General features: G+C 71.3%; 40 protein-coding genes, 1 other RNA gene and 1 pseudogene (1 of these 42 running past the window's edge). 26 read left to right on the forward strand and 16 right to left on the reverse strand.

The window, feature by feature from the left end:
* Window positions 1–203 precede the first annotated feature (203 nt).
* Window positions 204–1,838 (reverse strand): cellulase family glycosylhydrolase, encoded by a 1,635-nt coding sequence (locus tag RM590_RS33565; protein WP_311708584.1) that lies wholly within the window; start codon window positions 1,836–1,838, stop codon window positions 204–206.
* 257 nt (window positions 1,839–2,095) lie between these two features.
* On the opposite strand from RM590_RS33565, the gene RM590_RS33570 reads away from it, so the two are divergent.
* Window positions 2,096–3,298, forward strand: a complete 1,203-nt coding sequence (locus RM590_RS33570) for an ROK family transcriptional regulator (protein ID WP_311708585.1) — start codon at window positions 2,096–2,098, stop codon at window positions 3,296–3,298.
* Between the two features lie 34 nt (window positions 3,299–3,332).
* Here the strand turns inward: RM590_RS33570 and RM590_RS33575 are convergent, their stop codons facing one another.
* From RM590_RS33575 to RM590_RS33595, 5 genes are read right to left on the reverse strand one after another with little or no spacing between them, the layout of a single operon-like run.
* Entirely contained in the window at window positions 3,333–5,132 is a 1,800-nt protein-coding gene (locus tag RM590_RS33575) for a hypothetical protein (protein WP_311708586.1), read from the reverse strand.
* Entirely contained in the window at window positions 5,125–10,392 is a 5,268-nt protein-coding gene (locus RM590_RS33580) for a hypothetical protein (RefSeq protein ID WP_311708587.1), read from the reverse strand. Before RM590_RS33580 ends, RM590_RS33575 begins: the two co-directional genes overlap by 8 nt.
* The gene (locus tag RM590_RS33585; RefSeq protein ID WP_311708588.1) at window positions 10,385–13,591 is read right to left on the reverse strand and encodes a hypothetical protein; all 3,207 of its coding nucleotides are present in this window, start codon (window positions 13,589–13,591) and stop codon (window positions 10,385–10,387) included. Before RM590_RS33585 ends, RM590_RS33580 begins: the two co-directional genes overlap by 8 nt.
* Window positions 13,588–14,763, reverse strand: coding sequence for a Kelch repeat-containing protein (locus tag RM590_RS33590; protein ID WP_311708589.1), 1,176 nt, complete (start codon window positions 14,761–14,763; stop codon window positions 13,588–13,590). The genes RM590_RS33585 and RM590_RS33590 overlap by 4 nt, the downstream gene beginning before the upstream one ends.
* Before the next feature lie 16 nt (window positions 14,764–14,779).
* Window positions 14,780–19,384, reverse strand: coding sequence for a DUF6603 domain-containing protein (locus tag RM590_RS33595; protein WP_311708590.1), 4,605 nt, complete (start codon window positions 19,382–19,384; stop codon window positions 14,780–14,782).
* Between the two features lie 206 nt (window positions 19,385–19,590).
* Here RM590_RS33595 and RM590_RS33600 point away from each other — a divergent pair, with 206 nt between their 5' ends.
* Window positions 19,591–21,297, forward strand: a complete 1,707-nt coding sequence (locus RM590_RS33600) for a hypothetical protein (RefSeq protein WP_311708591.1) — start codon at window positions 19,591–19,593, stop codon at window positions 21,295–21,297.
* Window positions 21,298–21,334: 37 nt separating this feature from the next.
* On the opposite strand, the gene RM590_RS33605 is transcribed toward RM590_RS33600, so the two are convergent.
* Window positions 21,335–22,822 carry an MFS transporter gene (locus RM590_RS33605; RefSeq protein WP_311708592.1) on the reverse strand — a complete coding sequence of 496 codons (1,488 nt, stop codon included), beginning with the start codon at window positions 22,820–22,822 and terminating at the stop codon, window positions 21,335–21,337.
* A 56-nt stretch (window positions 22,823–22,878) separates the two neighbouring features.
* Entirely contained in the window at window positions 22,879–23,436 is a 558-nt protein-coding gene (locus RM590_RS33610) for a TrmO family methyltransferase domain-containing protein (RefSeq protein ID WP_311708593.1), read from the reverse strand.
* An 86-nt stretch (window positions 23,437–23,522) separates the two neighbouring features.
* Here RM590_RS33610 and RM590_RS33615 point away from each other — a divergent pair, with 86 nt between their 5' ends.
* Window positions 23,523–25,472, forward strand: coding sequence for an ATP-binding protein (locus RM590_RS33615; RefSeq protein WP_311708594.1), 1,950 nt, complete (start codon window positions 23,523–23,525; stop codon window positions 25,470–25,472).
* Here the strand turns inward: RM590_RS33615 and RM590_RS33620 are convergent.
* The 3 genes and pseudogenes from RM590_RS33620 to RM590_RS33630 form a co-directional block, all read right to left on the reverse strand.
* Window positions 25,450–26,541 (reverse strand): tartrate dehydrogenase, encoded by a 1,092-nt coding sequence (locus RM590_RS33620; RefSeq protein WP_311708595.1) that lies wholly within the window; start codon window positions 26,539–26,541, stop codon window positions 25,450–25,452. The two genes, RM590_RS33615 and RM590_RS33620, sit on opposite strands and share 23 nt — an antisense overlap.
* 111 nt (window positions 26,542–26,652) lie before the next feature.
* Window positions 26,653–27,588, reverse strand: a complete 936-nt coding sequence (locus RM590_RS33625) for a LysR family transcriptional regulator (protein ID WP_311708596.1) — start codon at window positions 27,586–27,588, stop codon at window positions 26,653–26,655.
* Between the two features lie 10 nt (window positions 27,589–27,598).
* Window positions 27,599–28,332: pseudogene (locus RM590_RS33630) on the reverse strand (aminoglycoside N(3)-acetyltransferase).
* Window positions 28,333–28,834: 502 nt separating this feature from the next.
* On the opposite strand from RM590_RS33630, the gene RM590_RS33635 reads away from it, so the two are divergent.
* Together RM590_RS33635 and RM590_RS33640 are read left to right on the forward strand one after the other, a co-directional pair.
* Entirely contained in the window at window positions 28,835–31,654 is a 2,820-nt protein-coding gene (locus RM590_RS33635) for an ABC transporter substrate-binding protein (protein ID WP_311708597.1), read from the forward strand.
* Between the two features lie 95 nt (window positions 31,655–31,749).
* Window positions 31,750–34,053 (forward strand): NB-ARC domain-containing protein, encoded by a 2,304-nt coding sequence (locus RM590_RS33640; RefSeq protein ID WP_311708598.1) that lies wholly within the window; start codon window positions 31,750–31,752, stop codon window positions 34,051–34,053.
* Window positions 34,054–34,068: 15 nt separating this feature from the next.
* Here the strand turns inward: RM590_RS33640 and RM590_RS33645 are convergent, their stop codons facing one another.
* Complete coding sequence (locus tag RM590_RS33645; protein WP_449657253.1) at window positions 34,069–35,700, reverse strand: hypothetical protein; 1,632 nt, start codon at window positions 35,698–35,700, stop codon at window positions 34,069–34,071.
* A 1,016-nt stretch (window positions 35,701–36,716) separates the two neighbouring features.
* On the opposite strand from RM590_RS33645, the gene RM590_RS33650 reads away from it, so the two are divergent.
* Both RM590_RS33650 and RM590_RS33655 read left to right on the forward strand, forming a co-directional pair.
* Window positions 36,717–37,424, forward strand: coding sequence for a GNAT family N-acetyltransferase (locus tag RM590_RS33650; RefSeq protein ID WP_311708632.1), 708 nt, complete (start codon window positions 36,717–36,719; stop codon window positions 37,422–37,424).
* A gap of 736 nt (window positions 37,425–38,160) precedes the next feature.
* On the forward strand, window positions 38,161–38,412 hold the full coding sequence (locus tag RM590_RS33655; RefSeq protein WP_311708600.1) for a hypothetical protein: 252 nt from the start codon (window positions 38,161–38,163) through the stop codon (window positions 38,410–38,412).
* Between the two features lie 41 nt (window positions 38,413–38,453).
* On the opposite strand, the gene RM590_RS33660 is transcribed toward RM590_RS33655, so the two are convergent.
* Entirely contained in the window at window positions 38,454–39,218 is a 765-nt protein-coding gene (locus RM590_RS33660) for an SDR family NAD(P)-dependent oxidoreductase (protein WP_311708601.1), read from the reverse strand.
* Between the two features lie 106 nt (window positions 39,219–39,324).
* Between RM590_RS33660 and RM590_RS33665 the strand changes: the two genes are divergently transcribed.
* Window positions 39,325–39,900 carry a helix-turn-helix domain-containing protein gene (locus tag RM590_RS33665; protein WP_449657254.1) on the forward strand — a complete coding sequence of 192 codons (576 nt, stop codon included), beginning with the start codon at window positions 39,325–39,327 and terminating at the stop codon, window positions 39,898–39,900.
* Between the two features lie 131 nt (window positions 39,901–40,031).
* Window positions 40,032–41,270, forward strand: coding sequence for a serine hydrolase domain-containing protein (locus RM590_RS33670; protein ID WP_311708633.1), 1,239 nt, complete (start codon window positions 40,032–40,034; stop codon window positions 41,268–41,270).
* Between the two features lie 806 nt (window positions 41,271–42,076).
* Here RM590_RS33670 and RM590_RS33680 read toward each other — a convergent pair.
* From RM590_RS33680 to RM590_RS33690, 3 genes are all read right to left on the reverse strand, one after another.
* Entirely contained in the window at window positions 42,077–42,607 is a 531-nt protein-coding gene (locus tag RM590_RS33680; protein ID WP_311708603.1) for a GNAT family N-acetyltransferase, read from the reverse strand.
* Between the two features lie 2,048 nt (window positions 42,608–44,655).
* Window positions 44,656–45,897, reverse strand: a complete 1,242-nt coding sequence (locus RM590_RS33685) for a helix-turn-helix domain-containing protein (protein WP_311708604.1) — start codon at window positions 45,895–45,897, stop codon at window positions 44,656–44,658.
* Window positions 45,894–46,211 (reverse strand): putative quinol monooxygenase, encoded by a 318-nt coding sequence (locus RM590_RS33690; RefSeq protein WP_311708605.1) that lies wholly within the window; start codon window positions 46,209–46,211, stop codon window positions 45,894–45,896. Before RM590_RS33690 ends, RM590_RS33685 begins: the two co-directional genes overlap by 4 nt.
* Before the next feature lie 151 nt (window positions 46,212–46,362).
* Between RM590_RS33690 and RM590_RS33695 the strand changes: the two genes are divergently transcribed.
* From RM590_RS33695 to vanR-Sc, 17 genes are all read left to right on the forward strand, one after another.
* A complete protein-coding gene (locus RM590_RS33695; RefSeq protein WP_311708606.1) occupies window positions 46,363–46,692 on the forward strand; it encodes an SCO3933 family regulatory protein in 330 nt (109 codons plus the stop codon).
* 25 nt (window positions 46,693–46,717) lie between these two features.
* Window positions 46,718–47,029: a hypothetical protein gene (locus RM590_RS33700; protein WP_311708607.1), complete on the forward strand. Its 312-nt coding sequence runs from the start codon at window positions 46,718–46,720 to the stop codon at window positions 47,027–47,029.
* Window positions 47,030–47,078: 49 nt separating this feature from the next.
* The gene (locus RM590_RS33705) at window positions 47,079–48,389 is read left to right on the forward strand and encodes an FtsK/SpoIIIE domain-containing protein (protein WP_311708608.1); all 1,311 of its coding nucleotides are present in this window, start codon (window positions 47,079–47,081) and stop codon (window positions 48,387–48,389) included.
* A gap of 155 nt (window positions 48,390–48,544) precedes the next feature.
* Complete coding sequence (locus tag RM590_RS33710; RefSeq protein ID WP_311708609.1) at window positions 48,545–48,772, forward strand: hypothetical protein; 228 nt, start codon at window positions 48,545–48,547, stop codon at window positions 48,770–48,772.
* Complete coding sequence (locus RM590_RS33715) at window positions 48,772–48,951, forward strand: hypothetical protein (RefSeq protein ID WP_311708610.1); 180 nt, start codon at window positions 48,772–48,774, stop codon at window positions 48,949–48,951. The genes RM590_RS33710 and RM590_RS33715 overlap by 1 nt, the downstream gene beginning before the upstream one ends.
* Window positions 48,950–49,016, forward strand: an RNA gene (locus tag RM590_RS33720) — hammerhead ribozyme type II. The genes RM590_RS33715 and RM590_RS33720 overlap by 2 nt, the downstream gene beginning before the upstream one ends.
* A 25-nt stretch (window positions 49,017–49,041) precedes the next feature.
* Window positions 49,042–49,725, forward strand: a complete 684-nt coding sequence (locus tag RM590_RS33725; RefSeq protein WP_311708611.1) for a DUF2637 domain-containing protein — start codon at window positions 49,042–49,044, stop codon at window positions 49,723–49,725.
* A 15-nt stretch (window positions 49,726–49,740) separates the two neighbouring features.
* Window positions 49,741–49,929 carry a mobile element transfer protein gene (locus RM590_RS33730; protein ID WP_311708612.1) on the forward strand — a complete coding sequence of 63 codons (189 nt, stop codon included), beginning with the start codon at window positions 49,741–49,743 and terminating at the stop codon, window positions 49,927–49,929.
* Between the two features lie 23 nt (window positions 49,930–49,952).
* On the forward strand, window positions 49,953–50,327 hold the full coding sequence (locus tag RM590_RS33735) for a SpdD protein (RefSeq protein ID WP_311708613.1): 375 nt from the start codon (window positions 49,953–49,955) through the stop codon (window positions 50,325–50,327).
* Between the two features lie 2 nt (window positions 50,328–50,329).
* The gene (locus RM590_RS33740; RefSeq protein WP_311708614.1) at window positions 50,330–50,584 is read left to right on the forward strand and encodes a hypothetical protein; all 255 of its coding nucleotides are present in this window, start codon (window positions 50,330–50,332) and stop codon (window positions 50,582–50,584) included.
* An 88-nt stretch (window positions 50,585–50,672) separates the two neighbouring features.
* Entirely contained in the window at window positions 50,673–50,855 is a 183-nt protein-coding gene (locus tag RM590_RS33745) for a hypothetical protein (RefSeq protein WP_394814029.1), read from the forward strand.
* Window positions 50,855–51,034 carry a hypothetical protein gene (locus RM590_RS33750; protein WP_311708615.1) on the forward strand — a complete coding sequence of 60 codons (180 nt, stop codon included), beginning with the start codon at window positions 50,855–50,857 and terminating at the stop codon, window positions 51,032–51,034. The genes RM590_RS33745 and RM590_RS33750 overlap by 1 nt, the downstream gene beginning before the upstream one ends.
* A gap of 154 nt (window positions 51,035–51,188) precedes the next feature.
* A complete protein-coding gene (locus tag RM590_RS33755) occupies window positions 51,189–52,649 on the forward strand; it encodes a site-specific integrase (protein ID WP_311708616.1) in 1,461 nt (486 codons plus the stop codon).
* The gene (locus tag RM590_RS33760; protein WP_311708617.1) at window positions 52,649–54,406 is read left to right on the forward strand and encodes a hypothetical protein; all 1,758 of its coding nucleotides are present in this window, start codon (window positions 52,649–52,651) and stop codon (window positions 54,404–54,406) included. The genes RM590_RS33755 and RM590_RS33760 overlap by 1 nt, the downstream gene beginning before the upstream one ends.
* Complete coding sequence (locus tag RM590_RS33765; protein ID WP_311708618.1) at window positions 54,403–56,544, forward strand: site-specific integrase; 2,142 nt, start codon at window positions 54,403–54,405, stop codon at window positions 56,542–56,544. The genes RM590_RS33760 and RM590_RS33765 overlap by 4 nt, the downstream gene beginning before the upstream one ends.
* 16 nt (window positions 56,545–56,560) lie before the next feature.
* On the forward strand, window positions 56,561–57,058 hold the full coding sequence (locus tag RM590_RS33770) for a hypothetical protein (protein WP_311708619.1): 498 nt from the start codon (window positions 56,561–56,563) through the stop codon (window positions 57,056–57,058).
* 281 nt (window positions 57,059–57,339) lie between these two features.
* A protein-coding gene (gene vanR-Sc / locus RM590_RS33775) for a VanSc-type vancomycin resistance response regulator transcription factor VanR (RefSeq protein WP_311708620.1) crosses the window boundary here: on the forward strand, window positions 57,340–57,671 show its 5' portion. It continues 328 nt past the right edge of the window; the window shows 332 of its 660 coding nt (coding positions 1–332); the start codon lies at window positions 57,340–57,342; its stop codon lies off the right edge, out of view.

Here is a 57,671-nt window from a genome sequence, read left to right on the forward strand (position 1 = left end):
CCGTCCGTGGCCGCGGGGACCGGGAAGTCATCGACACACCCGCTCCAACGCGACAGACCCCCGACCGGACACCGGACCGGCCACCGAACCATCCGATTCACCGACCCGCGAAGTACGGGCCTAGCGCGGAACGGCGGAGCCGCGCGAAGGACACCCGCCCGCGCGGGCCGGCCGGGACTGCCCGGCCGGCCGCGGCGGCCGGGTCAGGCCGTGGCGCAGGTGCCGCCGTTGAGGGTGAAGCCGGTCGGGGCGGTGTTCGTGGCGCCCCTGCCGGCGACGAAGCCGAGGGTGACGGAGCCGCCGGCCGGGATGGCGCGGGTGTAGGAGGCGGGGGCCACGCTCACGGAGCCCTCGCTCTGGGTGGGGGTGCCGCCCCACATGGTGGTGATGACCTGGCCGCCGGTGAAGGAGAAGCCGAGGGTCCAGCCGTCGAGGGCGGTGGTGCCGGTGTTGCGGATCACGATCTCGCCCTGGAAGCCGCTGCCCCAGTCACCCACGACCCGGTAGCCGACGGAGCAACTGCCCGCGGGGCTGTCCGGGGTGGCGACGGAGACGGTGCCCGAGCGGGCGGAGCGGTTGCCGGCCGCGTCTTTCGCGTAGACGGCGAAGGTGTAGCCGGTGCCGGCGGTCAGGCCGGTGACGGTGACCCGGTTGGACGTCGAGCTGGCGACGCGGGTCTCGGTGCCGCTGTCGACGCGGACGATGTCGTAGCCGGTGACGCCGACGTCGTCGGTGGACGCCGTCCAGCTCAGGGTGGCGGTGGTGGCGGTCACCGCGGAGGCGGTGGGCGTGCCGGGGGCGGTGGGCGCCTCGGTGTCGTCGGGGGCGCCGCCGCCGAAGACGGTGGCCTCGCGGGCGGTCTCCGCGATGCCGTTGGGGCCGTGGAAGACGCGCTCGCCCCACCAGGTGAGCTGGTTGGGGTCGAAGTTGAGCACCAGGTCGTGGATCGGATCGGAGTTGCCGCTCCAGGACCAGGCCAGGTAGCCGAGGTCCAGCTCCTCGGCGGTGGCCATGATCACGTCCTCGTTGACGTCGCCCCATTCGGAGTCGGGGTGGCTGAACTCGCCGACGAGGATGGGCAACCGGGCGTCGACGAAGTCCTGGAGGTAGCCGTTGATCTCCTCCGCGGTGTCGTAGACGGCGTACATGTGGACGGAGAAGATCAGGTTGCCGGTGGGGTCCGCGTCGTACACCGCCTGAGCGGTGGTGCGCATGGTGTTCTCCCAGTCCTGACCCCAGTTGGGCGCGTCCACCATCAGCGTGTGCTCGAACCCGGCGCCGCGCAGCTTGCCCACGGCGTCGATCGTGGCCTGCGTCCAGCCCGCGGCGTTGACGTTGCCCCAGGGCTCGTTGCCGATGTTGATGACGACGTAGTCCTCTTCGCCGACGAGGACGTCCTTCAGGCCGATCCAGTAGTCGGCCGCCTGGTCCAGCGAAGCGGCCGCGGCCTCCTCGCCGTAGCCGGTGGTGTCGTGCACCTCCAGCGCGCAGATCATGCGGTTGACCTTGCACTGCTCGACGACCCCGGCCACGTTCTCGGGGCTGTCCGGGCCCCAGCGCTGGCCGCTGCCGAGGACGACGCGGACCGTGTTGGCGCCCAGCGCCTTGATGTCGGCGAACGACTGGGTCTCGCCCTGGAACCAGGTGTGGGGGTGGTTGACGCCCCGCATCACGAAATCGTTGCCGTTGCGCTCGAGCAGCCGGCCGTTCTCGATGTGCAGGCCCGTGGCCGCCGCTTCGGCCGGTTCGGCCTGAGCGGCCGGGCTCACGGCTCCCAGCCCGAGGAGGGCCGCGAGTCCTGCCAGCAGGACGACCAGCGATCGTGTTCGTGTTCTCACTGCGACTCCCAAGTCGATGCCTGACGCGCATTTCTGAACATGGAGCAACAGGTAGTTTTTGTCTCTGAATCCGCATCCCCCGGATTCAGGTCACTCCTGCCGCCACCCGGAGTGTAGGTGCCCGCTCCTTGGACGCCTAGATTCCGTGCCGAAATCAACTCCGGCTGAGCATCGTGGTGTTGAGGCGGACCACGCCTCGGCCGCCGACCGCCCGGCACGGGACGGAACCGTCCCGCTCTGCCTTGTACGCTGCGCGGGTGCACGCAGCATCCGAGCCGAGCGGCAGCCATCCGACGATCGAGACGTGGCGAGCCGTGTCCCGGCCCGCCCGCCCCCTCATCAGGGAAGTACTGGTCAACGGCCCCTGCACCAGGACCGAGCTCGCCCGCCGCCTCGGGCTGTCGAACGGCAGCCTGACCCGCCTGACGAAACCCCTGGTGCAGTCCGGGCTCCTGGTGGAACGAGGAATCGTCCACGACCCGCTGAACGGCCACCCCATGCGCCCGTTGGACATCGTCGCCAAGGACTACCACTTCCTCGGGGTGAAGCTCACCTCCGACCGCATGTACGGCGTCGTCACCGATCTGCGTGCCGAGGTGGTCGCGGAGCACAGCGAGCCACTCGGCGTCCGGACGCCCGAAGCGGTCGCCGCGCAGGCCAGTGACCTCAGGGACCGGCTGGCGCGGGACGGCTTCCCGCCCGTCGCGGCCGGGTTCACGCTGGGCGGGCACCCCCCGGCCGACGACGAGGCGGCGGAGCCGGGACTGTTCAACGCGCCCTTCCTGGACTGGTGGCGGGTCCCGCTGGAATCCGTGCTGAACGACGCCATGGGCATACCCTGCGTCGTCCGCAACGACGTCCTCGCGCTCGCCTGCGGCCAGCACTGGTTCGGAGTCGCCCGCGGACTCTCCGACTTCGCCCTGGTCACCGCGGGCGCCGGCATCGGCTACGCCCTCTGCCGATACAACCGCATCCTGGAGACCACCGAGGAGGACGTCGTCGAATTCGGGCACCACATCCTGGACCTCGGCGGTCCCATGTGCCCCACGGGCCACCGGGGTTGCGTCTCGGCGTACCTCTCGACCGGCGCGATCCTGTCAGCCGCGGCCTACGGACTGCACCGGCCGGTGTCCCTGAAGGAAATCTCCCGAAGGGCCGGGGAAGGAGAGCCCGTCTCCGGCGACATCGCCCGTCAGGCCGGGTGGGCGCTGGGCGCGCTCGCCGCCTCCATCGCCAACCTCACCACCGTGAAGACCGTGCTGGTGGCCGGTGAGAGCGTGGACGTGATCCGCGCCGGACACCGGCACATCGAGCAGGGCATGAGCCAGCGCCGCTTCCGCGCCCACCGCTCCATCGACACGCCCATGCTGTCTTCCACCTTCACGGACTGGGCGCGCGGCGGTGCCGTCGAAGCGATCAGGACCTTTGTGGTCCAGGAGGACGCGCCCACGGGGGCATGAGGTGGCAGGTGCGCCGTCCGCCGTCGCGGGCCCGTCACCGCGTGTCGCGCAGCAGGTCGAAGGCCAGGCCGCTGGAGCGCTCACCGCGGCCGGTGCCGCGGTGCGCGCTGAGCCAGACCACGACGCGTCCGTCGCGCCAGCGCGTGCGGTTGTAGGCGAGGGAGACCCGGGCGCCCGCCTGGGGGACCTCCTCCTCGTTGACGAAGTACGGCGCCGGGGTGGCCGCGTCGAGGCCCGTGCGCAGCAGGGAGGTGCGCGGCCGGACCGGGGTGCCGTCGACCGCGCTGGGCATGGCGGCGCGCTGCAACTGGATGGCGCGGTTGTCGCCGGGAACGTGCACGGGGATGAACGGGATCCAGTTCTCCGGCACGGTGTTCATCGCCAGGTAGGCGATGGGCGCGAGCGGGGCGCCCGGTTCGGGGGAGGGGATGAGCCGCCGCCGGTGGGCCAGGGCCTCGGCGGCGACCTCGCCGCCGCGGCGCGCCTCGCCGGTGGCGACCTGGACGGTGCGTTCGATGCCCCAGACCAGGTTGGCGTTCTCGTCGCGGATGAGCGCGATGTCCTCCAGGACCGGTCCCTCGGCGGCCTTGGGCACGCTCGCGGGCAGGAACAGGCTGGTGTCGGCGGCGACCGGCGCGTCGCCGACGGTGTCGAGCGTGAACATCGACCACCGCTGCCAGTCCTGGTCGTCGCCGGACCCGGCCGGGGTGATCCACTCGCGTTGACCGAAGACGTCGGTCACCGCGAGCCCTTCGATGGTGGCGATCACACCGGCCGGCAGGTCGCACGGCAGCAGGAACCAGTCGTTGCTGTAGACCAGCGCGAATTCCAGGAAGATCAGCCGGGCCAGGTCCGTGCTGCTCGGCCGGACGGCCGCGAAGTTGGTGCCGCCGTCCTCCAGCGCCCACCAGCGCGGCAGGGGCATGCCGGCGTAGCGCACCGGCGCGGGGAACACGGTCCTGGTGACCGCGGACTCCTGGGCCTGCCCGCCGAGCGGGTCGCCGGGGTCGACGGAGAACGCGTGCCAGTCGAGCTCGCCGCCGGGGTACTCCTGCGCGGTGAGCACCTTGTCCTCGCCGACGCCGATCGAGAACCGGTGCTCGAGGCGGCGGGCGTCCCAGGCGGGATCCCCGGGCGGCTGGCTGATCAGGCCGTCGAACCACGCGATGAGCTGGGCGCCGAGGTCGTTGAGCTGGTCGTAGTGGAGGAACAGCACGCCGGGGACGCCATCGTAGGCGTTGCCGCCCGCCTTGAGGTGCTGGTACAGCAGGTAGCCGTCCATCCGGCGGCCGGCGACCGCCTGCATCGTGGCCCACACCTCGGGGTGCGCCACCCGCGCGGTGTCGGCGTCCGCGTCGGGGTCGGGCAGCGCGATCGGGTAACGCGCCACGTACGCGGCGCGGTAGAGCCGCATCAGCAGCGACCGGCCGAGCAGCTTCAGCCAGCGCCGGCCGATGGCCAGCCGCAGGTCGAAGGAGACCGGGTCGGCGCCGCGGCTGAACGGCACGGCCCGGCGCTCGGCGACAGCTTCGAGCGGCGCCTCCGCCGGCAGGTCCCCGGCCGGCCCCTCGGTGCCCGGCCGGAACCGGGACGGCGTGGCGGTGGCCACGTGGTAGGTCGCGGTGACCGGCGAGCCCGCGTCCGTCCCGCGGAACTCGCCGAGCTGCCACTGCCGGGTGAGCATCCACAGCGGGTCGCGCACCTCGGCCCGCAGCGCGCGGTCGAAGTCGGTGGTGCGCGGGCGGCCTTCGAGCCGGTTCCACAGGCCCACGGTGGGGAAGGCACGCTCGGCCAGGGCGGCCCGGAGGTCGGGGATGGGGGGTGGCTCAGTCATGGGCCTTCCAGCGCAGGTTGGCGGTCGCGAGGTCGGTGCTGATGGTGATGGGCCGGCGGGTCGCGGACATGACCGTGGCCGGCAGCAGGTGCGCGTAGGCCGTGGTGTCGAGGTGGGCCGGCTCGACGGCCCTGACCCGGGCCAGCTCGAACGTCTCGTGCACCGCCGCCACCAGGTCGTCCCAGCTCCAGGCGCCCGTCCTGACCGGCGGCGCGACCAGCAGCATGGCCTGCGGCGGCTCGGAGTCCGGGCCGTCGTAGTGCAGCGCCACACCGGTGGTCTCGGTGGCGGCCGGCAGCACCTCGGTCCACTCGTCCAGCAGCAGGCCGCAGTGCGCGCCGCCGCCGAGCGGCGGGCCGACCGCGTAGTGCGCCGTGTACAGCAGCTTGTTCTCGTCGACGGTGCAGGAGGCGGGGAACTCCATGCCGAGCCAGGTGTCGTCCCGGCGGTAGGGCAACTGGATCGGTTCCAGAAGCGGTTCCTGCCAGCCCAGCACGTTGGACAGCAGACCGCCGGGGCCGCGCAGCGCGTCGCTCAGCGTCACCGCCTTCTCCCAGCAGCGGACCTTCTCGCGCACCCGGGCCAGGCCGTGCACCCAGTCGTCGACGGGGAAGTCCCGGTCCAGGTGCTCCAGCAGCTCGTCACTGTCGTTGCGCGCCCTCCGCCACTCCTCCGCCAGCGGCTCGGGCGGGGTGAACTCGGGCACCACGAGCGCGTCCTCACCGAGCAGCGCGGTGAGCGCGTCGGTCGCGGCCCGCACCCGGTCCTGGCCGGTCACCGCCGCGTCGTACTCCTCGAGCGCCGTCCCGGCGGCGGCCAGGCGCGCCGCGATGTCCGCCAGCAACGACCGGGCCCGGCCGCGCAAATCGGTGGCGAAGGCGACGATCCGGTCGTGGTGGGGCGCGAGGTCGAGACCGAGCCGGTCGAACGCGGTCAGCGGCAGCAGCGCGGAGACGTCGGCCAGCAGCCCGCTGAGCGTGGCCCGCGTCGTCCGGTTCACCTGGCGCAGCGCCTGGAGCCGGCCGGCGAAGGCCGCGCGGCGGCCGAGCACGATGGCGCGCAACTGCTGCGGGGTGGCCGGCCTGGGGCTGGTGGGGGCGGTGCCGAGCAACTGCTCGGCCCGCTGCAGCAGGCCGAAGCGGGTCTCGGCCGGGGTCTGGGACGGCAGCGCGTTGTACTCGGCGAGGAGCGCGTCGGTCGCGGCCAGGGATCCGGCCATCCGGTCCGCGGTCGCGGCGACGGCGGTCAGCACCTCACCGAACACGCCGCGGCGCCACTCGGCGGCCTCGCCCCAGCCGCTGCGGACCATGCCGAAGCCGGCCGCGGCGGAGACGAGTTCGCCGTATCCGGCGAGGACGGTGTCGATCCGGCTGATCAGCTCCGCGCGCCGGGCCGGGTCGTCGACGAGCGGCGAGACCTCGTCGGCGTAGTCGGTGACCCCGTCGCGCAGCTCGGCGAGGGCCTCGTGGACGGCGGCCGGCCGCGCCCTGGGCAGCGCCACGGTCTCGTCCACGGCGGGGTCGGCCGGCGCGGCACCGGCCGGAGGCACCAGATCGCTGGCGCGCAGCGGGCGGGCGGTGGTCAGCAGCGTGCGCAGGGCCGAGATCAGCGGCGACAGCTCGAAGAAGGTGATCTTGCCGTCGATCCGCTGGGTGTGCCGGATGGTCAGCACGGCGTCGGGGCGCGGGTGGTCGCGGTCGATGACGTGGCCGAGGATCCGGTCGTCGAGGTCGGTCATGGCCGCCTGGTCCTCGGGCCGCACGGTCCACAGCAGGTCGAGCGGCTGGAGCCGGATGTCCCGCTGGGTGACGACCCGTTCGCGGGCCTGGCCGCTGACCGGATCGGTCCAGGTGACCCGGGCCGCCACGTCGTTCTGGCCGGGCAGCAGCGTGGGCAGCCAGTCGTTCACGGCGGGCTCGCCCTTGGCGCGGGGACCGTTGCCCTGGAACAGGCCGGAGCCGTGGTCGGGGCCGAGCCCCGGCCGGAACTGCAGGCCGAGCCGGTGAGTCAGGGTGACGCCGCTGCGCGGGGTGGCGACCACGGCGGGCTCCGGCGGGAAGCCGTCGGCGGCGTAGGCGTCGAGGGTCGCCGAGGCGCGTTCGGTGTTGCCCTGGAGGGCCTGGTGGGTGCCTTCGGCGACCGCGAGGTCGGCCAGCGCGTCGTGCAGGTCGAGCAGCCGGACGACCTCGGCGTCGATGGCGGCGCCCTGTCCGTTCGCCGGCTCCGGGAGCCGGTCCTCGTAGCCGAAGGGGTACTGGGCCGGGCCGGTCCTGGTCACGTGCCGGACGAGGGCGAGGCCGTCGATCACGTTGCGGGCCTCGATCCGCTCGATCGCGACCGGCTCCTCGGGCGCCGTCTCGGCCAGCTTGCCGGCCCGCAGCGGGAAGACGCCGCGCAGCGCGGTGATGAACGAGTCGACCTCGGCCTCCGCGTACCGGTCGTGCAGCCCGCGCTCGAACTGGTAGCCGAGCAGCGCGCCGAGGGACTGGCCCTGCCGGAGCCCGTCCAGCACGGTGAGCGCGGCCCGCACGCGCTCCGAGCTGAGGTTGACGGCGAACGTGCCGGGGCGCTGCGGCGTGGCGTTGGCGACGTATCCGGCGCGCAGGACCGCCGCGGTGGTGGCGTGTCCCGGCGACGGCGCGTGCACGAAGCCGCCGTTGCCCGGTGCGCGCAGCAGCGGCGTGGAGCCGGGCGGGGTGAAGATCTGGCCGAGCGTGCCGGACAGCTCAACGGGCGTGCGCTGCCCGGTCCTTGGCCGGATGTCCGTGAGCCAGCCGTAGGCGCCCAGGTGCACGCCCCGCCGGGCCGGTGCGGTGCCGTCGGGTCCGAACCGCAGCTCGGCGAGGCGTTCGTTGGCGAGCCCGAGCCGCCAGGCGTCGAACCGGTAGGTGGCGCAGTCCAGATGCTCGATCAGCACCCGCTCCAGCCGGGCGGTGGGCACGTCGGCGAGCAGGTCCAGGGCCCGGACCTGTTCGGCGAGCGGCGCCGTGGCCGCGCTGGTGGCCAGCACGCCGGGGATGTGCTCGGCGACCGTGGTGTCCGGCCGCCCGGTGATGGCCGGGTCGGGCGAGTACAACTGGCGGTAGCGGCTCTCGCTGCCGCTCGCCTCGCCGCTGATGTGGATGAACGGCGGGTCGGCCGCGGGCGGGACGGGGCTGCCGGCCGCGGCGGCCAGCCTTCGCCCGGCCTCCGCCCAGCCCAGCAGGACGGCGTGCCGCAGCAGCAGGTAGAGCAGCGCGGCGGGCGGGCGGCCCGCGTCGAAGCCGCTCTCCAGCCGGATCGGCTCCAGATCGGTGGCCGCGTAATGGGCCAGCCAGCGCAGGTAGTTGCCCTGCGGCGCGCAGGGGCGCACCGGGTCGGTCCCGGACAGCGGCCGGTCGTCGACGAGCGGGGCGAGCAGCGGGTACTGGGCGCCGGCGAACAGCCGGCGGATCAGGTCCGGGTCCGGGCCCGCGTGCCCCAGCCGGGCCAGCAGCTCGCGGATCGGCTGCGGCATTCCCAGCGCGTCGAGCGCGGGCAGCACCGCGGGGCCGTTGCCGCCGAGGTTCTCCCGGTTGAAGATCTCCTCGACGCTCCGCGCGTACCGCTGGTGGAACTCGGCCGACGTCGGGTGCAGCGCCAGGATGTCGAGCAGTGCCTGATGCGGGTCAACGGGGTGGTCGGGGTCCTCGGGCGCACCGAGGTGGGTGACCTGCCCGGCGGCGGCCAGCCAGTCCGCCCCGACGGTGGTGAGCACCGCGTGCAGGCCGCGGCGGTGGGCGGCGTCCGGGTGCGTCGTGGTGTCCGGCCAGGCCAGGCGGGAGAACGCGGTGGTCGGCAGGATCCCGTACGGCTGGCGGCCGATCTTGACGGCGGGGATGGGGCCGCGCCCGCTCACGTGCCGGACGAAGAACTCACGGGTGCGCGCCACCGCCTCGTCGCCGAGCACCGGGTGCAGCGCGGTCGTCAGGAACGCGCCCCACGTGGCGGGCCACAGCGCGACGTTGGCGGCCCGCGCGTCGCGCTGGTCGGTCCCGTCGGCGTGCGCCACGTCGGCGAGCGCGGCGGGGTCGATGCCGAGCAGGTCGGCGAACCACTGGCCGTCCGTCCGGGCCGCCCAGTCGCCCGGCGCGGCGGCGAGCGCGGCGGCGCCGAGCACGGCCGCCGGTCCGGCGCCGGCCGCCTCGCCCGAGTCCCGTCCGGCGGGCGCCCGCTCGGTGTTGTTGGTCGGGATGCCCTGCGGCAGCAGGCTGAATCCGCCGGGGCCGCGCAACTGCCGGGTGAACAGGTCGGCCAGTTCGGTGCCGGACTGCTCGGGCGCCGGGTCCAGCCGCAGGCCGAGCACGACGAGCCGGTCCAGACCCTGCCGCGTGGTGTCGTCCAGCGGGATCCGCACCCCCATGCCGACCTCCACCGCGCGGCCGAAGTCGGCCAGCCAGCGCAGGTCTTCGGGCACGCGCAGCGCCCCGGTCTCCTCGTCCACCGCCAGTTGCTCGGCGTCCGGCAGACCGGGGTCGGGGCTCACCGCGAGCGTGTCGGGCACCGGTTCGCCGGTGACCGCGACCACCCGCTGCCCGTTCACATAGCCGAGGAACGCGAAGCGGTCGGGCAGCAGCCGGGCCCGCGCGGCCCTGGTCCAGGAGGACGGCGCGACCTCGGCGGCCGGCTGTTGCGGCAGCACCAGGAACGCCACCGTGACGGCGTCGCCCGCGCCCGCCGGCGCGGCGTCGATGCCGACGGGCCGGCGGGCCCGGATGGCCCGCGCCCGGCCGGCGCCGGTCGCGGCGGTCAGCGCGATGTCGGCGGCGCGGATCGCGGCCCGGTCACCGTGCGCCCGCCAGACCGCGGTCCAGTAAGTGATCGTGGGCGCACGGTCGTTGGCCGGCAGCGCCTGGGCGCTGACGATCACCAGCACGGTGGTCTCCGGCGGCACCCCGGTGGGCCGTTCGGCGGGGTTGGCCGGCCGGTGGTCGCGCAGCAGCCAGCGGGCCCGGCCGGCGGACATCCGCCCGGTGAGCTCCCGCCAGGCGGCGCCCTCCGCGACCGCGTCGCCGCCGGAGCGCCACAGCGCGGTCCAGTAGGCGTCGAGCGCGGCCAGCTCGGGCGCCGTCGGACGCGGCTCGAACATCTCGGTCGACCACTCGTCGGGGAACACCCGCACCAGCAACTCGGTCGCGGTGAAACGGGTTTCGATCCGGACCGGGCCGAGCAGCACCGGGTAGTCGTCGCTGAGCCGATCCGCGGCCAGCTCGCCGGGGGGCGGCTCCTGGGCGTCACTCATCCGGCAGCATCTCCTCGGCGTGCACGGCCACCAGCACCGGGGCCTGGAAGAGGATGTAGGCGATGTCCGCCGAGCTCAACTGCCCCGTCCAGACGGGCAGGTGCTCGTCCTCGTCGTGCTGCTCGGCCTTCTCCTGGTCCGCCCGGGGGTCGTCGAGCCGCCGCAGCTCGACGACGGGCGCCGCGGGGCCGAGCCGGACGAACCCGCTGTTCCCCGGGTCCACATCGGGCCACGACAGGTCGTTCCACACCTCGACCCGCGTCGCCGGCCCGGTGTCCAGGCCGAAGCGCAGATCGCCCGGACGTTCCTCGATGACGAAGAACCAGCCGGCGTCCTCCGGCGGGGCGCCACCGCCCCGCGCCTGCTCCTCAGTCAGGTCGAAGCCCAGGAGATGGATGTCCGGCGCGACCTGCGCCTCGTACAGCGGCAGCCGGATCTCCTCGGCGGACGGGTGCAGTTCGTCCACGAGCTCGACCGGCACCCGCTCCTGGGCCGGGTCCGGCACTCCGTTCCTGGTTCCCCAGCGGGCCCGGTGCGCGTAGATGGCCGCGTTCGGATACTTCTTGAGCAGCTCGCCGCGAATGACCAGCACCAATTCCTCGGTCTGCGGGCCGCCCGCGTCGCGGTTGTCGTTCGTGCCGAGGTCCCCGGTCAGCGGCCAGCGGTGGATCGGCTTGATGTCGTAGAGCCGCTCCCTGCGCTCCTCCAGGGACTCGCCCGGCCGGGGCAGGACGGTGCGCGCGTCCCAGAACTGGCGGAACGGCGTGCCGCGCTGGTCGGTGGGGAACTCGCGCCACAGCAGCTCGCGGGCCATCTCGTGGTTGAGCCCGACGAGGTAGGACTCGATGAACCGCTGGTTGGTCTCCAGCAGCGTGATGCTGTTGGGCGGGATCAGGTCGAGGTTGGGCACGAACAGGTCGGTGGACAGGTCGAGCAGTGCCCGGTACATCGGCAGGTCGAAGACCGGGTAGGCCATCGCCTCGACGAACTGCCCGGCGAACGGCGCCAGCCGCGCGGGCAGCGCCACCGAACCGAGCAGCGTGCGCGGGACGGTGACGTCGGCGCGCAGCCCGGTCAGCACCGAGCCGGCGGCCGTGTCGACGCCGAGGGCCGCCCGCGGCTCGGTGCGGCTGCCCGCGTCGGCGGCGTCCCAGGCGCGGTGGACATCGCGCAGCGCCTCCTTGAAGCGGGCCGCCTCCGGGCTGTCGGTGTCGCCCGGCCGCGGGACGAAGGCGTCGCCGGGCAGGGTCAGCCGGAAGTCGGGGCTCCTGGGCAGGCTGTCGACCGGGTCGGCGGCCGACGGCACCGCGGCGATCCCGGGCGGCGGCGGGTGGAGGACGCCGTCCAGCTCGCCCGGGGTGACGACGGCGGCCGGCGTGGTCTTCTCGGGGGCCGCGGTGACCGGATCCGCGTCGTCGTCCATGCGCGCCACCAGGGCCTCCGGCGGCTGCTCCGGGGTGAACGGCAGCGACCGCATCAGCCGCGATCCGGGCCGGGTGATGCGGCGCATGGCCGGGGACAGCGGGGCTTCGGTGACCCGGCTGCTGGCCACGCGGAAGCCGACCGCCACCGTTTCCCCGGTCTCCGTGTCCTGCGCCGCGGCCCGCCCGGGCGCCGTCACCCGCGGGTGGGCCGGGGCGGTCAGGGTCAGCGCGCGCGCCATTGGCGCGGCGGCCGGCCCGGTGGCGAGGGGCGCGGCCGGCGCGTCCAGGTGGCGGTTCTGCAGCGTGTGGCCGACCTCGCGGGCCAGCTGGGCCGAGCGGATCCCGCGGTTGGCCGCGAGGACGTCGCCGACCTGCTCCCAGGCGGCAGCCATCAGCTCCTCCTGCCGCTGCTGTACGACGCGGGTACCGAAGTTGGCCGCGACCCGGAACCGCGGGTCGAGGTTGAGCTGATGCACCCAGTTCCGGTCCGGCGTGACCGGGGTGCCGTCCCGCTCGGTGAGCAGCCGGGAGGTGAGCGCGTGCCAGCGCCCGTACAGCGGGGGAGTGATGACCGGGTCGACCTCGTCGGCCAGGGCCCGCGCGGCGGATCCTTCGAAGCCGGTGAGCCCGGCGAGCACGGCGGCGGCGTTGGCCTGGGCCGGCGGCCGCCCGGTGTAGTCGTCGGCCAGGTTGATCAGCGCGGCCAGGGCCTGCTGGAACGGGTGCGGGTAGGTCGCCTCCTCCCAGTCGTCCCACTGATCCCACACGTCGGGCTCGCGCCCGGGGACCTGGAGGGCGCCGCCCAGGCGCAGCACGCCGCCGAGCTCCTCGGGGGTGGTGATGCCGGGCAGCGCCGCGCCCGGCGAGGCGTGCACGTCCATGTCCCGGCGCCCGACCCGGTCGTCGGGTTCTCGTGGCTGCAGCAGCCGCACCAGATACTCGAAGTCGCTGGCGCTGCCGGTGACGAAGTACCAGCGGTGGTAGTACGGCAGCCGCCCGGCCTCCGGCTGCCCCGGGTAGGCGGTGCCCCAACTGGGATGCAGCGCGCCCGGCGAGCCGGCCGGGTCGAGCCCGAGCCCGGCCAGCCGCCCGGTCTCGAACGCCGGGACCAGGAAGGCGTGGTAGCCGGTGCCGGGCGCCAGGCGCCGCGGGCACAGCAGCCGGGAGCAGGCGAGGTCCGGGTTGGCGGTGAGCACCTGCTGCAGCGCGGGCAGGACCACCGACATGTTGTCGGACACGACCGCGGCGTCCAGCGGTCCGTTGACGTGGACGTGCGCCCAGGCGCCGAGTTCGTCGGCCGGCGGGAGCGTGGCGGCCGGGTCGGCCACGGTGATGAACGGCAGCGGCCGGCCGGGCAGCGTGCCCTCGGTGAACTCGTCCTCGGCGCCGTCCGCGCCCTCGGCCAGCACGACGAGCGCCAGCCACGGCCGCAGCCGGCCGGTGGCCGGGTCGGGCGCGGCCGGGCTGTAGCGCCACGGGTAGTCCTCGGCGTAGAACTCGATGTGCGCCAGGTAGTTGGGCTCGACGTTGGTGATCCACGGCCGCGGCTCGGTCCGCACGATGGCCCGCGGGTCGATGCCGATGATGTCCCCGGGGCCGTAGAGCTGCACGGCCTGTTCGACGTTCCGGGTGATCGTGCCGCCGGCCGGCGCCTCGCCGGTCACCCGCAGGCGCACCGGGACGCTCGCGCGGTCGGTCGTGCCGGGGTCGCCGGTGATCCGGGTGGCGATGCCGGTCCGCAGCCACGGCAGGAAGGAGTAGAAGTTGCCGCTCACCCGGGGCCCTCCGCTCCGGCGGCGAAGATCTCGGCGCTCGCGGCGAGCACGTCGGTGCCCGGCTCCGCCGTGGCGGGCCCCGAGCGGACCACCCCGCCGGCGACGAGCACCCGGCCATCCGGCAGCGCCGCCGCGGCGAACGCCAGGCGCCCGGACGTCAGCCCGCCGGTCGGGGTCCAGGTGCCGGCCGCGGCGTCGAAGAGAGCGGCGTTCTGGTAGCCGACGTCGAAGGCGGGCCCGCCGGCGCCGCCGATCACCAGCAGCCTGCCCCCGGAGAGCGGGACGGCGCGGTGGCCGCCGCGCCCGAACGCCATGGGCGGGGCCGCGGTCCACTGCCCCGAGCCCGGGTTGTACCGCTCGGCCGTCGTCAGGCTGAACGGGGCGAACGTCCCGTCGCCGCCCGCGCCGGCCGGTCCGCCGCCGGTGACGAGGACGGTGCCGTCGGTCAGCCGCGTCGCCTGGTGCAGGCCGCGGGGCGTGGCCAGGCTGCCGGTGGGCGTCCAGACGCCGGTGGCCGGGTCGTACAACTCGCAGAAGGCGAGCGCGGTTTCCTGCCCGGGGCCGGTGGTCGCGCTGCCGCCGGCGACCAGGACCCGCCCGTTCGCCAGGAGAACGGCGGGGTGACCGGCGCGGGCCTCGGTCATGGGGGCGGCCTCCGTCCACTCCTCGGTCGCCGGGTCGTAGATCTCCGCGGTCGACAGGGACCGGGTGGACTGGGCCGAGCGGATCGTCGTGCCGCCGGCCACCAGCACGGTCCCGTCCGGCAGCGCGACGGCGCTGTGCCCCCACCGCCGCCCGTGCATGGCGCCGGTCACCGACCAGGTGCCCGTGCCGGGGTCATAGATCTCGGCCGACGCCAGCCCCGGCGCCGGGGACTCCGGCGCCCCGGTGACGCCGCCCGCGGCCAGCACCCGGCCGTCGGGCAGCGCGGTCAGCGTGTGCAGCCGCCGGGCCGTGGCCAGCGCGCCGGTGGCCGCCCAGGTGCCGGCGTCCGGGTCGTACAGCGCGGCGGTGGCCAGGGCCGTCGCGCCGGCGTCGGCGCCACCCGCGACCAGCACCTTCCCGGACGGCAGCACGATGGGCCCGTCATGCTGTCCGTGCCAGCAGCCGGGGGACGGCAACGCCCCGGTGGCCGTCCACTGGCCGGCGGCCAGGTCGCTCGCGGTCGTCATGACAGGGAACCTCCGCTCATGGTGTGAAGACCTCGGCGGTGGCGGTCGGTACCGTCACGCCGGGGCCCGGCTCCGGCACGGCGGCGCCGGACAGCGCGGCGCCGCCCGCGGCCAGGATCCGGCCGTCGGCCAGCTCGGCGACGGCGAAGCCCCACCGGCCGACCGCCAGGGCGCCGGTGGGGGTCCAGGTGTCGGCGGCGGGGTCGTAGAGCACCGCGCCCGGATAGCCCACCTCGGCGGCGGGCCCGCCGGTGCCGCCGACGACGAGCACGTGCCCGGTCACCAGCGGCACGGCGCGGTGCGCGGCGCGGCCCGTGGGCAGGTCGGCGACGCGGGTCCAGGCACCGGTCGCGGGGTCGTGGCGTTCGGCCGTGCGCTGGCTGCGCGGGTCGTGCACGCCGCCGGTCAGGGTGCGCGGCGCTTCGCCGCCGGTCACCAGGACCGTGCCGTCGGGCAGCGCTGTCGCCTGGTGGCCGACGCGCGGGGCGGTCAGGCTGCCGGTGGGTGTCCAGGCTCCGGTGGCCGGGTCGAACACCTCGCAGTGGCCCAGCGGCGCGGCGCTCGCCGGGCCGGTGATCAGGGCGCCGCCGACGACCAGCACCCGCCCGTCCGGCAGCGGCACGGCCTGGTGTCCGGTGCGTGCCTCCGTCATCGGCGCGGTCGCGGCCCAGGTGCCGGTGGCGGGGTCGAACAGCTCGGCGGCGGACAGCGCGCGGCCCGACTGCGCGGAACGGGCGCCGGTCCCGCCGGCGACCAGGATGCGGCCGTCCGCCAGCCGCGTCGCCGAGTGCCCGGACCTGGCCGTGGCCATGGCCGCCGCGGCGGGGGACCAGGTGCCGGTCACCGGGTCGTAGAGCTCGGCGGTGCCGGTCGCCGCGGCGCCGGTGACGCCGCCGGCGACGAGCACGCGGCCGTCCGCGAGCCGGGTCGCCGAGTGCAGCCGCCGCCCGGCCGCCAGGGCGCCGGTCGGTGACCACAGGGCGGTGGCGGGGTCGTAGACCGCGGCACCGGCCAAGGGCGCTCCGGTGCCGTCCTCGCCGCCCACGACGAGCACCCGGCCGCCCGCGAGCGGCACGGCGTCCGCGCCCGGCGCGCGCCACAGCGCGGCGAACGGCATCGGGTTCGCCGCAACGGTCCAGGTTCCGGGCACGGCCAGGGGAGTGGCCGCCTCGACCGCCGGGATGACGTGCAGGGCGCCCGCCAGGCTCGGGTCGGCGGCCACCCAGTCGGCGAGCGCGTCGGCCGCCGCCGCCTGGCTGCGGAAGGTCGACGGCGCGCCGGCGACGTTGGCCGCGGGTGGGAAAGCCTGCCGGTTGTTGCGCCGGTGCGCGACGACGTACCGCTGGCCGGTCAGCTTGACCGTGTCGTCCGCCGCGTACGGCTGGCGGAACCTCGCCTCCTGCTGGGAGAGCGCGGAGCGGCTGGTGCTGCTGCCCCGGAGCAACTGGTTGTGCACGCCCGCGCTGACGCTGCGGAACGTGCGCGCCGGCGTGGGCGCCGTGGCCAGCGCCCGTGCCCCTGCCCGGGCCCGCGTCGCGGCCGTTGTCCCGGCGGCGGCCGGGCCGCCGTCGATGACGATCATCTCGTAGCGGGTGCTGCGGCGGACCGCGCGGACGGCGGCCAGCGCGCCCTGCTCCATGGCGAGTTCAAGACCGGCGTCCTGGGTCTCGAAGGCCGGGCGGGACAGCTTCGTCGCGTCGTCCATCGCCTGGAACTGGGCCATCGCGAACTTGTCGTCGGTGACCGACATCTGGACCAGGCCGCTGCCGGGCGCGGGGCCGACCGTGAACCGGTTGCCGTCGCGGGGCTCCTGGGCGCCGACCCGGTCCAGCCGGATGCCCAGCGGGATCGCCCGCTGCCGCACGAACAGCGTGCCGAGCGGGTGCAGCACCAACTCGCCCTCGGGCAACTGGCGCAGGCTGACCAGCGGGTTGGTGCCGCCGGCCGGCGGGCGGGTCCCCCAGCCCTCCAGCTTCGCGATCTCGGCCGCCAGCAGCGGCAGCACGTCGACCGGCGGCAGCGTGGTGTCCCGCCGCTCGCCCCAGGTGATCTCGAAGTCCGCCGAGATCTCGAAGAACAGCAGCGAGATCGAGCCGGAGCCCTTCGCCCGCCACGGCGCGGGTCCCTCCAGCACGAATCTCAGGTCGATGCTGAAGACGCCGACGCCGAACGCCTTCAGCGAGACGCTGGCGGAGATGGAGATGATGAACTTGAAGGGCGAGAACTGGAACAGCGCGTCGAACGCGCAGTGCCCCTCGATGCCGAACGCGTCGAAGCCGAGGCGCAGTTCGACGCGCGCCCCGAACTGCACCGTGTTGCTGGTGACGGCGAAGTAGCCGGAGACGCGAAGCAGTTGGCCCGGCTGGTTGAGGATGTCGATGGACACGCGTTTGGGGCTGGGGAACGGCAGCGGCGGCGGGGTGAACGAGGGGTGGAAGCCGCCGACCGACAGCACCAGGTTGGCGTCGTCGCCCCAGGCGGCGAGCAGCCCCATCTCGCCGTCGATGGTGAGGAACAGGATCCGGGACTCGAACAGCGAGGCGAAGAACCAGAAGCGCGACTTGTCGAACTCGACGGCGCCGATGAAGTTCACCTGGAGGATCAGCAGCGGCGCGTCGACCGTGGGCAGCGCGACCCGCAGCACGCCGACGATCGCGATGTTCCCCGGGATCTCGATGATCACGCCGACCGAGATGCTGATCAGCGTCGGCGTGCCCCAGCCGATCTTCAGCATCGGGCCGATCAGGAACGTGCCCTCCTCGGGCGGGAAGAACGCGCGCAGGTCGCTCAGGATCCGGGGAGCGTTGGCGACCACGTCCTCGGGGAACATCACCGACTCGATCGCGCCGGAGCGCACGCCCTCGGCGAGCGCCGTCAGATTCATCGTGCGATTGAGCCCGATCAGGCCGCCCACCGCGAGCAGCGTGAACCCGTACCCCAACTGGATCCCGCCGCCGCCGAATTCGGCGGTCATGACGATCAGCAGCGAGAACCCGGAGGAGCCGTCCGGCATCCGGGTCGTGATCAGCCCGATCGCCTTGACGTCGATGATGCCCGCGAGTTCCAGCTCCAGCGCGCCCGCGTACTCCCCCTTCTCCGGGTCGAAGAGCAGGAACCCGCCGCCCGTGACCACCCCGGCGTCCAGCACCAGCCCGACGCCCCGCGGCGGCCGGAACCCCAGCGACAGGTCGAGCGGGCCGAGGTTGCCCTGGTTGCCCTCGGCCAGCTCCAGCGTGGCGTCCAGACCCACGCCCTGGACCGAGGCCCGCAGCGGGCCGAGCGCCGCCGAGAAGTCGGCCGTCAGCGCGAGGGGGAACCGCGTGCCCTCGATCCGCAGGGAGAGCGTCAGCGCGGTCACCTCGACCGGTCCGAGCGTGAGGTGCGCCGGAAGCTGGATCTCCAGGGCGCCGCTGCCGTCGAACCGCAGGCCGTCGCCGAGCGAGTAGCGGAAGCCGAGCTCGAAGTCGTTCGCCAACTGCGCCGCGGGCAGGAGCGTGGCCAGGAAGCCGTCGGCGTCGCCGAGGTCGACGACGAGGCGGCCCTTGCGCACCGCGCCGCCGATCCCGGTGTCGCCGTGCGCCCCGGTGCCGTCCCAGCGCAGCCCGGCGTCGAACTCGAAGGCCAGCTCGCGCGCTTCCAGGCGGCTGCCGCCCGGGGTGCCGAAGAGGACGATCGGGCTGTCGTCGGACCGCACCACCGCCAGGGTGCACCGTACGCCGCCCTCGACGGCCGCGGCGGCGGGCAGCTCGACGGTGACGGCGCCGTTCGCCTGGAGCACGATCGCGGTGCCGGGGGGCAGCGCGAACGCCACGTCGACGGTGAGGTTCCAGCCCGGGCCGCCGACCTGGAACTCGACCGGCGGGCTGCCAGCTTCCAGGACGATCGCGACGCCGGGGGGCGTCAGGTCGGTGCGGGGCCTGATCTCCGCGTAGGCCAGGTCGAGCACGGGCGCGGTCAGGTCGAGCAGCACCGGGAGCCCGAGCATTCCGAGGAACTGGTCCAGCGCCCGGAGCAGCTTCGTGCCGTCGAAGGCCGGGGTGCCCCAGTCGAAGAGGGCCGCGAGCTGGTCGCCGGGGCTGCCCAGCCAGGTGCCGATCCGGTCCGGGAGCAGGGTGTCGACCGTGTACGTGACCCCGTCGGCGCCGGGCAGGTCGCGGTCCTCCCGGTCCAGGATCCCGGTGAACTCCAGCGCCTCGGTCAGCCCTCGGTTGGTCTCGGCGAGATCGGTCACCAGGTGGTCGAGGAGCCGCCTGGGGAACGCCGCGGCGAAGTCGGCGGGCACGCCGGGCAGTTGGCCGAGCGCGCCGCCCAGCGCCGGCAGGCCGTCCAGCAAGTTGACCAGCTCGGAGATCGCCGAGGTGGTGGCGCCGAGCAGCCCCGAGAGGTCGCCGGACTCCAGCACCTCGTCCAGCTCGTCGACGGCGTCGAAGTAGTTGGTGACGCCGGCCCGCACGGTGCCCAACGGGCCGGCGAGCGAGGCGGCCTGCCCGGGCGTGAGTACCACGCCGAACCGCAGAAAAAACGCGGGCGCCTGTTCAATGGTGAGGCCATTCGTCAGCGGGTCGAGAATTCTCCGCAATCCCCGCAGGACGGCGTGGAACGTGCCCGGTGTCGTACTCATCGGCCCCACCCCCCGGTCCCGAACCTGGGTCGAAGATAGGCCCTCCCGCTTCCGGTGGCTAGTGGGCGAGAGGAATTCACACATGCCACGGTTGGCGCGGCCAACGGCAAAGAATCGCTCGCCTGTTCTCTGTACGGAACCCCACGGCCTCACTACTATTGGCCCGTCCGCAAGCGGCGGCGCGGGGTACCGGGGAGGGGCCACGGGTGGACACTCCAATCAAGGGAAACGCCGAAATCGAGGCCGACCGGCCGGCTTTCATGGTTTCCTACCGGCGCGCACGTGCGGCATTAGGAGCCCTCGACGGCGTGGTGAGCGTCGGCTTCGGATGCAAGCAGCGCGGCGGGACGTTCACCGACGACATCGGCATCATCGTGTCCGTCGTGGAGAAGAAGCCCGAGGCGGAGCTCGCTCCCGAGCAGCGCGTCCCGCCGGCGTTCGAGGGATACCGCACGGATGTCCGCCCCTTGATGCGGCTCATCCCCGGCGGGTGCGACAACGACACCTCCTACGACACCATCCAGGGCGGGATCCAGATCCAGCTCAAGGCCGGCAATCCGGTGGGCACCCTGGGCTGCATCGTCAGGAGGCGCGGCGACAGCGGCCGGGAGAATGTCTACCTGCTGAGCAACAAGCATGTCCTGTACTCCGGCGGCGCGGAGACGGGCGATTACGTCTACCACCCGTACGCGCCGGGCACGCCGCGGCCGTCCGCCGCGCTCGGTCCCACGCAGGCTCTGGCCTTTTACCAGAACGTCACCGTCACGGTAACCCTCCCCAGCGGAACTCAGGTCACGGACGATTTTTTCATCGACTGCGCGACCGCCCGCATCGATCTGGACAGCAAATGCTTCGGGAGTACGTGCACGAAGGACGTCACCAAGTACGACACGGTTATCGCCGATCTCCAGTTGGGCGGCGGGAACAGGCCCACCGACGTCAGAAACGTCGTCAATGATGTGGCCATCATCGGCACCGCGAGTGCCGGACCCTACGTTTACAAAGTCGGCCGGACCACCGGGAGAACGAGGGGCGTCGTCAGGTCCGTCAATAAAGGGCTGCACATGCTTCCCCGCCCGGAACTGCCGGGATTCCCGGAGGTCACCGGGAAGAATGTGATCGAGATCGAGTTCGCCCCGGATCCCGCTCAGAATCCGGGCGGTCTCAACTGTCACGGACATCCCTACTTCGCGGAGCCCGGCGACTCGGGATCGATCGTCGTAGACAACGACGGCCGGGTCATCGGGATCATCACGGGCGTCCCCGATCCGTCGAACCCCCAGTCGAGCACCACCGCCGCCGCCTGCCACATCGTGCCGGTGCTCGACAAGCTGGGGATCTGCGTCCCCACCTCGGGCGGCACCTCGCACGGCAGTTGCGGGGCGACCGACGGCAGCGGCCAGGCTCCCGCGCCGGCCACCACCGCGCGGGACGACGCGCCGGCCACCGCCCCACCACCGCCACCGCCCGAACCGCGGCCGGTCGCCGTCACCGAGGCCGAGCGCGCGCGTCTGCTGCGGTTGCGCGAGGAGTTCCGCCGCACCGAGAAGGGGCGCGAGCTGCACGAGACGTTCGCCCAGGTGCGCCGCGAGATCGGCTACCTGGTGCGCAACTCCCGCCGTGTGAAAGTGGCCTGGTACCGGAACCAGGGCCCCGCGTTCCTCACCCACACGCTCAACCACCTGCGGGGCCGGACCGATTCGGTGCCGCTCGAGGTGAACGGCGTCTCGCGCACCGAGCTGCTGACCCGCATGGCGCAGGTGCTGGCGGCGCACGGCAGCAATCCCCTGCGCGCCGCCGTCGAACGCCACCGGGACGACCTGCTGCACATCCTGGCCACGGCCACCACCGCGGAGGAGGCCGTCGCGCTGTTCGCCGACCTGGACCCGGCCGACGACCCGGCGGCGGCGTAACGCCCCGGCGCGCCGCCACGCGGGCCGTTCCGGCCGGTCAGCCCAGGTGCACGGGCACGCTGTCGGCGTCCGCCCGCTCGGCTTCGGCGTCGCGACGGGGCCGGGGAGTGTTCATCAGCAGCCCGACGATCACCGCGGCGGCGACGAGGATGCCCGACGCCCAGGCGAATGCCGTGGTGAAGCCCTCGACGAGCCCCTCCCGCAGCACGGCCGGCTCACCGGCCCGCGTGGCCTGGCCGGCCAGGTAGTCGTCGGTGGCGTTGGTGGCCAGGGTGTTGAGCAGCGCGGTGGCGATCGAACCACCGATCTGCTGGGCGGTGTTGACGGTGCCGGAGGCCACGCCCGCGTCCTGGGGGCGAACGGCGTGGGTGGCGTAGTTGATGGCCGGGGCCATCACCAGGCCCATGCCGAAGCCGATGATCAGCATGCCGGTCAGCGGACCGGAGGCGTAGGAGGAGTCCGGCTCCAGGGTCGTGAGCCAGGCCAGGCCGCCGGCCGCGATGAGCAGTCCCGGCACCATCAGCGCGCGCGGCGGGACCTTGGGCAGCAGACGCGGGGCGATGCCACCGGCCGAGACCGCCACCGCGAGGGTCATGGGCAGGAACGCCACCCCCGCCTTGACTGGTGAGTACCCCATCACCAACTGCACGTGGTAGGTGAGGAAGAACAGCGTGCCCAGCATGCCGATGATGGCGAAGCCGACGGCCAGGTACGCGCCGCCCCGGGTGCGGTCCAGCACCACGCGCAGCGGCAGCAGCGGCTCGGCGGTGCGGCGTTCCACCAGGACGAACGCGATCAGCAGCACGCCGCCGGTGGCCAGCATGCCGATGACCATGCCGGAGGACCAGCCCTCGGACTCGGCCTCGCTCAGCCCGTACACGACGGCGACCAGGCCGCCGGTCACCAGCACCACGCCGGGGATGTCCAGGCGGCGCCGCTGGGTGTCGCGGGACTCGCGCATCAGGCCCAGGCCGGAGAGGGCGGCGAGGGCGATGAGGCAGTTGACATACATGCACCAGCGCCAGTCGAACGCGTCGGTCAGCCAGCCGCCCAGCAGCAGGCCGATCGCGCCGCCGCCGGCGGAGATCCCGCCGAAGATGCCGAACGCCTTGGCGCGTTCCCGGGTCTCGGTGAAGGTCGTGGCGATCAGGGAGAGCGCGGCCGGGGCGAGCAGCGCCCCGAAGACGCCCTGGAGAGCACGGGAGGCCAGCAGCAGCTCGAAGCTGCCGGCCGCGCCGCCGAGCGCGGAGGCCAGCGCGAAGCCGACCGCGCCGATGGCGAACGCGCGCTTGCGGCCGGTGTAGTCGGCGATCCGGCCGCCGAGCAGCAGCAGGCTGCCGAACGCCAGGGTGTACGCGGTGACGACCCACTGCCGGTCGCCGTCGGAGAAGCCGAGATCGGCCTGCGCGGTGGGGAGCGCGATGTTCACGATGGTGACGTCCAGCACCACCATGAGCTGGGCCAGGCAGATGAAGACCAGGGCCGGCCAGCGCCGGCCGTCGGGCGGGGAAGCGGGATGGGACATGGGGACGCCCTCCGAATACTCTCGCAGGTGTTGTCAATGAGTGTTGTCACGGGCCATCAGTAATAGGCGCGCATCAGCTCGGTGGCCCAGTCGGGCTGCCGCACCTCGCCCTGCGGGCCGAACTCCGCCATGTAGGGCTTGAGATCGAGCACCGGCGTGCCGTGCACGGCGTCCAGGCCGCGCACCCGCACGTCCAGGCCCTCGACGCCGAGCAGCCAGCACCGCGAGACGCCCAGCCGGTTCGGGCGGTCCTTGCCGCGCTGCGCGAAGATGCCGACCAGCGGCCAGTCCGCGTTCCCCCGTGGGTGGCGCGCCCCGGTGTGGACGCGGCCCGGTTTCCGAGGTGGAAGTGGAAGATCACCTCCAGGTGCGAGAACGCGTCGAGCCCGGCCAGCGCGTCCGGCGTGAACCGGGCGCCGTCGAGCCGGATGACCGCCGTCTCGGTGTTCCAGTCGTCGTCGAACGCCTCCCGGCGCCCCCCGACCACCGTCCCGATGGGGCGGCTGACGACGGCGTTCCCCTTCCCCGTCTTCCTCTCCGACTCCATGGCATCCTCCAGACGCTGGCCGTGGAGGCGACCGTACGGGCGGCCGGCCCGCCGCCTCATCGGTCACGGCGACCGGTCCTTCCGGACCGCCGACCGCCCCGCCCGCCCGTCGCTTAGGTAGAGTCGCCTCGGTCTTAGGCAGGTGAGCGCCACATGATCGGTCGGGATGCCGAGTTGGCGTTCCTGCGGCGGGTCGCCGCAGAGGCGCGGGCCGGCCGGGGCGGCGCGGCCGTCGTGCGCCGCGAGGCCGGGATCGGCAAGTCGGCCCTGCTGGAGCAGACGGCGCGGGACGCCTCCGGCATGCGGGTGCTGCGGGTGACCGGCCTGGAGGCGGAGGCGGAGCTGCCGTTCGCCGCCCTGCACCTGCTGCTGCGACCGGCCCGGCACCTGGTCGACGGCCTGCCGTGGGCCCAACAGGCTGCCCTGCGCGTGGCGTTCGGCCAGGGTCGGGACGAGGCCGAGGACCGCTTCCTCGTGGGTCTCGCGCTGCTGACTCTGCTCTCCGATCTCGCGGAGGAACGTCCGCTGCTGTGCCTGATCGACGACGCGCAGTGGCTCGACCGGGCCTCCGCGGAAGCCCTGGGGTTCGCGGCGCGCAGGCTCGGCGCCGACCGGATAGCCATGATCCTCGCCGCACGCGACGGCGGCAACGGTGCGGAACCGCACCTCCACGGCGTGCCCGAGGTGCGGCTCGCCGGCCTCGCGCGGCCGGACTGCGAGGGGCTGCTGGCCACCGTGGCGGCCGACCTGGCGCCGGAGGCGCGGGACCGGGTCATCGAGGAGGCCGAGGGAAACCCGCTGGCGCTCATCGAGTTCGCCGGCATGCTGACCCCGAAGCAGCGCGCGGGGCACCTCGTTCCGCTGCCCCTGCACCCACCGCAGCTTCCCGTGGTCAGCCGCGTCGAGCGCTCCCTGCGCGACGCGATCCGGCTGCTGCCCGAGCGCACCCAGCGCCTGTTGCTCATCGCCGCCGCCGAGGGCACCGGCAACCTCGACCTCGTGCTGCGGGCGGCGAAGGAGTCCGGTGCCGGGCTGCCCGACCTGGAACCCGCCGAACGCGGGCACATGCTGCGCGTCGCCGACGGCCGGCTGCGCTTCCGGCACCCGCTGGTGAAGACCGCCGCCTATCGCGAGGCGCCCCTCGTGCAACGGGTCGCCGTCCACCAGGCGGTGGCCCGGGCCCTCGACGCCGAGGAGGACGCCGACCGCCGGGCCTGGCACCTCTCGGCCGCCGCCGTCGGCCCCGACGAGCACACGGGAGACGCCCTGGCGGCGGCCGGTGACCGTGCCCGGCAACGCGGCAGCCACGCCTCGTCGGCCACCGCCTACGAACGCGCCGCGCAGCTCACCGTCAGCCCGCACCGGCGGGCTGCGCGCCTCGCCGCGGCGGCCGAGGCCGCACTCGGCGCCGGACAGTTGCGCCGCGCCCGGACCGCGGCACACAGAGGCCAGCGGCTGACCGACGACCCCCCGGTGCTCGCCCGGCTGGCCACGGTGGCCGCCATGGCCGACTCCGAACTCGGCCGCGCCGCCCCGGCCGCCCACACCCTGATCGACGCCGCCACCGGAGTCACCGCCAGCGCGCCGGGCGACGCCGCGGCCATGCTCGCGACCGCCGCCGACGACGCCTGGTTCGCCGGCGACGCCTGGTTCGCCGGCGACCACGCCGCCCTGCGGCGCGCCGCGAACCTCCTGGAGAGCCTCACCCCCCGCGCGGACGCCTCACTGGCGCCGGTGATCGGCACGGTGCGCCTCGTGGACGGCGAGCCGGCCGTCGGCCTCGCTCTGATGCGCGCCGCCGTCCCGGCGGACGACCGGGGCGCGGGGACCATCGTCGGCACCTATGCCGTGTTCAGCGCGCTGATGACGGGCGACGACGACGCGGCCTGCGCCCTCGCGGCGGCCCGGGTGGACCGCTGCCGGGAACGCGGCCTGATCGGCGAACTGCCGCACGCCCTGCAACTCCTGACCCAGGCCCTAGGCTGCTGCTCTCACGCGGAACGGGCCGGCTCGGTGGGCATCCCAGCTCACTGCGGACCTGCTGGGCGCTGGGCCATGACCGGTGTATCCGTTGGCGTCGTCAGGCGTTCAACGCGTCGATGAGCGCCTTGGTGACGTCCCCGGTGGAGGCGGTGCCGCCGACGTCCCGGGTGAGGATGCCCGCGGCTGTGGTCGTTTCGATCGCCCGGTGGAGCCTGGCCGCCTGGTCGGGCAGGCCGAGGTGGTCGAGCATCAGGGCCGCGCTGCCGACGGCGCCGATGGGGTTGGCGAGACCACGGCCGGCGATGTCGGGCGCGGAGCCGTGGACGGGCTCGAACATGCTGGGGAAGCGGCGCTCGGGATTGAGGTTGGCGCTGGCGGCCAGGCCCAGGCTGCCGGCCAGGGCGCTGCCGAGGTCGGAGAGGATGTCGGCGTTGAGGTTGGAGGCGACGACGACCGACAGGTCCTCGGGGCGGAGGACGAACTTCGCCGACATCGCGTCGACGAGGACGCTCTCGGTCTCGACGTCGGGGTAGTCGGCGGCGACGCGCTTGAAGACGTCGTCCCACAGGACCATGCCGTACTGCTGGGCGTTGCTCTTGGTGACGGAGGAGACCTTGCGGCGGGTACGGGTGCGAGCCAGGTCGAAGGCGAAGCGCATGATGCGTTCGCACCCGACCTCCGTGAACAGGGCGGTCTGGACGGCGACTTCGCCGCCGGGCCCGCGGCCGGCGAGGTTGCGGCCGCCGAGGCCCGCATACTCGCCCTCGCTGTTCTCGCGGACGACGACCCAGTCGAGGTCGGTATCGTCGGCCTTGCGCAGAGGGCTGGTGATTCCGGGCAGGAAGTGGACCGGGCGGATGTTGGCCCACTGGTCGAAGCTCTGGCAGATCTTGAGCCGCAGGCCCCAGAGGCTGATGTGGTCGGGAACGGTGGGCCAGCCGACCGCGCCGAAGTAGATGGCGTCGAAGTCCCTGAGCCGGTCCGGGCCGTCGGCGTCGATCATCGTGCCCGTGCGCTCGTAGTATTCGCATCCCCAGGGGAACTCCTCCCAGGAGAAGGCGAAGGGGTTCGGAGAGCCCTTGGAGCCCTCGGCCAGGGCGTCCAGGACGGCTCGCCCGGCGGCGACGACCTCCTTGCCCACCCCGTCGGCCGGGATCGCGGCGATGCGGAACGTGTGGGGCGCGGTCATGGGTGCCTCCGGCTCGTCGTGATGCGACCGGTTCGAGTCAACACAGAACGGCCGTGGCGCGTCCAAGACCGGCTTCCGATGTGACGTATAGGCGTGGCCGATCGGTGTGGCCTATGTGGCGTCGGGGTTCCCGCGCCGGGTGTACGCGCGCGTCAGCCCGAGGAGCGCCCGTGCGCCCGGGGTGAGGTGCGCGGGCAGGCTGACCAGCGCCACGTGGAGGCGGGCGGTGTGTTTGATGGGGGCGACGGCGGCGCCACAACGGCGGGCCAGTCGGGTCCAGGAGGAGGGCAGGATCGCCACTCCGACCCCGCTGAGCACCAGCGGCAGGATCGACGTGCGGTGGTCGACGACGCTCACGACCCTGGTGCCGGCGCCGTCGTCCGTGGTGATGCCGTCGACGAGGCTGCGCATCAGGCTGCCCGGCCGGGACGCGATGAGCCTCTGCCCCGCCAGGTTTTCCGGCCTCATCGCGACGTCGTCCTCGATCTCCCCACCGGGCATGGCCACGACCACGAACGGCTGCTCCTCGACGTGCAGGACGTCGAGGCCGGACGGGTGCACGGGCGTGGCGGAACCGAGCAGGCCCAGTTCGCAGGCGCCGTCGCGGACGAGGGTCATGACCTCGTCAGCGGTGAAGGCGGCCCGCGTGCTGACGGTCACCCGGGGATGCACCTCGGCGAAGCGGTGGATGAGCGTGGTGAGCGGTTCGATGCCGGGCGAGGGCATGGTGGCCACCTCGACCGTGCCGCCGTGCAGCCCGGCGAGCGCGGCGGCGGTGTCCCGTACCGCGGCCAGGTCCCGCAGCACGCGCCGGCTCGGTTCCAGCAGTTCCAGCGCCGCGTCGCTGAGCACGACGCCCCGGCCGACACGGTGGAAGAGCGCCACCCCGAGGTCGGCCTCCAGGTTCGCCATCGCCTGCGACAAGGAGGGCTGGGCCACGTGGAGTGCGGCGGCCGCCTTGTTGAATCCGCCGTGCTCGGCGATGGCCAGGAAGTACTCGAGCTGCCGGGCGTCCAAGGGTGCCTCCCGGTCCTTCTGGGATTCCACTGCCGTGCGTCTACCTGCTCAGTTTGTCCTCGATCCAGGTGGTGGCGAAGCCGACGACTTCCGCGGCCTCGAACAGATGGCTCTCGGCGGCGCCGACTCTGCCTCGCCGACCGATTCCCGCGGTGAGCATGTCCCGGGCGATGACTTCGAACGGCTCCTGCCCCTCGGGCACCACTGCCGAGTAGTCGAAGGCCCCGTTCTCCGAGTCGATGTCGCGGAAGCGGCGCCAGACCCGCCGCCCCTGCACGAGGATGGGCTGTTCGTAGTCCACGAACCGCTTGCCGGGGGCCTTGGCGAGTGCCTCGGCGTGATGCAGCAGTGTCATGGTGTCCAAGGGGGCGCCGAGCAGAAGGACCCGGCCACCGCGGGCGACCAGCCGCGCGAGAGGGCTGGCGGGGTCGTGGGGATCGTCCCAGGGATGGTCCGCCTCGCTGAGGGCGGGGTCGTAAGCGGGATGTTCCGCGCGCCGGGCGTCCTGCCAGTCCTGCGGCCAGGTGATGAAGTCATAGGGCGGCGCGTCGTTCCAGCCGCAGGTCACCATGAGGGTTCCCCGCGTTCCGACGACGTCCTGGAGGGCACCGATGATGGTCTGCGGTCCGCCGGCCACGTAGCGGATGGCGGACATGCGGGTGTGGAACATGACGACATCGCCGTCCCCGAGGCCGAGCGCGGCCAGGTCACGGGGCTGATCCGGCTTCGGGACACCGGACCGCCGGAGTGCTTGAGCAAGGCCATGTCCTCCATGCTTGCGAACCTGGCGCCGAGCCACGGCACCTGGGCAACTGAATTGCGGCCGCGAAGACGTTGGGCCGCGCCGGCTCGCACCCGCGTCACGCCGAATTCGGAAATTGTGGTGTCGGCGTCACGAATTCGCTCGGAGTCGTCGGGGACCGCGGGATCGCCGCTCGGATGCCGCGTCTTCGGCCCGGACGAACAGGGCCGCCGGGCACCCCGTGCTCGGGCCCGGAGAGATCGGTACGAGGCGTTCCCGGCCACCTCCGGCGAGGAGCACGTGGACGGCGCCGGGGACTTGCTGATCGCCCGCTGCGGGCCGGCACGTGAACGCAACGCGCCACCGCCGCCCTTGCCGTCACGCGGCAGGACGTTCCTCGGCCGATTCCGTCATCCGGACGCCGCAGTCGCGACGCGTGAGCGATGCTGCCTTCGTCCGGCGCCAACTGGCAGAATAAAGTGGCGGCTTGGGCCGGTTGGCGACGGTGGGGGCGCCGGGTGCGCGGAGGGGATCATGACAGGTTTCCGGGAATTGGACGCGTCGGATCCGCCGAGCATCGGGCGTTATCGGATCCTGGCGCGGCTGGGCGCGGGTGGCATGGGCCGGGTCTACCTGGGGCGTTCGCCCGGCGGACGGGCCGTCGCGGTGAAAGTGGTGCGGCCGGAACTGGCCGATGATCCGGGTTTCAGGGCACGGTTCGCCCGGGAAGTGGCCGCGGCCCGGCGGGTCAACAGCTTCTTCACGGCCGGCGTCGTGGAGGCCGACACCGACGGGACCCCGGCATGGCTGGCCACCGCCTACGTGCCGGGCCTGTCGTTGGCGGAGGCCCTGGCGCGGCACGGTCCGTGGCCGCAGTCCTCGGTCTCGGCGCTCGGCGCGGCCCTGGGAGAGGCTTTGGGGGCGATCCACGAGGCGGGGGTGGTGCACCGGGATCTGAAGCCGTCCAACGTGCTGATCGCGGCGGACGGTCCGCGCGTGATCGACTTCGGCATCTCGGTGGCGGCGGAGGCGGCGAGCGCCCTGACACAGACGGGGATGGTGGTGGGGACACCGGGGTTCATGGCCCCGGAGCAGGTGCGGGGCGACCCGGTCGGACCGGCGGTCGATGTCTTCGCCCTGGGTGCCGTGCTGGTCTACGCCGCGAGCGGGCAGGGGCCCTTCGGTACGGGCTCGGCCCACGTGGTGAACTACCGCGCGGTCTACGAGCCGCCCCGGTTGGACGGTCTGTCACCCGGTCTGCGGGCGCTGGTCGAGCCGTGCCTGGCCAAGAACGCGGCGGATCGGCCGACGGTGCCGGTGCTGCTGGAACGGCTGGCCGACGCGGCGGGGGAGGAACCGGTCGGCGCGCGGGCGCTCGTGGAGTCGGCGTGGCTGCCCGACTCCCTGGCCCGGACCGTGCTGTTGCGCAGGCAGACGCCCCTGCCTCCGGTGCCGGAGAAGGTGCCGCCCGGACGTCCCGCGGCCGAGACCCCACCTTCCCCCACGACCGCTCCGGACCCCCGGCCTGAACCGACGCCGGGCGACGCCCCCGGCCCGCACGCCGCGCACACACAGACCTCCCCGGCCCAGCCCCCCGAGCCCCCCGCGGTCGGCCCCGCACCCCCACCGGCCCCGGCCCCCCGCCGGCGCCTCGCCGCGGTCCTGATCCCGGCCGGCGCGGCGCTGCTCGCCGTCATCGTCCTGCTGATCGTCGTTCTCCCCAACGGCGACGGGACGGGTGAAGGGGGATCGTCCGGTGACGGGGGATCGCCGGGAGGCGGCGAGGCGTTGGGAGGCGATGAGACGTTCGTCTTCGGCACCGCGGGTGACCCGACCGCGCTCGACCCGTCGCTGGCCAGCGACGACGAGACCTTCCGCGTGACGCGGCAGGTCTTCGAGACGCTGCTCAAACATGAGCCCGGCGGGACGGAGCTGGTCGGCGGCCTCGCCGAGAGCTGGGAATCGAACGAGGCCGGCACAGCATGGACGTTCCACCTGCGCGACGGTGTCACGTTCCATGACGGCGGCGAGCTGACCGGCGACGTGGTCTGCCAGAACTTCGACCGATGGCACAACTGGTCGGGCACCTACCAGGACGTCGCGGTGTCCTATTACTGGCAGATGGTGTTCGGCGGTTTCGCGGAGAACGGGAGCGAGGACATCCCCGAGCCCGACTACGCGGGCTGCACCGCCCCCGACGAACTCACCGCTGTCATCGAGGTCGCCCGTCCCTCGGCCAATCTGCCCGGCGGATTCTCCCTCTCCTCTTTCGGTATCCACTCCCCGGACTCTCTCGAGGAGATGGAGTCGCAGCAGGCCACCGGCGAGGACGTGGACATCACGTACCCCGAGTACAGCCGGGAGCCGGGCGTGCTCGCCGGCACCGGCCCTTTCCGGCTCACCGACTGGGACCGGGACAGCGGCGAGGTCACTCTGGAGCGCTTCGCCGGTTACTGGGGCGATCAGGCCGGCGTGCGGGAGTTGGTCTTCCGCACGATCCCCGAGGAGGACGCCCGCCGGCAGGCCCTCGAGGCGGGCACCATCGACGGCTACGACAGGGTCGCGCCCGGCGACGTGCCGACACTGCTCGACGCGGACTTCCAGATGCCCACCCGTGACGTCTTCAACATCTTCTATCTCGGCTTCACGCAGGAGGAGAACGAGGCACTCGGCGATCTCCGTGTCCGCCGGGCCATCGCGCACGCGATCGACCGGCAGTCCCTGGTCGACACTCGACTGCCGGAGGGCAGCGTGGTCGCCACACAGTTCGTGCCGGACACGGTGGCGGGCCACTCCGAGGACGTCACGACCTACGAGTACGACACCGACCGGGCCCGCGATCTGCTGGCCCAGGCCGGCCAGGAGAACCTGACGGTGGAGTTCTGCTACCCGACCGATGTCACGCGCCCGTACATGCCCGACCCCGAGGGCATACACGAGCGGCTGAGCGAGGACCTCGAAGCGGCGGGCATCACCGTCGAGGCCAACCCCATGGTGTGGAACCCGACCTACATCGACACCGTCAGCGAAGGCGGCTGCGACCTCCGCCTGCTGGGCTGGACCGGCGACTTCAACGACGGCTTCAACTTCCTCGGCGCCTGGTTCAACGGCTACTCCGAGGAGTGGGGCTTCCGGCACCCGGAGCTGTTCGACCTGATGGAGCGGGCCGGGACCGAGCCGGACGTGTCGACCCGCACCCGCCTGTGCGAGGACGTCAACGAACTGGTCATGGAGATCCTGCCCGGCCTGCCGATCTCCAGCTCGCCCCCGGCCATCGCGTTCTCCCCGGACGTCAACCCGCCGACCGTCTCCCCGCTGTCGCACGAGAACTTCGCGGAGATCTCCTTCACATGAACCACAGGCCACTGCGAGACCACTCACCAACCGGCGGAGCCCACCCGGCAACAAGAACCGAGAATGGTGATCGCTACCGCGAACCGCCGTCCGCCGTGCGCACCGCACCTTCGGCGCGGGACGCGCACGGAGTGGGGAAGGGGTGGGGAATACTGGGCTTCTTCGGTTCGGCTACGGGCGATGCGGCACGGGCAAGGGGCGGGAGGAGCATGAGTACTGACGGGCCCGAGGGCGGTCACGCGGTGCCCTCGGTGAGGAATGACCTGTCGGGGATCGTTCACGGCTCGGCCGTTCAGGCTCAGCAGATCCACGGCGGTGTGACGTTCAACGTCCAGCCTCTGCCCACCGCGGCGACACCGCAAGTCAAACCGGACCAAGTGCCCGCGGTGACAGTGCCGTTCGCGAACCGCCACGAGGAGCTCGCCCGGCTGGACGGATTGATCGGCGCGGGTGGCGCGCAGCCGTCGCCGGTCAGGCACGGAGTGGTCGGTGGCCTGCCCGGCATCGGCAAGACGGCGCTGGTCTGGCGGTGGGCGGAGAAGTCCCGCGAGCGGTTTCCGGACGGCCAGATCTACGTGGACTTCGCGGCGCTGCGCCATGAAGCCGGCGGCGACGTGTCGGAGGCGGTGGGCATGTGCCTGCGGGCACTGGGCTTGACTGACGCTTTCATGCCGAAGTCCCTCGCGGAGCGGACCAACGAATTCCGTTCGCGCACCGCCGGCCGCCGACTGCTGGTGGTCCTGGACGACGTGAGCCAGCCCGCCCACGTCCGGCCCTTCGTTCCCAAGGGGCCGGGGAGCTTCCTCCTGGTGACGAGCAACGGCGATCTCTCCGAGCTCGCGTGGGACGGCGCCGCATTGATGTCACTCGGCCCGCTGGACGCGGACAGCGGGCTGCGGTTGCTGGCCGGCCGGTGCGGTGCGGATGTGGTCGCGGCGGAGCGGACAGCCGCTGAGCGGCTGGTCGAGCTGTGCGGAGGGCTGCCGGTGGCCCTGCATGTGGTGGCCTCCCGCCTGCTGACCGAGGAACGGCTGACGATGCCGGTGCTGGCCGACGAACTGGCCGACGAGGCACGGCGGCTGACCGGCATGTCTTTAGGAGGGGATCGTTCGGTGTCTGCCGTGCTCAGCCTTGCCTACCGCGCTCTGCCACCGGACGCGGCGCGGCTGTACCGGCTGCTCGGCTGGTTGCCGGGCCGTACCTTTGACGCGGGGACGGCCGCGGTGGCCGCGGCCGTGAGTCCGGCGACGGCCGCGCCCCTACTGACGGCACTGACGAGGGCGAGCCTGCTCGAAACCATGGAGGACGGGCGTTTCCGCTTCCACGACCTTGTCCGCCTGCACGCCCGGGAGCGTGCCGCCGAGGAGGAACCGGAGGATCAGCGCCGGGCGGTGACGGAGCGGGTGGCGACGCACTACCTGGCCCTCACCGCGTTCGCCGACCGCGCGATTCGTGCCGACCGGCTGCGGGTCGCCGATCTGACGGAGTTGCTGGGCAATGCCCCGGACCCGTTCACGGCCACGTCCGGCCCTCAGCCTTTGGCGTGGCTGGAGGCCGAGCGAACCAACATCCTGGCCGTGCTGCGCGTAGCGCACCGGCACGGGCTGCATGCGCTGGTGTGGCCGCTGTCCGAGGGATTCACGGCGCTCTTCCTGCACTCCCGGCACCTGGGGGAGTGGCAGGAATCGCTGGAGCTCGGCGCTTCGGCGGCGGCCGGATCGGGGGATCCGGCAGGGGAGGCCCGGCTGCGCAGTCTGCTGTCGCGACCGTTGATGGATCTGGGCGAGCACGAGCGGGCGCACACGGAACTGGAGCGAGCCGTGGCATGCGCCGAGGAGTCCGGGCACCGGGAACTTCAGGCCTCGGTACAGGAGTTCTTCGGACGCTACTGGGACCGCTTCGACCCACCTCGCGCCATGGCGGCCTACGAGCGTGCCATCGAGCTCAACGCCGCCGCTGGTCAGGAGCGCGGCGCCGCCATTGCCACCTACTTCCTGGGCTGCACCCAGGACGCTGTCGGCGATCACGACGCCGCCCGGGCCACCCTGCGCACGGCGCACCAGCGCCTGCTGAGCTGTCAGGACCGTCGCATGGCCGCCCGCGCGCTGGCGGCGCTGGGCACTGCCCAGGAGCATCTCGGAGAGACCGAACAGGCATCGCGCGCACTGAACGAGGCGGCCGGTATCCTGCGGAACGAGAAGGCGAGTCACTACGAGGCGCAGGCGTTGGTGCGTCTGGCCCGACTCACCGAGCGCACCGGTGGTCCGCCGCACGAGGTGCGAGAGCACGTGGCCAGAGCTTTGGAAATCTGGGAGGCGGGTGGCAATCCGGAAGCCGACGACCTGCGGCAGTGGCTGCACCGGCTGGACGCTGCGGCCGCCTCGGGCGAGGACGGCTGACCGGGGCGGACCCGCTCAGGAAGAGAGTGAGGCCAGGACGCGGAGGGTCACGTGCTCTTCGCGGCCGGATCCCACGCGCAGGGTCACGAAGTCGTCGGTCACCAGGGGGGACCCGGCCCGCAGCAACGTATAGACCACCGCCGCCGGCAGTCCGGCGTCGACGGCCCGGCCGGTGACCGTCACCTCGACGACTCGCCCGTCCCGGACCCCCATCAGGTAGCCGCCGCCCGTCACCGCCGTGGCGGCCATCAGACTGCCGGGCAGACGGTTCAGCGTGTCCCGAATCCAGGCGCGCGCGGCGACCACTGTCGCTGCCGGGCAGCCGCGAAGGATGACCGAGGCGCTCTCGGCACGCGGCCGGTCGCGCTCCTCGTCGACGCAGGCGAGGTGAAGGTAGTCGCCGTCGGGGCCATGGCCGTCCTGGCCGTGCTCGTGGCCGGAGACGGCCGCGGGGTGGCGCCGTACTCCGACGACGGAGTGCCCGGATTCCACCGAGAGGGAGGTCGCCACCATCCAGGACGTGACGGCGGCTGCCGGCGGATCCGGCCGGGGCAGTTTCAGGCCGGGCGCAGCCACCTCCGGCTCGGCGAGCTCGAGCAGGCGGTACACCACGGCGCGCAGTTGGGCGATGGCCCGGCCCGGTTCGGCGAAGGCCGCCGCGGAGATCTCGGCATAGTGGTCGGCAGTGTGGTTCCACAGAGTGGCTTCGATCTGACGGCGTATGTCCTTGCCCGGACCCGGACTGAGACGCGGCGCCACCTGTCCCAGGCGGTCGATCGCCGTTCCGGGAACGGCGTCGTGGCCGAACGCGGCCAGAAGCACCGGCTTGCCCAGTGCGGCGCCGTACAGCGTCACCGAGCCGTGATCGCCCACGACGGCATCGGCCGCGACCAGGGCCGACCGCCAGGCATGCACGGTCGGCATCAGCAGAAGGCCGGCATCCAGCGCGGCGGCCTGGATCACGCGAATCTGCCAGGCACCGTGCGCCGACCACACGTTCGGGTGAACGATCGCGGCCACCCGGTACTCGTCGCAGGGCAGCGCGGCCAACACGCGGGCGGGCAGGTCCGGATACCGGCCGAGCAGCGATGTGGGGCCCCAGGTGGAGCTGAGCACCACCAAGCGCTGCCCCTCGGCAACGCCGAGGGCACGCCGGTAGGTTGAGGCGTTCCCCAGACTCCGGGACAGCTCGTCGAAGCAGGGGTCTCCGACGAGCAGCGTCCGGCCGACGGCCTCCGGATGTGTCCGGAGCAGTTGCGTCTCCTGATCAGGATGAGAGACGGCGAGCCACGCACGTCCCGACGCGAGCAGCGCCTCCGGCACGACGCCGGACAACCGGGTGCCCTGTTCGGCGCCGCGGGGCACGAACTTCTGGAAGCCGACGCCGTGCGGCAGGACGAGCACCGGACAGGTGGCCTCCGGCACGTTGACGTTCTCGCTCGCCGAAAGAATGAGATCGGGCCTGAACGCGCGAAGCTGTGACCATGGCATGACGCGGCAGCCGGCATGACGGAGCAGATCCAGGACCCCGTCGCTGAAGGCCGACGACGGGTCGTGGGCGAACACCACAGCGACTCTGCTGTCACCGCGCAGGAGAGCCGGCAGCGTCTCCAGAACGCGTACGGTCGACGTGACCGTGCGCGCCACCACAACCACGGTCTTCTCGCCGCGGAACGTGCTCCAGCGCTGGGCTTCGTGCCCCACGGGAACCTGGATGGGCCAGCCGACGCTAGCGTCCACTGCTACCCCGAGTTGCTACAAGCCCGCCGCGGAAAGACGCGTAAGCCGGCTCGCGGCTCGCGGCTCGCGGCTCGCGGCTCGCGGCTCGCGGCTCGCGGCTCGCGGCATGTTGCCTATCAGATGTCAATTGGCGCTGCAAACTTTCAGAGATAACCGCTGTGCGTACGTGTACACAGTATCCGCGACGCGGCTGGCTGCCCGGCCTGTCGGCGCCGAGACGGTGCTTGCCGGGCGGTGGCGGTGCGTTGTGGGACGGCGGTAGCGATGGGCCGGCCCGAGGGCGCTGCCCGGATGGCTTCTGGCGGGCCAGGCGTCGGCGGTGGGCAGGGGAGCACCTACGAACGCGCCGCAGGACACGACCGGCCCGGAGGCGGCTGCGTTCGTGCTCACAGATGTCGGCACGACCACCGCGGCTTGGCCGAGCGCGTGCACCGTTCCATGGACATGCCACGCTTGGCGCGGGGCCCACTGCCGCCACGACGGCGGTCGTGGCCTTGGTTCCGGCATCAGGGCTCTCCGCCTCGGCCGACGACAGCGACGTGCGGGACGGTGTCGCCTCCGAGCGCGTGGTGCTCGGAGGCGACAGCACGAGGTCAAGAGTCTGAGCGGACGCGCAGCCGCTGATCGCGGACGGCTCGCTGGAGCGCCGCCTGTTCAACGTCACCGAGCTCAGCCGCGAACCGTACGACACCGCCGAGGAACCGCCCTCATCGTCATCTCGTGGCGATTCCCGTCCCCTCGCCCGGGCGAGGGGCTCCCGTGGAGATCGCCTATGAGGCCATCGGGGACAATGACACCCCGCTCGCGGCCGACCTGGAAGATTTCGTCGCGGCTCTCGCCCAGCCCGCCGGTGAGGGCTCGGACGATCCGGTGCATCTCCGGTGCGCGACATCTTCGAGACGGTCCGAGAAAGGCACAGCGCGATGAGGAGCGAGGACGCCGCCGTACTCGACGATCCGGTGGGCGAGTCACTGCGCGGCCACCACGCGGCCCTCGCCCGCCGACTCGGCCGGGTCGGCACGTACTTGCCAGAAGTCGCGACCTTCTCGGCGGTGTCCCCCGCTCCGGACTCGGGGGACTGGGCCGACCTCGCCCGGCTGCTCGGTCGAGGCGGGTTCGCCGACATGTTCAACTGCCGGGCGACCCCTCCGCCGGACTGGGAGCCGGTTTTCGCCCTGGAAGGCCGGCAGATGATCTGGCCCGGCAACCGATCCGTGCGGCCCCGTGCGGCGATCGGCACCGACATGGTCGAACTGAGTGCGGCCGACGCGCCCGAGATGCTCGATCTCGCGGCGCGAACCCGGCCCGGGCCGTTCTGGCCGCGCACCCACGAACTCGGCACCTATCTCGGTATCCGCGTCAACGGCAGGCTGGTGGCCATGGCGGGCGAACGGCTCCGGCCTCCGGGATGGACGGAGATCAGCGCCGTGTGCACGGCGCCCGAGGCGCGCGGACGAGGCCATGCCGCCCGCCTGGTGAGCGCGCTCGCCGCAGGCATCCTGTCCCGGAACGAATGTCCCTTCCTGCACGTGGCCGAGACGAACACCGCGGCGATCGCACTCTACGAACGGCTCGGCTTCGAAAGCCGCACGCAGGTGATCTTTCGAGGGTTCCGGACGCCCGTGCTTTGACGTGTTCTCCGGATTGAGAAAGCCCTGCCTCAGCGGCGCCAGGCGAAGCCCAGAAGCGCAATGATCAGCAGTAGCACGCACAAGCGGGCAGTCATGCTGTTGCTGTTGATGGCGTCACGCACGACGCGCCAGAACTCCGCCACGGTGTCCACATCCCTTGATCGCTCGGCTTCCCCCTCAGACAGGGGCGCGAACGATCCGTGACTTCCCTGGTGTACCCGAGAGCCCTCTCGGGCAAACCCGCGCGCCGCACGCTGCCCCTTACCCTTGAGGCTCCGTGACCAGCACAAACGGCACTCCGAGACGGCCTCGGCGGGGAAGGGCTCCTGACCCCCGTCACGCCTCGTCGACATGGGGTCGATCGGCCGATCGTGACGGAAAGTATTCGGGGATACGGAAAGAGGCCTCCGGTTTCGTCAGCCGGGCCGAACCGGGCCGCGTCCAGGATCTTTCGTCCAGAAAGCGGCGCCGAACCCCAGCACCACGACGAACGAGTACGGCCAGCCGGGAATGAACTGCGACGGCGTCCTCGCCCGACCGCAGCCACGGCGACACACCACCGCCAGCACCGGCCGCCCGCCCGGTGCCGACCCGGCCCCCGAGTGAGGCCGTGTGCAACGCCCCGTGCCCGCGCCGGTGCTCAGGCAAGCCCTCGACCGGCTGCGGTCGCGTTGATCTCGGTCCCGTCGATGCAGGGGCGGAGCGGCAGAGGGCCGGCGCGAACCAGCATCCTGATGTGTCTCCCTTCTTCTGCCTTGTCGTTGGTCGGCAGGCACGCTCGCCGGGCGGCGCCGCCGCGTTCGAGGCGCTGCACACCGCGCCCCCGGACCTCACCGCCGTGTTCACCTTCAGGGACCTCGTCGCCATAGGCGCGCTCCGGGCCGCCCGCTGGCTCCGCGCCACCCCGCGTCCCAACTGTCACCCCCGGAGTGGCACGGGAGCGCGGGAGGGCGACGCGATGCCTCTGGTCGTGGCCGCGTCGGAGTGAGCCCGGCAGTTCGCTCGGGCCGTCTCGTTGCCCTCCGGCGGTCAGACTCGGGGGCCGAGGAACAGGCCACCGCTGGCGTCGATGACCTGACCGGTGATCCAGCGCGCGGCGTCGGAGGCGAGGAACGCGACCACGTCGGCGATGTCGTCCGGCCCGCCCAGCCGGTCGAGCGCTGTCATGCCGACGATTTGTTCGGTGAGGCCCGGCGCCTCGAAGAAGGCTCCGTTGGTCGCTGTCCTGGTGGCGCCGGGGGCGACCGCGTTGACCGTGATCCCCCGGGGGCCGAGTTGGTTGGCAAGAGTCATGCTCATCGTCTCGACGGCACCCTTCGTCATGGCGAAGGACGTCTGGGTCGGGTTGGCCATGCGGGTCGCCACCGAGGAGATCGTGATGATCCGGCCGCCGTCGCGGAGCAGGGGCAGCGCGCGCTGGATGATGAAGTACGGCGCTCGCACGTTCACGGCGAAGAGGCGGTCGAACTCCGCCCGAGTCGTCGTCCCGAGCGGCCCGGCCGGCTGTGCCGCCGCGTTGTTGACGAGGATGTCGAGCGGTCGCCCGGCCAGGCCGGCCTCGACTCCCGCGAAGAGCGTCTCGACGTCGCCAGCCACGCCCAGTTCGGCCCGGACGGCGAGAGCGGTGCCACCGGCCCGGCCTATCGTGTCGACCGTCGCCGCTGCCCCGCTCTCGTCCGTGCCGAAGTGCACGATGACCAGGGCTCCTTGCTCCGCGAGCCGGGCCGCGATTGCCTGCCCGATGCCGCGCGACGCCCCGGTGACCACAGCCGTCCTGCCGGTCAGTTCGGTCATGCCGTCCACCCTTCAAGATGTTAGTCGCTAACATTGAGGTAGTGTCTATCACATGAGCGAGCGGCATCCGAACCTGCGGGAGCGACGGCGATCCGAGACGCGGCGCGTGATTCAGACACACGCGGTGCGACTGTTCACCGACCGTGGCTACGACGCCACGACCGTGGCCGACGTCGCCGACGCCGCAGGCGTCTCGGCGATGACGGTGTACCGGCACTTCCCCACGAAAGAGGACCTCGTCCTCATCGACCAGCCCGCCCGGCTCATCGCCGAGCGGGTCGCCGGATCATCCCCGGCGCAGCCCCTGGTACGCCGCATCGGCGGCGCGCTCGTCGACGCGGCCGCGGTACTGACCGGCGAGAGGGACGGCGCGGCGGCGAACGAGCGGTTCCTGCTGGACTGCCTCCGGCTCATGATCGCGACGCCCGCACTGCGCGCCAGGCACCTGGACAGCCAGTACGCGCTGCAGCAGGCCATTGTCGACGCGCTCGGAAACGACACGACCGATCCCGACGCGGCGTTCCGCGCCCAGGCGGCAGCCAGCGCCTGCCTGGCCGCGATGCATACCGCGCTGGCGCGCTGGGCCGAGGACGACGGGCGGGTTGAACTGCCCGCACTGATCACGCGGGCACTCGCCGCGTCCTTCGGCGACGATGTCGTCGCCATCGATCACGACGACTGAGGAAGCGCTGGCGGGCTTGTCTGTGTTGGCGGTGGGGGACCGGCCGCGAGGGTGGGGTTACCCCTACCGCCATGTTCCGGATGGCCGGGTGGTCCGCGTAGTTGCCGCTCCGTAGCGTCTGGGCTGTGAAGATGACGACGCGAAGGCGGTTTGGTCGACTGGCCCGGATCAGGGTGGCGCTGGCCGTGGCCGGTGTCGGCACAGTCGGAGTTGCCACCGCGCTCGGCTCGGGGGCCTGGGCACAGGACGGCGCTCCCGGCTCCTCTCGCGCACAACTGCAGCGAGACGCTGATGCGGTACGGGACACCGGCGCGAGCGGGCTGACCGTTCGGGCGCGGGACGCGGCCGGCCGGGACCGGGAGGCCAGGTCAGGCGTCGCCGACCTGGACGAGGGCGGGCGGGTCCCGTTCGACGCCTACTACCGGATCGGCAGCGACACCAAGACCTTTGTCGCCGTGGTAGCCCTCCAATTGGTCGCCGAGGGCACGCTGGGCCTGGACGACACCGTTGAGGAGTGGCTCCCCGGGGTGGTGGCAGGCAACGGCAACGACGGCAGCCGCATCACGATCCGCAACCTGCTCCAACACACCAGCGGACTGGCGAACTACACGGATGCCCTCTTCGACGACCCCGAAGAACTGACGCCCGAGCACTTCCGGGCGCAACGATTCACGGTCCGCACGCCGGAAGAACAGGTCGCGTTGGCCATGACGAGCGCCCCCGGCTGGCTGCCGGACGCCGACAACCCGGGAGCTGAGACCCGCTGGTCCTACTCCAACACCAACTACGTGCTGGCCGGCATGATCATCGAGCGGGTCACGGGACACTCCTGGGAGCAGGAGGTCCACGAGCGGATCATTGAGCCGCTCGGTCTGCGTCACACCATGACCTTGGGCACCTCAGCCTACGTCCCTCGCCCCACGGCCACCGCCTACGTGCAGTTTCCGGGCCGGGAGGACCTCACCGACACCACGCTCTCTGTCGATGGCGGCGCGGATGGCGGCATCGTGTCCACCACGAGCGACATGAACACGTTTCTGCGCGCCCTGATGGACGGCACGCTGCTGCCGGCCGAGCAGTTGGAGCAGATGCGCACCACCGTCCCGGCACCGGGCAAAGCCGGCAGCGACGTGGCCCGCTACGGGCTCGGCATCGCCTGGCGCCCGGTCGACGGCTGTGAAGCGGGCGTCTGGTATCACGGCGGCACCTCCTTTGGCACCATGTCCGAGGCCGCGGTCACCGAGGACGGCAGCGTCTCGGCTGCCGCGGCCGTCTTCACCACTCGCTACGGCGACGAGGAGCGCTTCACAGAACAGGCGGAGGCGACGATCGACCTGATCGACCATGCGGTGTGCGGACAGCGTGGATAGTGCCCCTCTCCGGTCGGCCGCCCTCTCCGTGCGCGACTGGTGGCGGGGGCCGCCGGTGCCGTCAGTGGCACGAACGAGCGGGTTCTGAGTGCCGGCGACGCGGCGCGGGACTATCGGTGGTGCACGACCGGCCACGGCCGGACCGACACGCATCGGCCGGGTGGCCGCCGCCAACCTCGTGGCGCTGATGTCCGCCGGGCTGACCGGGGCCCACGTGGCGGGTGTGCCGCTGCGCCGGCACTTCGGCCGGCGACCGGCGTGCCGCCAGGAACTGAACGTCTTCGGGCGGGTGCAGGTCTGGCTGGCGCTGGCCGTCACCGCGCTGGACTTGGGCGCCGACACCTTCGTCGATCTCCAGCAAGACCGGCTCCCCGGTGCTGGCACCGCCGACCGTGATCGGTGGCGGCGTACTCCACCGATCCGCCGCGCTGGTACGCCCCGGCGGCACCTTGGTCAGCGTCGCCGCCCCACCCGAATCCCGGTCCGACAACGGCCGCGCGCAGGAACTCCGTCGACTTGTTGGCCATCCTCCGCTTGGCGAGGGCCACCGTTGTCAGCGGCGGATGGGGTCTGATTCGCTGTCGGGCACCGCGCGGCCGAGTTCGGCCGCCGCCTGGAGCACGGCCAGTGCGAGCAAGTCATGCGTCGCCAGCACGGCGTTCACCTCGGGGCGCTCGGGCAGCAACGCTCCTGGGCGCCTCGAACCCGCCGAGCTGGGACGACACCCTGGCCGCCCGGCTCTCTTCCATCGTTCCCCGGGCGGCATGGGCGGCATGGGCGGCGTGGGCCTGGCACCGGCCCAAGCCTCAGGGCCTCAGCAGTCCGCCCACCCACCAGTCGTGCGGCTTGCCGTCGTTGGCGACACTCCGCTGACGCAGGGTTCCTTCGACGGTGAAGCCCAGCTTCTCGGCGACGGCCCGCGAGCCGGTGTTCCCGACCATGGCCCACCACTCGATGCGATGCACGTCCAGGGTGGCCCAGCCCCAGTCGCACAGCGCCCGAGCGGCCTCCACCGAGAACCCCTGGCCGCGCTGCTCCCTGACCGCCCAGTAGCCCAGTTCCAGCACCCCCTGGCTGATCCGGGTCAGGCAGTACGAGCCGACGAGCGCCTCGCTGCCCTTGCGGAACGCGCCGAGCGTGTAGTTCTTGTCCGTGGCCCAGCCCTCGGGCCAGTCCTCACAGACGCTCTTCTCGGCGTCCTCCCGCCGGTAAGGCACCGGAGCCGGCGTGTAGAACTGGATGTCCTGGTCCTGGCAAGCGTCATACACCGCATCCACATCGACAGCCGCGAAGGCGCGCAGTATCAGACGGTCGGTCTCAAGAGTCACCGGATCCATTGCGGCAGTATGAGCACTACCTGCAGGCAACGACCAGCGAATGTATCTAACTCGTCCTCTTCGAGAGGTATTTGCACCCATTTGCGGTGTCGGCCGCCGATGGCGTGGGCTTCGTCGAGGATCCAGTCCAGGGCGACGCCGGCTGCTCCGACCCAGCTCGGCGAGCCTCGGGCCCGGCCACCAGGACAAAGACCAACCCCACGCACGAAGACGAACCCACGACGAGGCCCGCGACCAGCCCGGCCTGGGGCGGTGACGGGACGTAAGCCAACCGCGCGTCCACGCCCGGCTGCGGGCAACGCGTTTTGATCGCGCCGTGCGGACGTTCCCGCTGATCACACCCGCATGGCGTCAACCTCAGTGAGATCAGAGCTTCACCCGTCTGGTTGCGGTGGATGCGGAGTTGAGGGGCGGTGTGAACTGAGGTCCAGGGGCGATCGGGGGCGTGTGCGCCGACCGCCCCACCGGCCGGGGTGACGGTCCAGACGTGGTCTTCGTTCGGGAGAGGGCGGGCGCCGAGGACCAGGTGCACGCGGCGACCGGTCAGCGCGCAGGCGATCACGGTGGCCGTCGCAACTTCAAGGCAAGCCAGCCTGCGCGGCAGGGGGAACATGGACCGGGCCGAAGCGTGCTGGGTGTCCGTTCAGGACGGGCTGACCCGTCACGGACTGCGACATGGGCACCGGACGCTCACGGAGCAGTGGGGGACGCCCAAGGTGCTGGTGGACGAGCGCATGGGGCATACCGATACCTCTGTGTCAGCAAACTATGCACATGTGACGGACGCGATGCGCATTGGGCTGGTGCGCCGGATGACCGAGGAGTGGGAGGCGACGCTGGACGCGCGCCTGGCGCTCGCGCCGCATTCGGCGGTGTCGGCGCTGGAGCGGCTTCTGCGGAGCGGGCGGACAGCGTGGAGCGGTGATCCGCCGGGCAGAGCACTTCAAGATCTACTCCGAGCTGGCTCCGAGTTTGCGCCCTTAACGCGAATCAGGCGCCCATCCTCCGCGAAGATGGGCCCCTGACCTGCTATTTCCCGGTCGGGACGGCGGGATTTGAACCCACGACCCCTTGACCCCCAGATCATCGCGGTTGGTGTTTTACCAGGTCAGGGCGCATATGCCTCACGTCATGTCGTTCGGCTGAGCTCGTGTTGTTCGCTGGCGCGCACAGCGTGTGGTCCCAAAGTGGTCCCAAGGGATACGTGGTCCGCCAGGCTGGTGGAGGGGCTTTGGGCGGGAGCTGCCTTGGGGCGAGAGATCGGGGCCCATACGCTTGCCGCGAACCGGGCTGGCTCCTCGCCTGCCCGCAATAGCCCGGTCTGGGCCCCGATCTTAGAGGCTCGCCCCAAGGTGGCTGCCTAAAGCCTCGGAGCCGGCCGGCCCCGGCCACCCCCTTGTTCTGACCCTTGCCCTGCTCGCCTTCCTGTCGTCTCCTTCTTCCCGCTCTCCCGGGTTCTCGCCTGGGGAGTGTCGGCGTCCCCTTGTTGCCGTCTCCGTCGTGTCCTGCTCGGGCTTGTGGCGGTTGTCGGGTGCTTCCGGTGGGCCGGTTGCGGTGCGTACCCATGAGGAGGGCTATTCCTCCCTGCTGGTTCGCGTTGGCCGGCTGGGCAAAGCGTGTAGCGGATCATCGGAGTGTTGTCGTGCGACGGGCCCGCGCCGCCGCACGCCGGGGCGGAGACAGGAGGCGGGCGGTGGGCGCGGTGCCCGATGGCCGGCTTGGCCGGCCGTCGGGTGATCCGTAGCGGTGGCTTTCAGGAAGCCATTGACGCCGGTCAACGGCGTGCAGGGCACGGGGCCCGTCCCGGCTCGGGAAGCGGCCAGCCTCCTTGCCCCCGGCGGTTCCCGCCGCATCAGCGACATCCCCGAACCAGGCGCCGTCGTGAGTCACTGAGCACCCGGGGCCCCTCCGCCCCCTCTTCCTCCCCCGAGGCGACCGGTTCTGGAAGACCAGCCGCCACCATCCCCCGCAAGAACCCTCCCCACCCCCTCCCTCCCCGCCAGGGGAGGGAGCCTTGATGAAGTAGAGAAGGTTGTACCGCGGGTGCCCTAGGGGGTCGCGTCTGACCTTTCGGCAAGGGATCGCAGTTCAGGCGACGCCTTGCGGCCGGCAACGAGCATCAGTTCGCGGATCACATTCCTGGCAGCGACATGACTGCGAATCATCTCAGGAGCGATCTTTTCGGCCTTCAGAAGGCAGTCTAGTGAGTTGCTGAACTGGCGCCGCTGGGCATGGGCCCTGCCCAAATCCATCAAGAGCCGTGCTTGGCGTTCAATGGAAAGTCCGGATGCGTCGATGTGTTCACCAACATCCAGAGCTTCTCCAGCATCGCCAAGTTCGACCGCCGTCGAGACGGCTTGGATCTCGACGTTCGTTGGTCCGAACTCAAGGTTGAAGTCGTTGCGGTCCTGGTTGAGCCGCTTGGCGGTGGCACGGGCATGTGCGATCTGATCCCGTGAGGACGTTCGCTCTCCTGCGCGCGCATACACGGTAGCGAGAAGTAGTTGGAGGGAGCCCAGGACCGACAACTCCTCAGGCGTGCCATCGCTGTCGCCAACGCGTCTCTGGAGGGCTTCCACCGCTCGTGTTGCCACGTGCTCGGCTTGGTCGAGGCGCTTCAGTCGTACGAATGCTTGCGCAAGTCGGTAGGTGCTCGCCAAGGCGTCCAACGGCTTGTCTGCAAGTTCGGCAGCCCGAATGGCACGGTCCGCGGCTACCCAGGCGGCATCGGCTTCATCCTGTCGAACGAATGCGGCGGCTAGCGCCTGGTAGGTGCGAGCTAGCAGCGCGTTGAGCTCTGGGCGATGCTGTTCAGAAGCGGTCCGAGAAGCACGTTCGAGACGGGGCAAGAGCGGGCCGAGTGTCGCGCTGAGCTGGGCGAATTGATTACTATGCGTCAATTCCCAGACTTTTTCGACTGCCGTCCGCAGATCACGCAATGTTTCCGGACGGAAGTCGTCGCGCGGTTGGAGTAGAACGTCAGGCGCCGGGTGTCCTGAGATCACAAGCCTCGCGTGGTCCAGGTCGTTGGGCTTTAGTTCCTCAGATGCCTCCGTTCGAGTCGGCGCGGTTGGGGCGTCTGCCTGTAGTGCTTGCAGGGGTACCCCGAGCCCATCGGCCAACAGGCGCAGAACTGGCAGACGGTTGACGGGCTGGATGCCCCGTTCGACCTGAGAGAGCCAACTTGCTGTACGGCCGATGGATGCCGCGAGTTCACTTTGAGTGAGACCGCGATCGTTGCGTAGCTCCGCAACGCGGGCTCCGAAAGCGCGCTGCTCATCTGATGTCATCCGCTCGTCGTCCCCTTCCCGCCTATGGCATCGAGGAACGTCACCTCGACACCGGCAAGGTACTGCTCTCTCTCCTTCAGGAAGCTTCTGACGTGCGGTTGCGCTTCGTGCGCTTCGAAGGCCGCGCGGTCCTCGTAGAGCTCGTAAAACACCCGCACCAATGGTTCATCGATCGGTACATGGCTGACGTAGGTCAGCGTTCCTGGCTCCTCCTGGATGCCTTGGAGGGTCCGGACGCACAGGCCATCGAAGGCCGCTGCCGCTTGCTCGTCGCGAAGCGTGAACCGGACGTAAAGGGCGAAACCCTCACTCATCTTGACTCCTCTCAGTCGCAGACATTCTCGCAGACTCGCTGCCCGACTGCGAGCCACAGAAAAACTTGACTCGCAGAAAAACTGCGAGTACGGTCGTAGTGAACCTGCTACCTGTGACTGGTGGCTACCTGCGGAACGAAGGGGACGCGGCATGGCGTCTTTCAAGATTGATCTCTCCACGGCCGTGGTGTTTGTGGCGACGGCGCCGGCGCCGAAGCTGGCGAATCGCAAGACGGGTGAAGCGGCCATCGACAACGAGACCGGCGCGAAGCTCATGACGGTGGGCCTGCTGGTGTCGGATGAGGGTCAGGGTGACCTGTACCAGGTGAGTGTTCCGGAGACCGGCGTCACGGGGGACCTGGCCCCGGGTACGCCGGTGGCGGTGACGGGTCTGCGGGCGCGTGACTGGGAGAACGAGTTCAACGGTCAGAAGCGGCACGGGATCGCGTTCCGCGCCATGGCGATCACGAAGTTGGGTTGACGTGGGAGCGGCGGTTGGCCGGCGTGTGTCCGGCGCGATCTTCGTTCTGCGGGCGGCGGCGGAGTTCCTGGAGAGCTTCGAGGGTCTGCCCGAGGCGTCGGTGACGTGTGGTGAGGGGGCGCTGTCGGTTCAGTTCAGTCACTTGCCGGCGGCGGTGATGTTCCCCAGCGTGGCGCGTGTTGCGGAACGTCTCGGACAGCACGCCCGGGCTGTTCGCATGCCGAGTGGTGAGTGGTTCTTCAGCGTCAGGGGCGAATGGCGAGGCTTCCAGGTGACGGCGTTTGCCGCTTCCGGCCTGGTCAGCGACTCGGATCGCGCCCGTGAAGGGGGTGCGTGACGTGGAGCCGCTGATTGTTCCTGGCCTTGTGGCCGGTGGGTTGGGGTTGATGCGGTGGCGTCGCCCGGCCTGGTACTGGAGGGGTATCTCCGGGCCGGTGGCCGCTGTGCGGCTGCGGGTCCGGTGGGGCTCGGTGATGGAAGCCTGCGAACTCGTTGTCGCCCCGACGCGTTTCCGGCTGACGGTGGCGAGGATGGCGCATCGTCCGGCGCCGGCGCCCCGGGTGCCCCGGCTGGTGCGGCTGCGGGTGACCCGCACGGGTCTGGTGGGCAGGGTGCGGCTGCGTCCGGGGCAGGACACGCACGACTTCGCCACGGCGGCGGATCGCCTGCGGCACTCCTTCGCCATGCAGCAGGTCGTCGTCCGCGAACTCCGCGCCGGTGTCGTCGAGTTGCGGATGACCGGCTACGACGTGCTGCGGCGGGTGCAGATGCCCCGAGTGAAGCCGACCAGCGGTCTGCGGGTGCCGATGGCCCTTCGTGAGGACGGCTCGGTCCACTGGCGGGACTACCGGCAGACACCCCACGCGCTGAACCTGGGCGCCACGCAGTCCGGCAAGTCCGTCTATCAGCGCCGGTTGGTGATGGGGCTGGCCAAGCTGCCGAACGTCGCGCTGGTCGGGGTGGACTGCAAGGAGGGCGTGGAACTCGCCCCGCTGGCGCGGCGGTTCTCCGCGCTGGTGGACAACCCGGATGACGCGCTGGCGCTGCTGGAAGCGCTGCTTGGGCGGATGGCCGAGACGTATCAGGTGATCCGGGCCGAGCAGCGCATCACCGCCGATGTCCCGGACGCGGAGATCACGGCCGATATTTGGGGGCTGCCGGAGGAGAAGCGGCCGGCTCTCGTGGTGGTGGTGATCGATGAGATTGCGGAGTTGTCGCTGGTCTCCTCCGGTTCCAAGGAGGAGGAGAAGCGCCGGGATCAGATCATCACCGCGCTGGTGCGGCTGGCTCAGCTCGGGCGGGCGGCCGGCATCTATCTGGAGTTGTGTGGGCAGCGCTTTGGGGCCGATCTCGGCAAGGGGATCACGACCTTGCGGGCTCAGCTCTCGGGCCGTGTCTCGCACCGGGTGAACGATGAGGGCACGGCCAAGATGGCGTTCGGCGACATCGCCCCCGGCGCGGTCCTGGCGTGCATGCAGATCCCGGACAACCGGCCCGGTGCGGCGGTGGTCGCCTCCTCCTCGGGCGGCTGGTCGATGATCCGCACCCCGAAGACCTCGATGCGTGCGGCGGCGAACGTCTGCAACGCCCACGCCGATCTCACCCCGGACATTCCCGAACTGGCCCGCTGGCGCCCGTCCGTGGCCGGCATCTCCCTGGCCGAGTCCTCCGTTCCGGCGGTCTCCGAAGCGGCCTGACACGAAGTTCTTTCCCGGTTGGCGTGACCGGAATATCGCGCCGCGTCCCTACCCGATCCATGCCTGAAACAGGCGCAATTCGAGAAAAGAGAAAGGTGAATGACGAACCGCGAGGAAAACCGCCGGGACTTCTCGTGCATTGAGGGGGTGTCCTGATGGCGTTTGGATTCGGAAAGAAGGAGCCGCTTCCGAATGAGGCGTTCGCCGAATCGGAGCAGTATCGGGCGGATGGTCTGGCGTCCAGGATCGATGCCATTTCCTCGGACCCGTCCAACCCGTCGCAGGGCAGCTTGCCGTTCTATCGGGCCGCGTATCAGCAGGCGTCGGGAAACGCCGCCGCGAACACGGCTCAGCCCAAGCGGAAGAAGTGGGGGCGGGGGTAATGGCGGCCCGGAAGAACACCGGGCGCAAGAAGGCGCCCACCCCGGCGAAATGCTCGGCCTGCGAGGGCAAGGGCGAGGTTCCGGTGACCGTCCGCGTCGGCCGGAAGCGCCGTGTCGTGGGACAGCAGTCCGGTATCTGCCTGGCCTGCATGGGCTCGGGCCTCGCCTCCAGCGAATAGTCGAAACACCCCTTCGGGGGTGTCCACGGCGGAATGGCCTCCCCGTGCCGATGAGACAGGCCAAGCGATATCCGGAAAGGAGGCAGGGCGGTGAAACGGACCCTGGGGCGTATCGACGCGGTGTTGATCCAGGCGGTCATCGCGGGCGCGCTGTCCTTCGCACACATTCATGACCTTGCCGAAGCGGCCGGACAGCACGGCTGGAAGTCCTGGGCCTATCCGGTCTCGGTCGATCTGCTGTTGGTGGCCGCTTGGCGGTGCCTGCGTGAGGGCAGGGCGAAAGCGGCCGGATGGTTCTGGTTCCTGACCGCTCTCGCGGCCTCGCTGGGTGCCAACATCGCAACCGCCGGCGTGCTCGACCTGAACGACGTGCCCACCTGGTTGAACGTTCTGGTCGCCGGCTGGCCGGCCGTGGCGTTCTTCGGCGGCACCCTCCTGGCCCACAAGGCGCCTCCCCGGAAGCGGGAACCGGCCCCCGAGGCTGCCCGCGAGGATCCGGCGCCGGTGATCACCCTCGACCGGCCCGAGCCGACCGTCGCCACGGCACCCGAGCCGGTGCCCTCGCTGCCCACCGCGCCCGCCGAGGAAGCACCTTCCGCGCCTCCTGCCCCGCCGGCGGTGAACGTGCCCCCGGCCCTGATCGACCACGCGAAGAAGCTCGCCGCTGCCCACGAGTCCAGCACGGGCAAGCCGATCGACCCCGCCACCTTGGCCGCGCGCCTGGGGCTTCCCGCCCCGATGGCCGCTGCCCTGGCCACCCACCTGACTGCCTGAGAGGAGGTGAACCGCATGGTCTTCAAGACCTGGCGCCGTCGCCGTATCGGCCCGGTGGAAGTCGCGCCGAACACCGACCGGCGTACCCGCCGCAACGGCTACCTCGCCGCCTGCACGCGCGACGGCTGCGGCTGGTCCGCCCACTACACCACCGAAGAAGCGGCCGAACTGGCCTCGACCGCCCACCGCTGCAACCCCACCTGACCCCCGGAAGGGAGGAAACAACCATGCACCACCACAACCCGACCCCTCACTACCTCGACCACCTGACCGTGCCCGGACTGGGAGACCCGCACGTCTCGCATCTGCCGGCGCCGGTGCTGTCCGGGCAGGTCTGCGGCTGCACCCATGATCCCGCCCCGGTCCCGGCCGGCCAGCGGCCCCAGATTCACATCTCCACCGGCGGCGTCCTTGTCGTCGTGATCGGCGGGGTGTTCCTCACGATCACGATCGGCGTGGTCCTGACCTCGCTGCTCCTGGCGGTGGCCATCGTCGCGGGCTCCCTGGCGCTGGTGGCCGTCGCCATGGCCATGGTCGCCATGTCGCTGAAGTCCATGGCCAACGACTCGGCCAAGCCCGACCGGCGCAAGAGGAGGCCCTGACGATGGGGTTCTTCAGCCGCAAGAAGACCGGGGACAGCAGCGCGCCTGCCGATCCGAAGTTGGTCGAGCTGGGCCGCGACTATGCGATTGCCCGGCGCCACCGTGACCGCCGGCAGATGAACCGCATCATCCGGACCGTGGAGCGTGAGCACGGCATCGCCGAAGCGGACTGGTCCGCCTTCCAACAGGGCCAGGACGCCTACGACTCGATCCCCCCGATTCCCCGCGCACGCGGACGCAACCGCCGCAAGCGCTGACCGGCCCCCGGGCGGCTGTCTACCGCCAAGTATCCGCCGCCCGGTGGGCCTCGCCCTGCACGAACCAAACGATCCGTGAGGAGAGACCATGATGCCCCAGCACACCCATGCCCACACGCAGGAATGCCGGCACTGCGGTGGCTTTCCCGTCGTCGCGATCACCACCGGCCGCCGACTGCCGGACGGCTCGCGCGAGACCATCACCACCACCTGCCCCAACCACGCCACCAGTGCCCGCACCACGGCGCCGGCGTCCTCGGTGGTGGCCTGATGGCCCTGCTCAACTGGCGCGACGCCAAGCACTTCGACCACTCCGGCGACAAGCCCTGCGTCCTCTGCCACAAGCCCACCCCGCTGCGCTCGGACCGAGGCAAGCCCGTCCACAAGGTCTGCGCGGAGTCCTGGCTTGAGACCCACCCCCAGCCCGCCGCCGGGGAGGTGCAGCAGTGAACGCCACGGTGCCCCGGAACGGGCTGCGGGTGCTGGACTTGTTCTGCTGCCATTCTGTGAGCAGAACTGCAGCGTCTCATTGCCGTCTCGTGCCCTCGCGACCTGTGCGTTTGCGCTTTGCAGCCACTTGAGTCGCATAGGTACGTTCCCCGCCATGCTGATGACGTTCTTCTCCTCTGCCACCTGGGAGTCCTGGGGGCTATCGAGCCAACCGGTCATCCCGGACCGGATGCCGATCCTGCTTGATGACGACCTCCTCTTCGAGGACTCGGCCGGTCCTCGCGTCACGACCGTGATCAACCGGTGGGCCCAGGAACTCCCGGCGAAGGGCTGCCCGGCCCCGAATTCCTGGGAAACCTACGTTCGGGTTGTGCGGGACTGGACGCTCTTCTTGGCCAGCCGGGGCATCCAGCTCTTTGACAGTCGACGCGAGTTGAGACGCGGTCTGAGCGCCTACGCCGTACACCGCGCGTGCGGCCCACTGAAGGAACGGTTCGCAGCATCCACCTGGAACCAGCACATGAGCATCCTGTCCCTGTTCTACGGGTGGGCCGAGGACGAAGAACTCACAACCGCGGTGCCGTTCACCTACAAGCAGGCCGTCACGGCGTACGGCGACCAGGTGCGCCTGCAGTCGGTGAACCTCTCCAAACGGCGGACGCCGAAGCCCCACGTGACGATCAAGTACTTCGAGAAGGGCTTCGAGGACACGTTCCTGAAGGGGCTGGGCGGTCTGCGCCCGGACGGCACCGAGGACGCTCTCTACCGGGGCCGGACGACGGCACGCAACTCGGCGGTGGGCGGCTACGTATTGTCCAGCGGGCTGCGGCGCCAGGAGTTCACGTACATGTTGGAGTGCGAGGTTCCGCCGTTGCCGCCCCGCCGGACCGCGCTGCCGATCTGGGTGCCGGTTCCGGCCGGAGTCACGAAGGGTCGGAAGTTCCGCACCACGTGGACGACATACGACCCACTCGCCCGGCTGCACCAGTACTTGCGGCTGCAGCGTGCCGTGGCGGTGACTCGCTCGTCATGGATACCGCCGGCCAAATGGGGTTCGCCTCTGGTGGCGACCGAGGCAGACGAGGTCGGTGGCCGGGTCGATGGCGAGCGCGTGCTGTGGGCCGAGTTGACGCCTCCGGAACGCCGGTGTCTGGTCCGGCCGGACGGCGGCTCGCTGCTGCTGGCCGTGCAGAGTGACGGGAGTCCGTTTCGCGACTGGCCGACGGTCTTCAAGCGGACCTCGGAGCGGATCAGGGATCGATTCGATCCGCGTTTCCCGCACACGGCCCCGCACCGATGTCGTCATACGTTCGCGATCAGGACCCTCGAAATGCTGATCGGCGGCTATTACGCCCAGGTCGCGAAGCTCGTCAGGGACACCGACGCGGACGCGGCCCTGGCGCTCTACCTGCGCAAGAACGACCCGGTGATGATCCTGCGTGACCTCCTCGGTCATACCAGCACTCTCACCACGGAGGTGTACCTCCGGCGCCTGGACACCACCCGGATCTACCGCGAGGCATACGAGCGTGCGGGCCACGACCACGGTCTGCTCGCCGAGGCCGAACGCGAGGCCGATGCCGAGTTCGACAACTTTGACGAGGACGATATCTGATGCCCGCGGAGATCCTGGAGAACCCTCTGCGCCTGTTCTGCACGTTCACCCGCGGCACCACGTCGACCTTGAACGTCGACGACTCGATGAACCCCGTGCTGGTCCGCGAGTTGCTGACGGGCCTGGTCTACCTCATGCACCCACACGGCCCGGGTGATTCACACCGGACCGCGGAGAAGTACAAGGGGACCATCGACTGGTTCGTCGGCGAACTGGCGAAGCGCGGTCATCGGGGCGGAGCGGCCGAGCTGACCCGCACGGGACTCGCAGCCCTGTGGTGGGAGGCGGGAAATCGACGGGAGTCGGAGAGCCGCCGCATGCTCGCCGCCCTGGACGCCGAGACTCCCGTGCTGGCGTCAGATGTCCGGGAGCTTGTCCAAGGGCGTCTTTACAACCGGCACCCGAACAGTGAACCGCTGCCGCCCTACGACGAAGTTGCCTGGGCAGGGCTGACTCGTGCAGCCCGAACGATAGCCAAGGAGTCATGGGCTGCGTACCGAGCGGCCAGAGCAACGGCAGAGGCCGGCCAGGACCCCTACGTGCACGGCTGGACCAGAGAGAACATCTTCTGGTTGATGGTGCACCACGGCCCGGTGACGACACGGGAGTTGGGTGAACGCGCCGGATTGTCGCACGAGCAGATGCGCTTTCGGATCGGCCGTGACCGTCAGCGCTTCTTCGTGGAAGCACGCGAAACGCTCTTCCCCAGCCCCCGTGTCGTCATCGCCTACCAAGTGCTGTTCGGCGTGTACAGCGGCATCGTGCCGGACGGCATCGCCGATCTGGGCATCGACGGACTTGACTGGGCCGGCGACAGCACCGTCCTGGTCCGATACATCAAGGGCCGTACGTCCGAGGAGAGCATCACGCTGCCAGGCAAGGCGGTACGGCTGCTGGAACGGTGGCTCGAGTATGCCGAACTGGCGAGGTCACACTGCCCACCGCAGCTGCGCAACGGGCTATGGCTGTGGCTCGCCTACACCTCGCGTCGCACAGGCGAGGAGGGCCTCGGGCCGTGGCGGTACGGGCGCCCCTACAAGTCCACCGTCGTCGACTGGTCCCGGAATTCGGGAGTGATCGACGCCAACGGGGCACCGGTGACAGTGCACCGTCACCGGATCCGCACGACGTTCGAGTCACACCGGGACCGCTCTTCCTGGATCGGTAGCCGGCGCTCGACGATCGACCCCAACCACACCCCGGGAGTGGAAGGCGACCACTACCTGTCCTCCATGACCGAGGCCCAGCAGAACGCGCTGGAAGACATCGTCGAGCAGGCCCAAGGCGATCTGCTCCGCAGGGGTCAACCGCCCATGGTGCTGTCGGACGAGCAGGTCGCCGACCTGGCCCGTCAGTTCCCGCAGCTGGTCAGCGAACTTGAGTTGGACGATCGGGCGATCGCTGAACTCGTGGGTGGCCAGCGCGATGTGTTCGTGGCGTCCTGCGCCGATCCGACCGCCGGCGTGCACGGCCCGAAGGGACAGCCGTGCCCGGCCCGCCCCTGGGTGTGCCTGCTGTGTCCACTCGCCCTGTTCACACCGCGCCACGCGGCGAACCTCCTGCGCATGAAGGCGTTCTTCGCCAGGCAGTGGCAGCAGATGCCCGCCGCGCAGTTCATGGCCGTCTTCGGCCACTACGCCCAGCGCATCGAGGACGTCCTGATCAAGTACGACCCCACGCAGCTCGCCGCGGCTGCCGCTCAGGTCACCGACACCGACGCCGAGATACCGCTCCTGCCCGAGGAGAGCACCCTGTGAGCACCACATCCCTGACCGAGGCACCGCTGCACGGAGCCGCACCGTCGCCCTTCGCCGGGGCGGACATCTGCGGCCTGGCTGGCTTCGTCCTGCCCATCGGGGCGGCCCGCTCGGTCTTCGAGGACGACGTGTGGGTGTTCACCCAGGTCATTGGGATTCCCGCCTACGTGGCGAAGTGCGCACGGCGCCTGGACTTCTCGGGGATCATCAATGCGCGGTGGAAGACGGTCGCCAAGGAGTACATCGCCGCCCAGATGGCCCCCGGGCACGAGGCGGTCCGGACGCTGCCGTACGCCAACCGGACGGTCCGTGTCGTCAACGGCCTCTACGCTGAGCTGCTGGAACTGGTCCGGTGGTTGAACTGGCTGACCGCCCAGGGGGTCACCGAACTCGGCGAGGTCACCGAACACCACTGCAAGTCCTTCGCCCAGTACCGCGCCACCCACCGCCCTAACGGCAAGAAGACACATGATCGCCCCAGCGTCCGCAGAGCGGTCGAGCTGACGATCATCGGGCTGGCCCGCTACGGCGAGTTGTTCAGCACCGACCGCTACCACCCCGGGCTACGGCCGTTCCCGGGACAGGCCACCAGCAAGCCCAGCGGCAACGCGAACAAGACGCCGCCGGTCGCGGATCCGACGTTCCAGCCGCTCCTGAGTGCAGCCCTCTACCTCGTCCAGACCCTGGCCCCGCCCCTGCTCCGTGAACTTGGCGCCAAGCGGCGCTATGTCGCCCATCGGGCAACGCTGCCCGCAACACGTATCGATCTGGACGAACTCGGGGCGGTCATTCGCCGCCATGTCGAAGAGCAGCGCCCCTTCGACCGGAACGTCAACTGGGCCAAGGCCCGGAAGTGGATCAGCCACGACGACCCGTTGAGTCAGGTCAACCTCTACGCGCTCGCCGCAGAAGCCGGTCAGAGGGAAATCCTCCCTTCCGAGCTGTCGTTGGTGCGCGACATGCTGGAAGCGGCGGTAGCTGCCGTTGGAATCGAGGAACCCTTCTGCCGCGACGCCAGCATGGTGGAGCGAGCCGACGGCCATGGAGAGGTGCCCTGGTCGGGGCCGCTGTCCGAGCGCGGCCTACGGGCACTCACCGGCGTGGTGAAAACCGCCGCGCACGTGGTCATCGTGGCGCTTTCCGGCATGCGCCAGAGCGAACTACGTGAGATGAACGTCGGATGCCGCGTTCCCCCCATCGAGTCCGGCCCGGGGCTGAGGAGGTACAAGCTGGCGAGCCGGGTCATCAAGGGCAAACCGCTCGGCGGCGTTCCCGATGAGTGGGTCGTGATCTGGGAGGCGTACCAGGCAGCCGAGGTTGCCGAGCAACTCCTGGGCCCGGACGCCGAGATCGGTGACCCCCTGCTCACCTCGCCACTCGACAACAACCGCTTCACGCTGTTCCGCCAGTGGGTCAACGGTCCCGCAGGACAGGTCCTGGGGCTGGCTCCGATCCCGGAAGGGCAACTGACGACGAGGATGCTCAGGCGCACACTCGCCTTGGAGATCGCCTACCGTCCCGGTGGTCTGTTGGCCGCAAAGGTGCAGCTCAAGCACTTGTCCGTGGTGACCACGGAAGGATATGCGGCCCGTCCGGGCGGGGCCCAGGCCAAGTTCCTCGCGGAGGTCAACGCCGAGGAGGCGGAGCGTAACAAGGACCTCGTGCTGACCGAATACCGACGCTATCAGCAAGGCGAGATGCCGTCAGGTCCCGGCGCCCGCGATCTGATCAGCTTCTTCGCCAGCGTCGACGGGAAGCTGGCCCGCGCCGCCGCCAAGGACCCCACGGTCGTCGGCAGCGACCAGGAGGTCAGAGCCCTCCTCGCCGAGATCGCCGACGTCCTGCACCTGGGCGTGGCGAACTACTGCTGGTTCATCGACCCCTCCAAGGCGTTGTGCCTGAAGCTGGCCGGCACCCCGAACGCGACGAAGCCGCTGGCGGGCATGTGCGATTCCGCCCGCTGCCCGCAGGCCACTCACCATCCCTGCCACCGCCCGGTGTGGGCCGAGAGCGTGCGGACCAAGCAGGTCTTCATCGGGTCGATCGGCCGCAACCACAAGACCGAAAAGGCCCGATTGCAGGCTGACTTGGATCGGGACGTGAAGGTCCTGGCCTCGATCGACGCCGCTGCCGCGTAAGGAGAAACCCCACTTAATGGCTCGAATCAGCGCAGAGACCCGCGCCCGCAACGAGGAGGCCGTCCGAGCCGCGATGGATCGGCTCCTGAAGGGCGACTTCCCGCCCGGCGGCAGCTGCGACTTGAAGACACTGGCCGCCGAAGCCGGTGTGACCCGCACCGCGTTCTATCCGAAGAAGAACCGTGACGGCACCACCCGCCCGGGCCCCTACCAGCACCTCGCCGAAGAGTTCGAGCGGCGCCTTCGTGCTCTGCAGGAGGCCGGAGAGGTCGTCGACCCGCGGATCGCGCAGATCGAAAGGCTCAAGGCCCAGGTCGCCGAGTTCAAGGAACGCCTGGCTCAGCGGGACGAGACCATTGCCGAGCTCACCACGTTCAAGGAACTCGCCGTCTCGCGCCTGGCCGCACAGCACGACGAGATCGTGCGTCTACGGGAACAGGCCGTAGCCCTCGGCAACGTCCGCCGTCTGCCCGCCGCCCGCCCCGGGACGGCCCCGTACGGATCGTGCAGCTGAGCCACATCTAGGACGGGTCCGGACACGGCGAGGGAGCCCGTCGGTGTAGCCTGCCGTGTTCCCTCGCCGTCCGCACCAACGGCCCCCTCAAGGGTGACGTTGATCGAAGGCCCGTCGATGGGCAGATCGTGGTGTTCATGCAGGTCACGGCCCCGAATGCCTTCCCGGGATGCTCGTTGAAGGCGGTCGCGATGCACTGAATAGACGGTGGCACGGTGTTGTCGACGCGTATGCGGTTTTTGATACGCGGACGATATGTGCCCGCTCGTAACATCGAGAGCATGCGTGTGCTGATCGTCGAGGACGAACCCTATATGGCGGAAGCCATCCGCGATGGCCTGCGCCTGGAAGCCATCGCGGCCGACCTCGCGGGCGACGGCGACATCGCCCTGGAAATGCTGAGCATCAACAGATACGACATCGCCGTCCTCGACCGCGACATCCCCGGCCCTTCCGGTGACGAGATCGCCAAACGCATCGTCGCCTCGGGCAGCGGCATGCCGATCCTCATGCTGACCGCGGCCGACCGCCTCGACGACAAGGCATCCGGCTTCGAACTCGGCGCCGACGACTACCTCACGAAACCGTTCGAACTGCAGGAACTCGTCCTCAG

Source organism: Streptomyces litchfieldiae (genome assembly GCF_031845365.1).
Lineage (GTDB): Bacteria > Actinomycetota > Actinomycetes > Streptomycetales > Streptomycetaceae > Streptomyces > Streptomyces litchfieldiae.

What these genes read in the sequence shown, in the direction of transcription:
- RM590_RS33660 (WP_311708601.1), bottom strand. Translation starts at nt 39,218, where the DNA reads ATGACCGAACTGACCGGCAGGACGGCTGTGGTCACCGGGGCGTCGCGC.
- RM590_RS33620 (WP_311708595.1), bottom strand. Translation starts at nt 26,541, where the DNA reads ATGACCGCGCCCCACACGTTCCGCATCGCCGCGATCCCGGCCGACGGG.
- RM590_RS33590 (WP_311708589.1), bottom strand. Translation starts at nt 14,763, where the DNA reads ATGACGACCGCGAGCGACCTGGCCGCCGGCCAGTGGACGGCCACCGGG.
- RM590_RS33705 (WP_311708608.1), top strand. Translation starts at nt 47,079, where the DNA reads ATGCGGTGGCGTCGCCCGGCCTGGTACTGGAGGGGTATCTCCGGGCCG.
- RM590_RS33760 (WP_311708617.1), top strand. Translation starts at nt 52,649, where the DNA reads ATGCCCGCGGAGATCCTGGAGAACCCTCTGCGCCTGTTCTGCACGTTC.
- RM590_RS33615 (WP_311708594.1), top strand. Translation starts at nt 23,523, where the DNA reads ATGATCGGTCGGGATGCCGAGTTGGCGTTCCTGCGGCGGGTCGCCGCA.
- RM590_RS33650 (WP_311708632.1), top strand. Translation starts at nt 36,717, where the DNA reads ATGAGGAGCGAGGACGCCGCCGTACTCGACGATCCGGTGGGCGAGTCA.
- RM590_RS33730 (WP_311708612.1), top strand. Translation starts at nt 49,741, where the DNA reads ATGGTCTTCAAGACCTGGCGCCGTCGCCGTATCGGCCCGGTGGAAGTC.
- RM590_RS33670 (WP_311708633.1), top strand. Translation starts at nt 40,032, where the DNA reads ATGACGACGCGAAGGCGGTTTGGTCGACTGGCCCGGATCAGGGTGGCG.
- RM590_RS33635 (WP_311708597.1), top strand. Translation starts at nt 28,835, where the DNA reads ATGACAGGTTTCCGGGAATTGGACGCGTCGGATCCGCCGAGCATCGGG.
- RM590_RS33745 (WP_394814029.1), top strand. Translation starts at nt 50,673, where the DNA reads ATGATGCCCCAGCACACCCATGCCCACACGCAGGAATGCCGGCACTGC.
- RM590_RS33575 (WP_311708586.1), bottom strand. Translation starts at nt 5,132, where the DNA reads ATGACTGAGCCACCCCCCATCCCCGACCTCCGGGCCGCCCTGGCCGAG.
- RM590_RS33735 (WP_311708613.1), top strand. Translation starts at nt 49,953, where the DNA reads ATGCACCACCACAACCCGACCCCTCACTACCTCGACCACCTGACCGTG.
- RM590_RS33770 (WP_311708619.1), top strand. Translation starts at nt 56,561, where the DNA reads ATGGCTCGAATCAGCGCAGAGACCCGCGCCCGCAACGAGGAGGCCGTC.
- RM590_RS33690 (WP_311708605.1), bottom strand. Translation starts at nt 46,211, where the DNA reads ATGAGTGAGGGTTTCGCCCTTTACGTCCGGTTCACGCTTCGCGACGAG.
- RM590_RS33755 (WP_311708616.1), top strand. Translation starts at nt 51,189, where the DNA reads ATGCTGATGACGTTCTTCTCCTCTGCCACCTGGGAGTCCTGGGGGCTA.
- RM590_RS33740 (WP_311708614.1), top strand. Translation starts at nt 50,330, where the DNA reads ATGGGGTTCTTCAGCCGCAAGAAGACCGGGGACAGCAGCGCGCCTGCC.
- RM590_RS33605 (WP_311708592.1), bottom strand. Translation starts at nt 22,822, where the DNA reads ATGTCCCATCCCGCTTCCCCGCCCGACGGCCGGCGCTGGCCGGCCCTG.
- RM590_RS33710 (WP_311708609.1), top strand. Translation starts at nt 48,545, where the DNA reads ATGGCGTTTGGATTCGGAAAGAAGGAGCCGCTTCCGAATGAGGCGTTC.
- RM590_RS33750 (WP_311708615.1), top strand. Translation starts at nt 50,855, where the DNA reads ATGGCCCTGCTCAACTGGCGCGACGCCAAGCACTTCGACCACTCCGGC.
- RM590_RS33680 (WP_311708603.1), bottom strand. Translation starts at nt 42,607, where the DNA reads ATGGATCCGGTGACTCTTGAGACCGACCGTCTGATACTGCGCGCCTTC.
- RM590_RS33695 (WP_311708606.1), top strand. Translation starts at nt 46,363, where the DNA reads ATGGCGTCTTTCAAGATTGATCTCTCCACGGCCGTGGTGTTTGTGGCG.
- RM590_RS33595 (WP_311708590.1), bottom strand. Translation starts at nt 19,384, where the DNA reads ATGAGTACGACACCGGGCACGTTCCACGCCGTCCTGCGGGGATTGCGG.
- RM590_RS33580 (WP_311708587.1), bottom strand. Translation starts at nt 10,392, where the DNA reads ATGAGTGACGCCCAGGAGCCGCCCCCCGGCGAGCTGGCCGCGGATCGG.
- RM590_RS33685 (WP_311708604.1), bottom strand. Translation starts at nt 45,897, where the DNA reads ATGACATCAGATGAGCAGCGCGCTTTCGGAGCCCGCGTTGCGGAGCTA.
- RM590_RS33715 (WP_311708610.1), top strand. Translation starts at nt 48,772, where the DNA reads ATGGCGGCCCGGAAGAACACCGGGCGCAAGAAGGCGCCCACCCCGGCG.